General features: G+C 72.4%; 62 protein-coding genes (2 of these 62 only partly in view). 35 read left to right on the top strand and 27 right to left on the bottom strand.

From position 1 onward, the window contains the following. From ACIBG7_RS05555 to ACIBG7_RS05545, 3 genes are all read left to right on the top strand, one after another. Positions 1–594, top strand: the 3' portion of a protein-coding gene (locus ACIBG7_RS05555) for an ABC transporter ATP-binding protein (RefSeq protein WP_397335255.1). 102 nt of this gene lie to the left of the window's left edge; the window shows 594 of its 696 coding nt (coding positions 103–696); its start codon lies beyond the left edge, outside the window; the stop codon is at positions 592–594. A 63-nt stretch (positions 595–657) separates the two neighbouring features. Beyond that, positions 658–2,262 carry a PucR family transcriptional regulator gene (locus ACIBG7_RS05550; protein ID WP_397335254.1) on the top strand — a complete coding sequence of 535 codons (1,605 nt, stop codon included), beginning with the start codon at positions 658–660 and terminating at the stop codon, positions 2,260–2,262. Positions 2,263–2,334: 72 nt separating this feature from the next. Beyond that, on the top strand, positions 2,335–3,456 hold the full coding sequence (locus tag ACIBG7_RS05545; RefSeq protein WP_397335253.1) for a serine hydrolase domain-containing protein: 1,122 nt from the start codon (positions 2,335–2,337) through the stop codon (positions 3,454–3,456). 47 nt (positions 3,457–3,503) lie between these two features. Here ACIBG7_RS05545 and ACIBG7_RS05540 read toward each other — a convergent pair whose 3' ends face one another. Beyond that, positions 3,504–4,598, bottom strand: a complete 1,095-nt coding sequence (locus ACIBG7_RS05540; RefSeq protein WP_397335251.1) for a serine hydrolase domain-containing protein — start codon at positions 4,596–4,598, stop codon at positions 3,504–3,506. Positions 4,599–4,705: 107 nt separating this feature from the next. Here ACIBG7_RS05540 and ACIBG7_RS05535 point away from each other — a divergent pair, with 107 nt between their 5' ends. Both ACIBG7_RS05535 and ACIBG7_RS05530 read left to right on the top strand, forming a co-directional pair. Beyond that, positions 4,706–5,737, top strand: a complete 1,032-nt coding sequence (locus ACIBG7_RS05535) for a pyridoxal-phosphate dependent enzyme (protein WP_397335250.1) — start codon at positions 4,706–4,708, stop codon at positions 5,735–5,737. Between the two features lie 90 nt (positions 5,738–5,827). Then, complete coding sequence (locus ACIBG7_RS05530) at positions 5,828–7,072, top strand: amidohydrolase family protein (protein ID WP_397335249.1); 1,245 nt, start codon at positions 5,828–5,830, stop codon at positions 7,070–7,072. Here the strand turns inward: ACIBG7_RS05530 and ACIBG7_RS05525 are convergent. Next, positions 7,069–7,818, bottom strand: a complete 750-nt coding sequence (locus tag ACIBG7_RS05525) for a hypothetical protein (protein WP_397335248.1) — start codon at positions 7,816–7,818, stop codon at positions 7,069–7,071. The genes ACIBG7_RS05530 and ACIBG7_RS05525 overlap by 4 nt on opposite strands. Before the next feature lies 1 nt (position 7,819). Further along, on the bottom strand, positions 7,820–8,383 hold the full coding sequence (locus ACIBG7_RS05520) for a papain-like cysteine protease family protein (protein WP_357915331.1): 564 nt from the start codon (positions 8,381–8,383) through the stop codon (positions 7,820–7,822). Positions 8,384–8,532: 149 nt separating this feature from the next. On the opposite strand from ACIBG7_RS05520, the gene ACIBG7_RS05515 reads away from it, so the two are divergent. Beyond that, entirely contained in the window at positions 8,533–9,375 is an 843-nt protein-coding gene (locus ACIBG7_RS05515; RefSeq protein ID WP_357915334.1) for a hypothetical protein, read from the top strand. Here the strand turns inward: ACIBG7_RS05515 and ACIBG7_RS05510 are convergent. Further along, a complete protein-coding gene (locus ACIBG7_RS05510) occupies positions 9,296–9,919 on the bottom strand; it encodes a helix-turn-helix domain-containing protein (RefSeq protein ID WP_397335246.1) in 624 nt (207 codons plus the stop codon). The two genes, ACIBG7_RS05515 and ACIBG7_RS05510, sit on opposite strands and share 80 nt — an antisense overlap. A gap of 18 nt (positions 9,920–9,937) precedes the next feature. Between ACIBG7_RS05510 and ACIBG7_RS05505 the strand changes: the two genes are divergently transcribed. Next, positions 9,938–11,131, top strand: coding sequence for a benzoate/H(+) symporter BenE family transporter (locus ACIBG7_RS05505; RefSeq protein WP_397335245.1), 1,194 nt, complete (start codon positions 9,938–9,940; stop codon positions 11,129–11,131). On the opposite strand, the gene ACIBG7_RS05500 is transcribed toward ACIBG7_RS05505, so the two are convergent. Continuing rightward, a complete protein-coding gene (locus ACIBG7_RS05500; RefSeq protein ID WP_397335244.1) occupies positions 11,068–11,448 on the bottom strand; it encodes a tetratricopeptide repeat protein in 381 nt (126 codons plus the stop codon). The two genes, ACIBG7_RS05505 and ACIBG7_RS05500, sit on opposite strands and share 64 nt — an antisense overlap. A gap of 83 nt (positions 11,449–11,531) precedes the next feature. Between ACIBG7_RS05500 and ACIBG7_RS05495 the strand changes: the two genes are divergently transcribed. Next, entirely contained in the window at positions 11,532–12,842 is a 1,311-nt protein-coding gene (locus ACIBG7_RS05495) for a hypothetical protein (protein WP_397335243.1), read from the top strand. Here ACIBG7_RS05495 and ACIBG7_RS05490 read toward each other — a convergent pair. Next, positions 12,832–13,551 (bottom strand): hypothetical protein, encoded by a 720-nt coding sequence (locus tag ACIBG7_RS05490; protein ID WP_397335242.1) that lies wholly within the window; start codon positions 13,549–13,551, stop codon positions 12,832–12,834. The two genes, ACIBG7_RS05495 and ACIBG7_RS05490, sit on opposite strands and share 11 nt — an antisense overlap. 30 nt (positions 13,552–13,581) lie before the next feature. On the opposite strand from ACIBG7_RS05490, the gene ACIBG7_RS05485 reads away from it, so the two are divergent. Beyond that, positions 13,582–13,986, top strand: a complete 405-nt coding sequence (locus ACIBG7_RS05485) for a hypothetical protein (RefSeq protein ID WP_397335241.1) — start codon at positions 13,582–13,584, stop codon at positions 13,984–13,986. Here ACIBG7_RS05485 and ACIBG7_RS05480 read toward each other — a convergent pair. Further along, positions 13,959–14,630 carry a hypothetical protein gene (locus ACIBG7_RS05480; protein ID WP_357915353.1) on the bottom strand — a complete coding sequence of 224 codons (672 nt, stop codon included), beginning with the start codon at positions 14,628–14,630 and terminating at the stop codon, positions 13,959–13,961. The two genes, ACIBG7_RS05485 and ACIBG7_RS05480, sit on opposite strands and share 28 nt — an antisense overlap. 25 nt (positions 14,631–14,655) lie before the next feature. Beyond that, complete coding sequence (locus ACIBG7_RS05475; RefSeq protein ID WP_357915356.1) at positions 14,656–15,363, bottom strand: hypothetical protein; 708 nt, start codon at positions 15,361–15,363, stop codon at positions 14,656–14,658. Between the two features lie 127 nt (positions 15,364–15,490). On the opposite strand from ACIBG7_RS05475, the gene ACIBG7_RS05470 reads away from it, so the two are divergent. The 4 genes from ACIBG7_RS05470 (at position 15,491) to ACIBG7_RS05455 (ending at position 22,360) form a co-directional block, all read left to right on the top strand. Next, positions 15,491–17,404, top strand: coding sequence for a hypothetical protein (locus ACIBG7_RS05470; RefSeq protein WP_357915359.1), 1,914 nt, complete (start codon positions 15,491–15,493; stop codon positions 17,402–17,404). Between the two features lie 70 nt (positions 17,405–17,474). Next, positions 17,475–20,360, top strand: a complete 2,886-nt coding sequence (locus ACIBG7_RS05465; protein WP_357915362.1) for an ATP-binding protein — start codon at positions 17,475–17,477, stop codon at positions 20,358–20,360. A 64-nt stretch (positions 20,361–20,424) separates the two neighbouring features. Then, positions 20,425–21,654 carry a MurT ligase domain-containing protein gene (locus ACIBG7_RS05460; protein ID WP_397335240.1) on the top strand — a complete coding sequence of 410 codons (1,230 nt, stop codon included), beginning with the start codon at positions 20,425–20,427 and terminating at the stop codon, positions 21,652–21,654. After that, positions 21,644–22,360 (top strand): glutamine amidotransferase, encoded by a 717-nt coding sequence (locus ACIBG7_RS05455; protein ID WP_357915368.1) that lies wholly within the window; start codon positions 21,644–21,646, stop codon positions 22,358–22,360. The genes ACIBG7_RS05460 and ACIBG7_RS05455 overlap by 11 nt, the downstream gene beginning before the upstream one ends. Before the next feature lie 43 nt (positions 22,361–22,403). Here ACIBG7_RS05455 and ACIBG7_RS05450 read toward each other — a convergent pair whose 3' ends face one another. Next, positions 22,404–22,766 (bottom strand): DsrE family protein, encoded by a 363-nt coding sequence (locus tag ACIBG7_RS05450; RefSeq protein WP_357915371.1) that lies wholly within the window; start codon positions 22,764–22,766, stop codon positions 22,404–22,406. 40 nt (positions 22,767–22,806) lie between these two features. Here ACIBG7_RS05450 and ACIBG7_RS05445 point away from each other — a divergent pair, with 40 nt between their 5' ends. The 5 genes from ACIBG7_RS05445 to ACIBG7_RS05425 all read left to right on the top strand — a co-directional run bounded on the left by ACIBG7_RS05445 (position 22,807) and on the right by ACIBG7_RS05425 (position 25,693). Beyond that, positions 22,807–23,298, top strand: coding sequence for an FABP family protein (locus ACIBG7_RS05445; protein ID WP_357915374.1), 492 nt, complete (start codon positions 22,807–22,809; stop codon positions 23,296–23,298). Next, positions 23,295–23,588, top strand: a complete 294-nt coding sequence (locus ACIBG7_RS05440; protein WP_357915377.1) for a DUF2470 domain-containing protein — start codon at positions 23,295–23,297, stop codon at positions 23,586–23,588. Before ACIBG7_RS05445 ends, ACIBG7_RS05440 begins: the two co-directional genes overlap by 4 nt. 60 nt (positions 23,589–23,648) lie before the next feature. After that, the gene (locus ACIBG7_RS05435; protein WP_357915380.1) at positions 23,649–24,032 is read left to right on the top strand and encodes a RidA family protein; all 384 of its coding nucleotides are present in this window, start codon (positions 23,649–23,651) and stop codon (positions 24,030–24,032) included. Between the two features lie 299 nt (positions 24,033–24,331). Further along, on the top strand, positions 24,332–24,745 hold the full coding sequence (locus ACIBG7_RS05430; RefSeq protein WP_357915383.1) for a Fur family transcriptional regulator: 414 nt from the start codon (positions 24,332–24,334) through the stop codon (positions 24,743–24,745). Positions 24,746–24,754: 9 nt separating this feature from the next. Continuing rightward, the gene (locus tag ACIBG7_RS05425; protein ID WP_397335239.1) at positions 24,755–25,693 is read left to right on the top strand and encodes a YgfZ/GcvT domain-containing protein; all 939 of its coding nucleotides are present in this window, start codon (positions 24,755–24,757) and stop codon (positions 25,691–25,693) included. A 375-nt stretch (positions 25,694–26,068) separates the two neighbouring features. Here ACIBG7_RS05425 and ACIBG7_RS05420 read toward each other — a convergent pair whose 3' ends face one another. Beyond that, positions 26,069–26,737: a FadR/GntR family transcriptional regulator gene (locus ACIBG7_RS05420; protein ID WP_357915389.1), complete on the bottom strand. Its 669-nt coding sequence runs from the start codon at positions 26,735–26,737 to the stop codon at positions 26,069–26,071. A 45-nt stretch (positions 26,738–26,782) separates the two neighbouring features. Between ACIBG7_RS05420 and ACIBG7_RS05415 the strand changes: the two genes are divergently transcribed. Genes ACIBG7_RS05415 through ACIBG7_RS05390 form a run of 6 tightly spaced genes read left to right on the top strand, consistent with a single transcriptional unit; the run spans position 26,783 to position 33,005 of the window. Then, on the top strand, positions 26,783–27,937 hold the full coding sequence (locus ACIBG7_RS05415; protein WP_397335238.1) for an amidohydrolase: 1,155 nt from the start codon (positions 26,783–26,785) through the stop codon (positions 27,935–27,937). Continuing rightward, positions 27,934–29,571: an ABC transporter substrate-binding protein gene (locus ACIBG7_RS05410; protein WP_397335236.1), complete on the top strand. Its 1,638-nt coding sequence runs from the start codon at positions 27,934–27,936 to the stop codon at positions 29,569–29,571. The genes ACIBG7_RS05415 and ACIBG7_RS05410 overlap by 4 nt, the downstream gene beginning before the upstream one ends. Next, a complete protein-coding gene (locus ACIBG7_RS05405; protein ID WP_357915398.1) occupies positions 29,568–30,497 on the top strand; it encodes an ABC transporter permease in 930 nt (309 codons plus the stop codon). The genes ACIBG7_RS05410 and ACIBG7_RS05405 overlap by 4 nt, the downstream gene beginning before the upstream one ends. Further along, positions 30,461–31,288: an ABC transporter permease gene (locus ACIBG7_RS05400; RefSeq protein ID WP_397335235.1), complete on the top strand. Its 828-nt coding sequence runs from the start codon at positions 30,461–30,463 to the stop codon at positions 31,286–31,288. The genes ACIBG7_RS05405 and ACIBG7_RS05400 overlap by 37 nt, the downstream gene beginning before the upstream one ends. Continuing rightward, complete coding sequence (locus tag ACIBG7_RS05395; protein WP_357915404.1) at positions 31,285–32,223, top strand: ABC transporter ATP-binding protein; 939 nt, start codon at positions 31,285–31,287, stop codon at positions 32,221–32,223. Before ACIBG7_RS05400 ends, ACIBG7_RS05395 begins: the two co-directional genes overlap by 4 nt. Further along, entirely contained in the window at positions 32,220–33,005 is a 786-nt protein-coding gene (locus tag ACIBG7_RS05390) for an ATP-binding cassette domain-containing protein (protein WP_357915407.1), read from the top strand. The genes ACIBG7_RS05395 and ACIBG7_RS05390 overlap by 4 nt, the downstream gene beginning before the upstream one ends. A gap of 1 nt (position 33,006) precedes the next feature. On the opposite strand, the gene ACIBG7_RS05385 is transcribed toward ACIBG7_RS05390, so the two are convergent. From ACIBG7_RS05385 to dtd, 3 genes are all read right to left on the bottom strand, one after another. Then, on the bottom strand, positions 33,007–33,405 hold the full coding sequence (locus tag ACIBG7_RS05385; protein WP_357915410.1) for a hypothetical protein: 399 nt from the start codon (positions 33,403–33,405) through the stop codon (positions 33,007–33,009). 90 nt (positions 33,406–33,495) lie between these two features. Beyond that, positions 33,496–34,329 carry a hypothetical protein gene (locus ACIBG7_RS05380; RefSeq protein ID WP_357915413.1) on the bottom strand — a complete coding sequence of 278 codons (834 nt, stop codon included), beginning with the start codon at positions 34,327–34,329 and terminating at the stop codon, positions 33,496–33,498. Positions 34,330–34,339: 10 nt separating this feature from the next. After that, positions 34,340–34,765, bottom strand: a complete 426-nt coding sequence (gene dtd / locus ACIBG7_RS05375) for a D-aminoacyl-tRNA deacylase (RefSeq protein ID WP_357915415.1) — start codon at positions 34,763–34,765, stop codon at positions 34,340–34,342. Positions 34,766–34,815: 50 nt separating this feature from the next. Between dtd and ACIBG7_RS05370 the strand changes: the two genes are divergently transcribed. After that, complete coding sequence (locus tag ACIBG7_RS05370; RefSeq protein ID WP_357915418.1) at positions 34,816–35,727, top strand: asparaginase; 912 nt, start codon at positions 34,816–34,818, stop codon at positions 35,725–35,727. Positions 35,728–35,737: 10 nt separating this feature from the next. On the opposite strand, the gene ACIBG7_RS05365 is transcribed toward ACIBG7_RS05370, so the two are convergent. Together ACIBG7_RS05365 and ACIBG7_RS05360 are read right to left on the bottom strand one after the other, a co-directional pair. Continuing rightward, positions 35,738–36,484 carry an ankyrin repeat domain-containing protein gene (locus ACIBG7_RS05365; protein ID WP_357915421.1) on the bottom strand — a complete coding sequence of 249 codons (747 nt, stop codon included), beginning with the start codon at positions 36,482–36,484 and terminating at the stop codon, positions 35,738–35,740. A 15-nt stretch (positions 36,485–36,499) separates the two neighbouring features. Next, entirely contained in the window at positions 36,500–37,009 is a 510-nt protein-coding gene (locus ACIBG7_RS05360; RefSeq protein ID WP_357915424.1) for a heme-binding protein, read from the bottom strand. A gap of 174 nt (positions 37,010–37,183) precedes the next feature. Between ACIBG7_RS05360 and ACIBG7_RS05355 the strand changes: the two genes are divergently transcribed. Beyond that, positions 37,184–38,221, top strand: a complete 1,038-nt coding sequence (locus ACIBG7_RS05355) for a sensor histidine kinase (protein WP_397335234.1) — start codon at positions 37,184–37,186, stop codon at positions 38,219–38,221. Continuing rightward, positions 38,218–38,838 (top strand): response regulator transcription factor, encoded by a 621-nt coding sequence (locus ACIBG7_RS05350; protein ID WP_357915430.1) that lies wholly within the window; start codon positions 38,218–38,220, stop codon positions 38,836–38,838. The genes ACIBG7_RS05355 and ACIBG7_RS05350 overlap by 4 nt, the downstream gene beginning before the upstream one ends. A 3-nt stretch (positions 38,839–38,841) precedes the next feature. Here the strand turns inward: ACIBG7_RS05350 and ACIBG7_RS05345 are convergent, their stop codons facing one another. Continuing rightward, positions 38,842–40,434, bottom strand: coding sequence for a DUF2207 domain-containing protein (locus ACIBG7_RS05345; protein ID WP_357915433.1), 1,593 nt, complete (start codon positions 40,432–40,434; stop codon positions 38,842–38,844). Between the two features lie 30 nt (positions 40,435–40,464). Next, positions 40,465–41,199 (bottom strand): alanyl-tRNA editing protein, encoded by a 735-nt coding sequence (locus ACIBG7_RS05340; RefSeq protein WP_357915436.1) that lies wholly within the window; start codon positions 41,197–41,199, stop codon positions 40,465–40,467. 135 nt (positions 41,200–41,334) lie between these two features. Between ACIBG7_RS05340 and ACIBG7_RS05335 the strand changes: the two genes are divergently transcribed. The 6 genes from ACIBG7_RS05335 to ACIBG7_RS05310 are packed head-to-tail and all read left to right on the top strand — an operon-like array spanning position 41,335 to position 45,426. After that, positions 41,335–41,937 (top strand): SGNH/GDSL hydrolase family protein, encoded by a 603-nt coding sequence (locus ACIBG7_RS05335; protein ID WP_357915439.1) that lies wholly within the window; start codon positions 41,335–41,337, stop codon positions 41,935–41,937. Positions 41,938–41,990: 53 nt separating this feature from the next. Further along, the gene (locus ACIBG7_RS05330; RefSeq protein ID WP_397335233.1) at positions 41,991–42,512 is read left to right on the top strand and encodes a MauE/DoxX family redox-associated membrane protein; all 522 of its coding nucleotides are present in this window, start codon (positions 41,991–41,993) and stop codon (positions 42,510–42,512) included. Beyond that, complete coding sequence (locus ACIBG7_RS05325; RefSeq protein WP_357915445.1) at positions 42,512–43,015, top strand: TlpA disulfide reductase family protein; 504 nt, start codon at positions 42,512–42,514, stop codon at positions 43,013–43,015. Before ACIBG7_RS05330 ends, ACIBG7_RS05325 begins: the two co-directional genes overlap by 1 nt. After that, a complete protein-coding gene (locus ACIBG7_RS05320) occupies positions 43,012–44,793 on the top strand; it encodes an ABC transporter ATP-binding protein (protein WP_397335231.1) in 1,782 nt (593 codons plus the stop codon). Before ACIBG7_RS05325 ends, ACIBG7_RS05320 begins: the two co-directional genes overlap by 4 nt. Next, positions 44,790–45,206 carry a S26 family signal peptidase gene (locus ACIBG7_RS05315; RefSeq protein ID WP_357915451.1) on the top strand — a complete coding sequence of 139 codons (417 nt, stop codon included), beginning with the start codon at positions 44,790–44,792 and terminating at the stop codon, positions 45,204–45,206. Before ACIBG7_RS05320 ends, ACIBG7_RS05315 begins: the two co-directional genes overlap by 4 nt. Positions 45,207–45,231: 25 nt before the next feature. Then, positions 45,232–45,426, top strand: coding sequence for a hypothetical protein (locus ACIBG7_RS05310; RefSeq protein WP_357915454.1), 195 nt, complete (start codon positions 45,232–45,234; stop codon positions 45,424–45,426). A 12-nt stretch (positions 45,427–45,438) separates the two neighbouring features. Here ACIBG7_RS05310 and ACIBG7_RS05305 read toward each other — a convergent pair whose 3' ends face one another. The 9 genes from ACIBG7_RS05305 to ACIBG7_RS05265 all read right to left on the bottom strand — a co-directional run bounded on the left by ACIBG7_RS05305 (position 45,439) and on the right by ACIBG7_RS05265 (position 50,821). Then, positions 45,439–46,182 (bottom strand): BTAD domain-containing putative transcriptional regulator, encoded by a 744-nt coding sequence (locus ACIBG7_RS05305; protein ID WP_357915457.1) that lies wholly within the window; start codon positions 46,180–46,182, stop codon positions 45,439–45,441. Between the two features lie 89 nt (positions 46,183–46,271). Then, the gene (locus ACIBG7_RS05300; RefSeq protein ID WP_357915460.1) at positions 46,272–46,580 is read right to left on the bottom strand and encodes an acyl-CoA thioesterase domain-containing protein; all 309 of its coding nucleotides are present in this window, start codon (positions 46,578–46,580) and stop codon (positions 46,272–46,274) included. Then, positions 46,581–46,964 (bottom strand): DUF2516 family protein, encoded by a 384-nt coding sequence (locus ACIBG7_RS05295; protein ID WP_357915463.1) that lies wholly within the window; start codon positions 46,962–46,964, stop codon positions 46,581–46,583. Positions 46,965–47,058: 94 nt separating this feature from the next. Next, positions 47,059–47,481, bottom strand: coding sequence for a hypothetical protein (locus ACIBG7_RS05290; protein WP_357915466.1), 423 nt, complete (start codon positions 47,479–47,481; stop codon positions 47,059–47,061). A gap of 3 nt (positions 47,482–47,484) precedes the next feature. Beyond that, positions 47,485–47,946: a helix-turn-helix transcriptional regulator gene (locus tag ACIBG7_RS05285; RefSeq protein WP_357915469.1), complete on the bottom strand. Its 462-nt coding sequence runs from the start codon at positions 47,944–47,946 to the stop codon at positions 47,485–47,487. 61 nt (positions 47,947–48,007) lie between these two features. Then, positions 48,008–48,910 (bottom strand): M56 family metallopeptidase, encoded by a 903-nt coding sequence (locus ACIBG7_RS05280; RefSeq protein WP_397335230.1) that lies wholly within the window; start codon positions 48,908–48,910, stop codon positions 48,008–48,010. Continuing rightward, positions 48,907–49,263: a BlaI/MecI/CopY family transcriptional regulator gene (locus ACIBG7_RS05275; RefSeq protein ID WP_357918326.1), complete on the bottom strand. Its 357-nt coding sequence runs from the start codon at positions 49,261–49,263 to the stop codon at positions 48,907–48,909. Before ACIBG7_RS05275 ends, ACIBG7_RS05280 begins: the two co-directional genes overlap by 4 nt. A gap of 53 nt (positions 49,264–49,316) precedes the next feature. Continuing rightward, a complete protein-coding gene (locus tag ACIBG7_RS05270) occupies positions 49,317–50,087 on the bottom strand; it encodes a class I SAM-dependent methyltransferase (protein WP_397335229.1) in 771 nt (256 codons plus the stop codon). After that, positions 50,084–50,821, bottom strand: a complete 738-nt coding sequence (locus ACIBG7_RS05265; RefSeq protein WP_397335227.1) for an SDR family NAD(P)-dependent oxidoreductase — start codon at positions 50,819–50,821, stop codon at positions 50,084–50,086. Before ACIBG7_RS05265 ends, ACIBG7_RS05270 begins: the two co-directional genes overlap by 4 nt. Positions 50,822–50,952: 131 nt before the next feature. On the opposite strand from ACIBG7_RS05265, the gene mshA reads away from it, so the two are divergent. Then, positions 50,953–52,182 (top strand): D-inositol-3-phosphate glycosyltransferase, encoded by a 1,230-nt coding sequence (mshA, locus tag ACIBG7_RS05260; RefSeq protein ID WP_397335226.1) that lies wholly within the window; start codon positions 50,953–50,955, stop codon positions 52,180–52,182. Next, the gene (locus ACIBG7_RS05255) at positions 52,179–52,655 is read left to right on the top strand and encodes a YbjN domain-containing protein (protein WP_357915484.1); all 477 of its coding nucleotides are present in this window, start codon (positions 52,179–52,181) and stop codon (positions 52,653–52,655) included. The genes mshA and ACIBG7_RS05255 overlap by 4 nt, the downstream gene beginning before the upstream one ends. Here ACIBG7_RS05255 and ACIBG7_RS05250 read toward each other — a convergent pair. Beyond that, a protein-coding gene (locus ACIBG7_RS05250) for an MFS transporter (RefSeq protein ID WP_397335225.1) crosses the window boundary here: on the bottom strand, positions 52,622–53,022 show its 3' portion. It continues 931 nt past the right edge of the window; 401 of the gene's 1,332 nt are visible here — the last part of the coding sequence; its start codon lies beyond the right edge, outside the window; it ends in the stop codon at positions 52,622–52,624. The two genes, ACIBG7_RS05255 and ACIBG7_RS05250, sit on opposite strands and share 34 nt — an antisense overlap.

The following is a 53,022-nucleotide window of genomic DNA, read 5'->3' as shown; positions in this document are numbered from 1 at the left end:
GGCGAGTCGGGCTCGGGCAAGTCCACCGTCGCCCGGGCCGTGGTCGGTCTCGTCGAGCCGTCGGCGGGCACCATCACCGGCGCCGCGCGCAGGCAGCTCGTCTTCCAGGACCCGTACGCCTCGCTGAACCCCAGGATGACCGTCGGCGCCGCGCTGGCCGAGGCGGCCATGCTGGCCGGGGTGCCGCGCGCCGGGCGTCCGGCGGAGATCGCGCGCCTGCTCGACCTGGTCGCCCTCGAACCCGCCACCGCCGCCAGGCACCCGCGCGAGCTGTCCGGCGGCCAGCGCCAGCGCGTCGCCATCGCCAGAGCCCTCGCCCTCGATCCCGGCGTGCTCATCGCCGACGAGATCACCTCGGCGCTCGACGTGTCCGTGCAGGGCGCGGTGCTCAACCTCGTCCGTGACCTGCGCGCCGAGCTGGGATTGTCGATGCTCTTCATCTCGCACAACCTCGCCGTCGTGCGGTACGTGTGCGACGAGGTGGCGGTCATGCGGCGCGGGGCGATCGTCGAACGGGGACCGGTCGCCGAGGTGCTCGCCGCGCCCGCGCACGACTACACCAGAGAGCTCGTCGAGGCCGTTCCCACCCTCTAGGAGGAGCGATTGCGGCCACTAGGAGGACTGGGGATGAACATGGAGGAACCTAGCGTCGAACCTGTGAGCGCCCCGCGTCCCCGGCTGGGGAGGATTCTCGGAGATCTGGGTTCGACCCTGTTCGACAGCGTGATCGGCACCCCCGACCCCGCCCGCGAGGTGGGCGGGGTGGTCATCCACGACCCCCAGGACGACCCGTCGAGCTGGCGCGACTCGGTCGTGCTCGGCGTCGGCGTCCACGGCCCCGACCACGTCGCCGAACTCGTCCGCCTGGCGGGCAAGCTCGCGGCGGCGGCGGTCATCGTCCGCTCGCCCGCGCTGCGCCCCGGCCACGCCGACGAGGTGCGCGAGGCCGCCGACCAGGTGGGACTCCCCGTGCTCTCCCTGGTCAGGGGCGCGTCATGGACCCAGGTCGCGGCGCTGCTGCGGACCGTCCTGTGGGTCGACGAGGCGTGGCCGAAACCGGGCGAGTCGCCAGGGGGCATCCCGTCCGGCGACCTGTTCGCCCTCGCCAACGCCGTCGCGGCGCTCATGGACGCGCCCGTCACCATCGAGGACCGCGACAGCAGGGTGCTCGCCTTCTCCCACCGCCAGGACGAGGCCGACTCCTCCCGCATCGCCACCGTGCTCGGGCGGCAGGTGCCGTCCGAGATCAGACGGGTGCTGGAGGCGCAGGGCGTCTTCCGCACCCTCTACCAGAGCGGCGCGCCCCTCTACCTCGACGGGCTCAGCTCCATGCCGCGGGCCGCGATCGCGGTCAGAGCGGGCGACGAGATCCTCGGCTCCGTCTGGGCCGCCGTCTCGGGGCCGCTCTCGCCCGAGCGGGAGAACGCGCTGCGCGACGCGGCCAAGCTCGTCGCCCTCCACCTGCTCAGGTTCAGGGCCGACAGCGACGTCCAGCGCAGGCTGCGGGCCGACCTGCTGGCGACCGCGCTCGAAGGCGGGCCCACCGCCGCGGACGCCGCCGTACGGCTGGGGCTCGACGCGCGCACCTCCTGCTGCGTCCTCGCCCTCGCGCTCACCGGCGACCCGCTCGCCGCCGACCGGGTGGCCGACGAGCAGCGGATGGCCGACGCGCTCGCCGTCCACCTGTCGGCCATGCACCACGGGACCGCCACCGCCCTGCTCGACGGCGTCGTCTACGCCGTACTGCCCAGCCCGCCGGGACGCGTCGACGCCGAACGCCGCGCCCTGCGCATCGCCGAAGGCTTCGTCTCCAGGATCGGCGAGCGCGTGCCGGCCGTCATCGGCGTCGGACGCGCCGCCACCGGACCCGCGGAACTGCCGCTCTCCAAAGCCGGGGCCGACCGCGCCCTGCGCGCCTTACGCAGGGGCAGGCTCCCGCGCCGCGTGGCCTCCTTCGGCGAGGTCTACATGGAGTCGCTCCTCGCCGACCTGGCCGAGCGGGTGAGCGACGAGGAACTGCCCACGCTCGGACCCATCGTCCGGTTGCGCGCCTACGACGCCAGGCACCAGACGCGGCTCACCGAGACCCTCGCCGCCTGGCTCGACGCCTTCGGCGACGTCAACGCCGCCTCCCACGCCGTCAACGTGCACCCCAACACCTTCCGCTACCGGCTGCGCCGGCTCACCGAGGTCGGCGGCATCGACCTCGACGACCCCGACGCGCGCTTCAACGCGATGTTCCAACTGCGCCTGGGGCGCTGACACCAAGGTTCCGCCGTTCCTTCAGCGGCCGCGATGAAGCCCGCAACCGCAGGTCAGAGCGACGATCCAGGCATGAGATCACGCATCGTCGCCACCGCGGCGGCCCTCACACTCCTGACGGCGGCGACCCCCGCGCACGCCGGCCAGACCGACCCCGCAACCCTCCAGCGGGCCGCCGACGAGATCATCGCCCGAGGTGGCGGCTCGACCGTCCTGCAGGTGCTCAACGGCAACCGCCGCACGACCGTCACGTCGGGGATCGGCAACCTCCAGACCGGCGAGCCCATTCCGGCCGGGTCGCTCTTCCGGGTGGGGAGCATCTCCAAGCCGTTCATCGCCGTCACCGTCCTGCAGCTCGTCGGCGAGGGCAGGATCGACCTGGACGCCTCCATCGACCGCTACCTGACCGGGCTGGGCCTGCCGTACTCGTCGGAGGTGACGGTGCGGGGGCTGCTCGACATGAACGCCCGGGTGGCCGACTTCGTACCCGCCTACTGGGCTCTCCACCAGGACGACCTGGCCTGGCTCAAGACCCACCGGTTCCGCTCGTGGAGCACGCAGGAGCTCGTCGACCTCGCCAAGACCCTGCCCAGGCCCGCGGGATACGCCTACTCCAACACCAACTACGTCATCCTCGGGATGCTCATCGAGAAGGTCACCGGCCGGCCGTACCAGCGGGAGGTGGACGAGCGCATCGCCAAGCCGCTCGGCCTGCGCGACACGTACTTCCCCTACGAGGAGGTCGCCATCCGAGGGCCGCACGCCCGGCAGTACGCGATCAGCCCCCAGGACCCCGGCACCCACCACGACATCAGCGACCAGAACACCACCTACCTGGGCGCGGCCGGCGCCCTGGTCAGCACGCCCGCCGACCTGATCACCTTCAACCGGGCCCTGCTGAAGGGCAAGCTCCTCGGCAAGCGGCTCCTGCGGCAGATGATGACCTTCACCACCGTCGCCGACGATCCCACCAAGAGCATGGGACTCGGCTACATGAGCTGGACGCTGCCGCCCTGCGGCAAGACGATCTACGGCTTCGGCGGGCGGGTGCTCGGCACGTACTCGGCCCTCTTCGGCACCGGCGACGGCAAGGACGAGCAACTGGCCCTCAGCCTCGCCTCGCACGACAGCAATGCCACGGCCCCCCAGAACGCGAGGGTCCGCGAGCTCGTGTACGAGACCTTCTGCGACTGACCGCACGCCAAGAGGCCCTGCCCCGACCGGACAGGGCCTCTTCGGGGTCACGAGCAGAAGGCCGCGTCGACCATCTTCTGGGCGTTCGCCATGCTCGCCCCCTTGGAGCCGCCGGGGGTGAACGCCACGGCGAACTGACGGCTCCCGTCACGGGTGCCGAACATCATGGAGTAGACCCCGATCGCCGCGCCCGTGTGGCCGAACAGGTCCTTCCCGCAGGACGTCTTCCAGAACTCGATCCCGAGCCCCCACTCGGCGCCCGTGACCATCTGCCGGAGCAGGTGCGCGGGGAGCAGCCTGCCGGAGAGCAGCGCCTGGGTGAAGGCGGCCAGGTCGGCGGGGGTGGAGATCAGCTCGCCCGCCGCGTTGAACGCCGACGGGTTCCAGTCGGTCACGTTGGCGAGCGGCACGTCCGGGCCCACCGGGATGTAGGCCTCGGTGTGCGGGCCGACGATCATCGGGTCGGTGCCCGGGAAGTAGGTGTCGCCCAGCCCGAGCGGACGCAGGACGCGGCGCGTGACCTCCTCGGCGTAGGCGCGTCCCGTGACCCGCTCGATGACGAGGGCGAGCAGCGTGTAGTTGGTGTTGGCGTAGCCGAACGAGCCGAACGGAGGCACGTCGTCGGTGCTCTTCCTCGCCAGTTTGAGCACGTCCCGCAGGGTGTAGGTCGTGTAGCGCACGCGGTCGAGGAGGTCCTGGATGTCCTTGGCGTCCTGGTAGAGCTCGCCGTCGTAGTCGGGGATGCCGGAGGTGTGGTTGAGGAGGTGGCGGATCGTGATGGCGCGGTTCTTGAGCAGCGGGTGCGGGAAGTAGCCGCGCGCGGGCGCGTCGAGGTCGAGGCGGCCCTCGTTCACCAGTTGCAGGACGACGGTGGCGACGAAGCTCTTGGTCGTGCTCCCGACGCGGAAGCGCGCGCGGTCGGGCACGGGCGGCTTGGCGGGGTTCATCGGGTCGGCCACCCCGGCCTTGAAGTCACGGACCTGACCGCCGTCGACGATGCGGGCGGCGAGCCCGCCCACGCCGGCCATCTCGTCCAGCACCTGCTGGATGCGGGTGTCGTCGGTGGTGGTGGCGGCCTCGGCGGTGACGGGGAGCAGCGTCAGGACGGCCGCTGCGGTGGCGAGGATGAGGCGGAGTTTCATGGGTGCATGGTGCGAGCGCCCGCCCGGGCGATACTTCGGCCTGCGCGCCCAAGCCTGCGCGAAAGCGTCGTCCCCGCGCACCAGGGGTGTTGTGCTTGCATCGGCGCATGACACTTCCGAACTACACCTGCGCCTGCGGCCTGTCCCACGAGGTCGTCGCTTCGAGGTGGCGTTGCGACTGCGGCGGGCTGCTGGAACTGCCCGAGCACGAGCTGGTCTGGAAGCCGGGCGGCGAGGGCTCGATGTGGCGTTACGCGGCCGACATCGCCGGCGGCGCGCTCGACTGGGCCGCGCTCAGCCTCGGCGAGGGGCGCACGCCGCTGGTCGAGGAGCGGCCCGGGCTGTTCCTGAAGCTGGAGTACGTGGCGCCCACCGGGTCGTTCAAGGACCGGGGGGCCGTCGTCCTGGTGGCGCTCGCGCGGCTCGCCGGCGCGGACAGGCTGGTCGCCGACAGCAGCGGCAACGCGGGTACGGCTGTCGCCGCCTACGCCGCCCGCGCCGGCATCGAGGCGGAGATCTTCGTGCCCGCCGGCACGAGCGAGAAAAAGCTCACCCAGGTCAGAGGCCACGGCGCGCAGGTCACCGTGGTCCCCGGCACGCGTGAGGACACCGCCGCCGCGGCGATCGAGCGGGTCGAGGAGGGCGGCGCGTTCTACGCCAGCCACGTGTACAACCCGTTCTTCCACGAGGGCACCAAGACCTACGCCTATGAGCTCGTCGAGCAGCTCGGCCGGGCTCCCGGCACCGTCGTGCTGCCCGCGGGGAACGGCACGCTCGTGCTCGGCGCCCACCGCGGGTTCGCCGAGTTGCGGGCCGCCGGGGTGATCGACCGGATGCCGCGCGTCGTGGCCGTGCAGGCCGAGCGGTGCGCGCCGCTCGCCGGGCGGACCGACTTCCTTCCCACGGTGGCGGAGGGGATCGCGATCGCGGACCCGGCCAGGCGCGAGGGTATCCTGCGGGCGGTCGACGAGGTGGTGACGGTCACGGAGGCGGAGATCGGGGCGGCGCGGGCCGAGCTGGCGCGGCGCGGCCTCTGGGTGGAGCCGACCGGCGCGGTGGCCTATGCGGCGGCCGCGCGGGCACGGCACTACGAGGGGCCCGTGGCCGCGCCGCTCTGCGGCTCGGGGCTCAAGCACTGAGCGCGGGCTGCGCCGGGGCACGGCGGGTGTCCGAATCCTTGGTGCGCCGCGACATCGTCACCGTCGCGCCCGCTTCCTAGCGTGGCGGGCATGAGGACAGTACTGCGGGCGGACCGGGTGTTCGACGCCGAGCGCGGCACCATGCTCACCGGCACGGACGTCGCCGTCGAGTCCGGCCTGATCACGGCGGTCGGCCCCGACCTGGACGGCGGGCAGGTCGTCGAGCTGCCGGGACGGACGCTGCTGCCGGGCTTCTTCGACGTCCACGTGCACCTGACCGGCGTGTGGAGCCACGCCGACGAGGTCAGGGAGCCGGACGGCGACGTGCTGGCGGTGCGGGCCGCGGTGGACTGCGCCAGGCTCCTGGAAGCCGGGTTCACCACGGTCAGGGACTGCGGCTCCATGATCGCGCTCAGCCTGCGCGACCTGGTGGCCGGCGGGACGATCCGCGGCCCCAGGATCGTCGCGGCGGGTCCCGTGCTGTCGCAGACCGGAGGGCACGGCGACCACCACCACCTGCCGCTCGACCGGGCGCGCCTGGTGCGGGGCACGGCGATCGCCGACGGGCCGTGGGCGTGCCGGAGCGCGGTGCGCGAGGCGGTGCGGGCGGGCGCCGACTTCATCAAGATCTGCACGACCGGCGGGGTCAGCTCCGAGCGCGACCATCCCAAGGACGAGCACTACACGCCCGAGGAGATCGCCGCCATCGTGGCGGAGGCGCACCGGCTCGGGCGCAGGGTCGCCGCGCACGCCCAGGGCCGTGCCGGGGTGCTCAACGCGGTCAGGGCCGGGGTGGACTCGATCGAGCACGGCTACTTCCTCGACGAGGAGTGCGTGCGGGAGATGGCCACGCGGGGGACCGTGTACGTGCCGACCTTCGACCTGCGGCGTTTCTTCGAGCGCGACGATCCGGCGTTGCCGGAGTGGCGGCGGGCCAAGCAGCGGGAGGCACGGGTGGCCATGCGGCGCTCGCTGCTGCTGGCCTACGAGGCGGGCGTGCTCATCGCCGTGGGGTCCGACTATTACGGCGTGCCGTACCGCGCTCATGGGGACAACGCCGACGAGCCCATCGAGATGGTCAGGGCCGGGCTGCCCCCGGTGGCGGCGTTGCGGGCGTTGACGCTGAACGCGGCGCGTGCCCTCGGGATGGCCGGGGTCACCGGCAGCGTCACCGAGGGCAGGCAGGCCGACCTGGTCGCGGTCGAGGGTGATCCGCTGGCCGACGTCACGGCGCTTCGACGGGTCGCTTTCGTCATGAAGGCCGGAGTCGAGGAGACGGCCGGGCGGAGGCTGGGGTGTCGTCCGGCCGTCTCTGATCGTGGGGCCCGGTTCTAGCGGGTGCCTCTTCTGAGGGCGAAGCCGCCCGCCGTCATCAGGGCGAGGGCCGTTGCCCCGGCGGCCAGCCACAGGGGCCAGCTCGGGGCCGGACCATCCGGGGTGGGGGCGCCGTAGCCGCCGGCGTAGCCCTCGGCCGCGTAGGACGAGCCGGGCAGCTTGGCGGCGTAGCGCTCGTGGACGAGCCGCTGGTAGTCGGCCACGGGCAGGCCCGCCGCGCCGACCGATGAGGTCGCCTCGCCGTTCAGGGGGACGACCATGCCGTCACGCAGGGCGTACCAGGCGTTGAGCTGGGGCTCACGGAAGACGGTGCCGGGTTGCGAGCCGTACTTGTGCTCGTCGTCGCCGCTGGCGATGTTGCTGACCGTCCAGCCGCCGGAGGGGGTGCGGGTGGTCCAGACCGAGGCGAGCTGGCCGTCGGCGGCGCGGGCCCGGGTCGAGAGGAAGGCGAAGCGGGCGATCTGCGGGGCCTGCCCGGCGACGAAGGCCGGGTTGAGGTCGTAGACCGGCACAGGGCGGTCGGCCAGGCGCGAGGAGATGGTGGCGTCGCTCGCCGGTCCGCCCTTGGCGCCGAAGAACCGGCCGAGCGTGGTGCGCGACTTGGCGACGGCGGCCTGGGCGGCGCTGAGGTCGGCCGCGGAGGGCGGGGCGGGGTCGGCGGCGACCGAGGCCGGGTCGGGGTCGGCATGGGCGGTGCCGGAGAAGAGAGCGAGCGCGACGGCGGTGAGCAGGAGGAGTCGCTTCATGTCAGGCCCCGATGTAGTTGAGCGAGTGGGTCCAGAAGAAGGAGCCGTTGGAGACGTAGTAGTTGTACGTCGTCCAGTTGTAGCGGGTGCTCGACGGCCAGGGGTTGCTCCAGTAGACCAGCGACTGGCTCTGGTCGTAGCCGTAGATGATCTCCATGTGGCCGCCGCCCGAGGTCCACTGGATGCGCGTCATGATCGGCCGGTCGGCGTCTATCTCGCGGATGATCGCCGCGTAGGTCAGGTAGTTGTAGACGTAGGTGCCGGGGTTGATGCCGATCTGCCGGAAGGCGTTCTGGTCGTTGGCGAGGGTGGCCTGGTTGTTCGGGCAACTGGAGTTCATCGACCGGTTGAAGGCCAGGTTGCAGAACTGGTTCTGCGAGTAGGAGTAGCCGTACCACGCCGCGATCGAGTTGCCGGTGGCCGCCCAGCACCAGTTGGAGTACTGCTGGGCCTGCTGGGTGAAGTTGAGCCGGCGCCACGTCCACGCGTGCGCGGGTGCGGTGGTGGCGAGCAGGGTGAGCGCGGCCAGGGCGAGCGCCACGGCCAGGCGGAAGAGCCTCCGCATGAAGTGCTCCTTCGGTTGGGGGGTGTTGCCTGGCATGGTGCGCCGGGCCGCGAGAGCCGTACAAGACGGGTCAGAACGGGCGCACGGCTACTGTGAAATTCAGGAGGCCGCGAGCTTGTGGAGCTGTGAACGGGTGGGAAAATTCACCTGTGCCGGAGTTCCACACCACGTTGCGCGCGGCGGTCGAGGCGCGCGGGCTGACCCTGGAGCGGTTACGTCACCGGCTGGAGGAGCGGGGGCTCAAGGTCGGCGTGACCAGCCTGAGCTACTGGCAGTCGGGGCTGCGCCGCCCCGAGCGCGAGGAGTCGATCCGGGCGGTGACGGCGCTGGAGGAGATCCTCGCGCTGCCGCCGACCGCGCTGACCTCGCTGCTGAGACCCCGCCAGCGCGGGCCGGCGCCCTACTCGACGATCATGGAGCCGGCGGCGGCGCTGGCCGGGATGCTGGAGGAGCTCGGCGCCACCGCCGACGACCGGCGGCTGCACATCAGCGGCATGTTCGAGAACGTGCGGATCGGACCCGACCGCAGCATCGCGCGGCGCGAGACGCTGCAGGTGGTGCAGGCGCACGAGGAGCGCGCCGACCGCTACATCATGATCTACCGCGCCGACGCCGGCTGCCGGGTGGACCAGGTCGAGGTACGGGCGCTGGAGGACTGCCGGGTCGGCCGGGTGCGCCGCGACGGGCCGACCCACCTGGTGGTCGCCGAGCTGCTGTTCGACCGGGCGCTGGCGGTGGGGGAGACGCACGTGCTGCGCTACGAGCTGACCGACGCCAGCGGCGCCGAGGCGCGCGAGTACGAGCGCGGCTTCCGCTTCCCGGCCGGTCACTACACGCTGCGCGTCGCCTTCGACCCGGCCGCGCTCCCGGTCAGGATCCGCCGGTACGGCAGGCGCGAGGAGGAGCTGACGCTCAGCGCGCACCGCTCGGCGCATCTGGCGGAGAGCTCGCTGCCGCCCGGCCTGGTCGGTCTGAGCTGGGACTGGCCGTGAGCCCGGCCTGCGGCGCGACGTAGCGCATCAGCAGGCTCGCCTCGACGACCTCCTCGCCCAGCGCGGCGTAGGTGTGCGGCTCGTCGGCGGTCCAGGTGAGGTACTCGCCGGGCCCGGCGGTCATCGGCCGCCCGGGAGGACCGGCGCGCAGGGTGCCGCGGAAGACGGTGATGTGCTCGGTGACCCCGGCGTGGTGCGCGGGCGAGGACTGCGTGACGCCGGGCGGGACGCGGATGCGGTAGAGCTCGTAGCTCACCTCGCCGTCGTCGAAGACCTGCAGCAGCTTGGCCTCGACGGCGGTGCCGTACACCTCGCCCTGGCCTTCGAGCAGCGCGGTCAGCGGGACGCCGAACTGGGCGGTGATCGCCCAGAGCGTCTCCAGGGTGGGGTTGCGGGTGCCGTTCTCGATGCCGGACAGGGTGGCCTTGCCCAGGCCGGCCCGGCGGGCGAGCTCGGACAGGGACAGTCCGCGCGCCTCGCGCAGCCGCCGGACGTGCCGGCCGAGTTGTGCGGGATCGGAGGGTCTTCCCGGCTTGCCGGTCATGCGGCTAGTGTTCCGTAAATGGAACGCCTGCAGCCGCTCATCGCCGGCCTGGTCACCGCGGTGGTCGGCTTCGCCAGCTCGTTCGCCGTGGTGCTGGCCGGCCTGCGGGCGGCCGGGGCCGACGAGCGCCAGGCGGCCTCCGGCCTGATGGCCTTGTGCGTGTCGGTGGGCGTCGTCGCCATCCTGCTCGGGCTGTGGCTGCGCATGCCCATCAGCATCGCATGGTCCACACCCGGCGCGGCGCTGCTGCTGACCACCCCGAACACCGACTTCGCCGCCGCGGTCGGGGCCTTCGTCGTCTGTGGCGTGCTGATCGTGCTGGCCGGGTTCTTGCCGCCGCTCGGGCGGCTCATCGGGGCCATTCCCAAGCCGATCGCCAGCGCGATGCTCGGCGGGGTGCTGCTCAAGCTCTGCCTGGCGCCGGTCGCCGGACTGACGCAGGCGCCGCTGCTCACCGTCCCGGTCATCCTGGTCTGGGCGCTCCTCTACCGCTTCGCCCGCACGCTGGCCGTACCCGGCGCGCTCGTCGCGGCGATCGCCGCCATCGCGCTCACCACCGAGGGACTGGGCACGCTGGACCCCTGGCCGCCGGTCGAGTTCACCGCCCCGGTCTTCGACCTAGCGGCCGTGGCCGGGATCGGGGTGCCGCTCTTCCTGGTCACCATGGCCTCGCAGAACGTGCCGGGCATGGCCGTGCTGTCCGGCTTCGGCTACCACCCGCCGCTGCGGCCGGTGCTGCTGGCCACCGGCGCCGCCTCGGTCGCCGGGGCGGCCTTCGGCGGGCACGCGATCAACCTGGCCGCGATCACCGCGGCGCTGGCGGCCGGGCCGGACGCCTCGCCCGACCCGGGGCGCCGGTGGATCGCCTCCGTGACCGCCGGCGCCTCGATGATCGTGCTCGGGCTGCTGTCGGGGCTGGCCGCGGCGCTCATCGTGCTCTCGCCGCCGGTCCTCATCGAGGCGGTGGCCGGGCTGGCGCTGCTGGGCGCGATGAGCAACGCGGTGCTGGAAGGCTTCCGGCAGGCCGAGGGGCGGGAGGCGGCGGTGGTGACCTTCGTGGTCACCTTCTCCGGGCTGTCCTACCTCGGCATCGGCTCAGCCTTCTGGGGGTTGCTGGCGGGCGGGCTGATGCACCTGCTGCTCCGCCCTCAGCCTGCTTCGGAACCGGCCTCGCCGAGGGAGCGGGTCACGCGCGCGACGGAGTCGGAGTAGTCCGGCTGGGGCGCCATCGCCGCCGCCATCCGCAGATGCGGCAGCGCCTCGCGTGCCCGGCCGGCCCGCTCCAGCGTCCGCCCCAGCAGGAAGCGCGCGTAGTGGTCGCTCGGATCGCGCTCCACCAGCGCGGTCAGCGCCTCGCGGGCGCGGCCGAGCTGGGCGGAGTGGTAGTAGGCGCGGGCGGCCAGGAGCTGGACTCCGTGGTCGTCCCCGTGCTCGTGCAGCAGGGGCTCGAGAAGCCGGAGAGCGCCGAGGGCATCCCGCTGGGCCAGCAGGCGCTCGGCGAAACGGTAACGGTCGACGTGGGTGCTCATGGTTAGTTGAACAATAAACTATCGCCACGGCATTCCCCCTGTTGCGGCTGCGACATATGGGACAGACCGCTACCATTCACGGGATGTCCGGTTCGTCGGGAGTGATGGCACCTCCTCAGCCCGCCCAGCGGATGCCGTCACCGTACTCGCTGCCCCTGCACGCCCTGCGCCTGGCGGGCAAGTGCGCGCTGCCGCTGATCCTGTGGTTCTCCTGCGGGGAGTTCCTCCGCTGGGGCCTGCTCTACCTGGCCACCGAGATCTCCCACGGCGACTACCGCCAGGCCCGCCTGGTCGCCACCGTCACCCTGATGACCTGCATCGTGCTCCTGTCGATGGTCATCACCGCCGGGACCTTCCACGCCCTGCGCGGCGCCATGTGGGAGCACAAGGCGCGGATGGAAGCCGGCGAGGAGGACGAGCGCTTCTGGTCGGTCCTCAACCGCGTCGCGCCCACCTTCGCGGTGATCTACCTGGCCTGGAGCTTCCACGTCACCGACGTGGCCGCCTTCCGCGACATGGACCGCTTCCACAACCTGGACGACAACTTCTGGGTGCCGATCCTCACCAACGTCGCCAACAACAACGACGCCGAGGAGACCACCCTGGCGCGAGGCCTCATGGACCTCGACTGGCGGCTGTCCCTCATCGCCTCGGGCGTCGCCTTCGGCCTGCGCTTCCTGTTCAGCAAGCTGGTCGAGCGCGGCGGCAACAAGTACGCCGGCGTCGGCATGGCCTTCGCCGAGTTCGCCTTCATGTTCTGCGGCCTGAACGCGGTCCTGATCCTCAGCCGGCTCCGCGGCGGCTGGACCGAGCACCGCGCGGTCGTCGCCGGCGCCAAGGACCAGCTCGAACAGGCCAAGTCGACGATTCCCGGCTGGGAGACGGTCTCCGACTCCCTCGCCACCGTCTGGCCGTACGTCATCGAAGCCCTGATGACCCCCTTCGCCTGGCTGGCCCTGGCCATCCTGGCGTACGGCGGAGCCGTGGACGACGCCCGCCGAGCCTTCCGCGGCAGCCGCATCGAAGCCGGCCTCCAGCGCCTCGAAGGCAGCCACGCCCTCACCCAGCGCTCGGCCAACCGGGTGATCGGCGGCTTCCAGGACCGCTGGGTCCCCGTCCTCAACGCCTGGCGCGTCACCAACCGGGGCGGCCTGCCGCTGTTCGGCATGGTCTGCCTGCTCTACGTCGGCCTGCGGGTCGGCGCCGACTACGGCGACCGCGCGGTCCGCACCCTCATCGGCTCGGACGTCGAGTTCATGTGGCTGGTGGTCAGCTACCCGGTCACCTTCGTCAAGGGCCTGCTGCTGACCAGCCTCAGCTTCTGCGTCCTGGCCGCCGCCTACGACATCGCCGCCACCCGGGCCCGGATGCGCGGCGAGGACCTCAGCGCTTGAACAGCAGCAGGTGGTTCTGGAGCTCCATCTCCTCCTCGGTCGCCGGGCGCATGAGCTCCGACGTCGGCGTGTCCGCCCGGTAGGTGCTCGGCCGCAACCGCAGCCGCACCTCGTCGGCCACGTCGGCGGGGACGATCGCCAGCGCCTCGTAGGGGTAGGGCCGGCCGATCTCGTGGTTCTCCAGCGGGACCTTCTTGTCGTCGGAGATCTCCACCTGCCAGCGGCGGCCGCGCAGGTCCTCGAACTGCAGTTCCGGAGGGCCGATCAACTGGGCGCCGTCGGCGTCGACGGCCTTGCGGGTGATCACGGCCTTCAGCCACTGCTTGCCCGGGTCCACGACGGTGCCGGCGGGCGGGACGAAGCGCTCGACGCTGGCCTGCCAGGAGACGTGGTTGAACGTCACCTCGCCGCCCGGCTCGGCGACGTGCACGATGTCGGTGGGCTGGCCGGACTTGTAGAACAGGTACCGGTCGGCGGTGGGGGCGCCGAGGGCGACGACCAGGGCGGCTACGGCTGCGACGCCGTACAGGGCCTTGCGCCTGGGGCGCTCGGGGGTCGGCGCGGCGGGCTCTTCGGCCAAGGGCGGCTCCGGCGGGACCGCGCCCTGGCCGCTCTGGCCGGTCTGCATGGCTGGGGCGGGCTGCTGGGCCGGGGTGAACAGCGGGCCGGCGCTGGGCAGCGCGGGCATGGGCTGCGTGCTGCTGCCCACGGGCTCCCGGGCGGCCGGGGGCCACACCTGGTGGTCGGGCCGGATGGCGGGCCGCCGGTAGTTCGGCAACTGCTGCGGCGGCGCGGGCCGAGCCGGCCGCTGCGGCAACGGCCCCCCAGGCTGCTGGCCAGGCTGGCCGGGCTGCCCAGGATGGCCAGGTTGGCCGGGGTGCTGGCCCTGCTGTCCGGGATGGCCAGGCTGGCCGGGATGGCCAGGCTGGCCGGGGTGCCCAGGCTGACCAGGGTGCCCAGGCTGACCAGGGTGCTGGGGAGGGCCCCAGGCGGGCGGTTGCGGGCGGCGCACGCCCGGCGGGGGACCGGCGGGGTCGGGCTGCGGCTGAGCCGGGTCGGGCTGGGCGGGTCCGCCGGCCGACGGCGCGAACCAACCGCGCTCGGGGTCGTTACTGCTCATCTTCTCTTCTCCGCCAGCGGATAGACGTCCTTGGGCGCCGCGGTGAGCTGCTTGGCCTTCTCCTCGTCGAGCCCCAGGTCGAGCTCGGCCTCGGGGGTCAGCGGCTCACTGTAGATGGCGCTGTTCGGCGCGGAGACGATCACCTTCGAGCCGGGCAGCACCGCGGGCGGCACCTCGAAGACGACCCGGCCCTGCGCCCACCAGCCCGGCTGGATCCACCGGTTGGCCAGGGTGAGCGTCGAGTCGACCCGCTTGGTGGCCGCGAAACGCTTGCCCTCGGCGGTGAGCAGGATCGCGGGGGCCGGGTCCTTGGTCAGCTTGATCGGCTCGTCTGGGACGGTCGCCGAGAGGGTGACCACGAGGAAGATCTGGTCGGTCGCGACGACCCCGTCCGACTGCTGGATGCCCTTGGCGGTCTCGACGTTGTCCACCCGGGCGGAGAACCGGCCGGCGTCGACCTCCTCGCCGCGGTCACCGGTGTAGGTGAGCGGCAGGGCCATGTCGTCGGAGTCGAGCGCGAGCGACTGGATGCCGACGGCCCCGCCGGCGAGGGCGAGGCCGACGAGCACGCCCAGGAACCCGGAGCCGCGCCGCTCGCGCCGCCGGGACCGCGAACGGCGTCCGGCGGGCGCGGCGCTGCGCGGCGCCTCCTGCTGGGTAGCGGTCACTGCGGGACCTCCTGCCGGCTGGCGGTCACTGCTGGACCTCCTGCTTCACCTTGAGCGTCACGGTGGCCACGGAGGAGACCATGTTGTACATCTGCGGCCGGCCGTCCCCGGTCAGCGGAGCGGTGAGGCCCTCGACGGTGAGCGGGTCGGGCTTGGTGACCTGCTCGCCGGCCAGGTCCCAGTAGGCGTGCCCGTCGAACTCGTCCTCGGCCTCCTCGAAGGCGGCCACCTTGAGCGCCACCTGCGCGGGCGGCTGGGCGGCCACGTCGAGCTCGTAGCGGACCACGACGGTGGCGGGCACGTCGGGGAAGAGCTGGCTGGTGCGCTCGGGGTTGTCCACGTACGCCATGACGTCGGTGAGCCCCTGCGGCTCCATCAGCCGCACGGACTCGCCCCAGCCGCTGCCGCGGGTGCTCTCGCTGACCCACGGCTTGCCGACGTACTCGGTGGAGTCGGTCTTGTTGGTGACCTTGACCAGCACGTCCAGGTAGCGGTGGTCCTCGGCGAACTCGTTGGGCGCCTTCTGCAGGACGGACCGCGCGCCCAGGAACTCGGTCTCGAAGCGCACCTGGTCCACCTTCGCCCCCTCGGCCAGCTTCGCCGGAGGGTCGGTCGGCACCTCGGCGAGCCCGCCGAACAGCGCCGTGATGCCGAGTGCGGTGGCGGCCAGGAGGGCCACCACGGGCACCGCAACGGGCCGCTTCGGGGTGGTGCCGCCGTCGGGTTCCGTCATGGGTATGCATGCTAATGGCCACACCCGCCCCATTCATCCCAGACGCTTGGGGAAAAGCTGCGCGATCCATGGCTTAGCTCTTAGGCTGTTGGCCTACTAATGGCATAGGGCCGGCCGGAGGGTTCACGTGGCGGACGTGCATCCCGAGCATGCGCAGCTCCAGGCGGACCGCATCTACCTGGGCTGGCAGTACGTCCTGCTGCACCCCGACCCGGGACCTCCGCCCAAGCGGCCCTCCCCGGTGGAGGAGCAGCCGCCGAGCGACGAGCCCGATCCGGAGCTGCTGCGCCGCGAACGCCTCCAGGAGGACATGCTCAACCGGCCGGTGCGGATCTTCCGCTGGCTGATGGTGCTGCTGGCCGTGCTCATCCTGGGCCTGGGCCTGTCGGGGCTGCTGACCTGGTCGTTCGCCATCATCGGCATGGCCGCCACCGGCGGCGTGGCCGGGATCTGCACCTACGCGCTGCTCCAGGGCGACCGCGCGGTGCGCTACCGGGTGCTGGAGCAGCAGGCCAAGGACGACCGGGTCCGGCAGGAACGTGACAAGGAGCTCTTCCACGCCCAGGAGGAGCACGCGGCCCGCTACCGCGAGTGGCAGGAGAGCAAGGAGCGCCACGAGCAGCAGATGACCTGGTACGCGGTAGCCGTACCGGACGAGATCGACCGGGTGGACGTCGCGGGCGGCACGCTGCCGGGCTGGTCGGCGCTGATCACGCTGCTGGGCGCGACCCGGCTGTACTCGGGCGGCCACCTGACCGTGCTCGACCTGTCGGAGGGCGCGATCGCCACCGACCTGATCGAGCTGGCCCGGCGCGGCGGCGACGACCCGCTGGTGTGGGTGCTGCCGGTGGACCTGCCGCGGCTCGACCTGGGCGCCACGCTCAAGCCCGAGGCCTTCGCCGACGTGCTCGCGCACGTGGTGAGCGTGAGCGAGGAGGACCGCACCGACCTGAGCTTCGACCACGCCATCCTGGAGCGGGTGCTGGAGGTGCTCGGCGAGAACGTGACCATCGCCCAGGTCAACGCGGCCCTGCGCGCGTTGGCGCAGGTCGGCGACCCGCGCGAGGACATCAGGTTCGGCCTGATCAGCCCGGCCCAGCTCGAGAAGCTCAGCACGCTGTTCGGGCGCGGCGTCAGCGACCAGGTCGTCATCAAGCGCGCCTGGGCGCTGGAGTCGCAGCTCCGCAAGCTGGAGAACCTCGGCACCGAGGCGGTACGGCTGCCGCCGGCCCGGCTGCGCGTGGTGAGCATGGACCGCCAGGCCGGGGTGTTCGGCAACCGCGTGCTCGGCACCTACATCGCCACCGCGCTCACCCACATCCTGCGCCAGTCGCCCGCCTCCGACCGGCCGTGGTACCACACGATCATCGTGGCGGGCGCGGACAAGCTCCGCGGCGACGTGCTCGACCGGCTGATGGACGCCTGCGAGACCTCCCGCACCGGCCTGGTGCTCACCTACCGGTCGCTGACCCCGACCGTGCGCGAGCGGCTGGGCCGCGGCCATGCCGCCGTCGCCTTCATGCGCCTGGGCAACGCCGAGGACGCCCGCGTGGCCAGCGAGCACGTCGGCACCGAGCACCGCCTGGAGCTCGCCCAGCTCACCGAGACCATCGGCGCCACGCTGTCCGGCCTGAACGGCGCCTACACCTCGACCATCGCCGACGAGCACCCCGAGGCGACCGGGGAGAACCGCAGGGAGGACCTCAAGGAGGACATCGCCGAGTCGACCGTCTGGGGCCAGACCATCGGCGAGACCGAACGCGTGTTGCAGCGCTCGCGCGAGTTCCTGGTCGAGCCGCACCAGCTCCAGCAGCTCCCCACCACCGCCGTGATCGTCACCGACGCCACCGCGCAGGGCCGGCGGGTCCGGCTGGCCGACGCCAACCCGGCGATCCTGGCCTTCCCCAAGACCACCCTCGGCGAGCTGGAGGACTGCCGCGACGCCGTGCTGGCGCTGGCGCCCAAGGCCGACGCCGACGAGCCCCCGCCCAACCTCGGCCCGCCCCCGCCGCGTCTGGACTGGCGCAAGAACCGGCAATGAGCCCGCCAAGACCGGGGTGGTGACTTGATCATCGGCGGACTTTACTGGGGGACGAACATGGGGGGATGGCATGCATCTGAGCGGACCCTGGTATCGGATCCAGTCGATCGCGGCGGCCTCGCGCGGTCCTTCGGCGGAGGGTGACTTCGTCTCGGTCCTGCCCGCCGCCCTCTCGGCGGCCCAGCAGGGCAGGCCCTTCGTCATCGGCTGGTTCTCGCGCGGTTCCGGATCGCCGCTGGAGCTGATCACCAACGCCGGGCCGCTCACCCAGCCGCCCCGGCACGCGCCGAAGGCCGCCACCGCCGACCCGCTGCTCTTCCCGGCCGGCGCCCGCGGCACCCTGCTGGCCGAGGAGCGGCTCGCCGACCTGGCCGACCTGGTGTGGGCGCCGTGCCCCGGCCGCCAGGCGCCGGTCTTCGGCCCGCGCGAGCCCGGCGACCCGGGCCAGCCCTCGCTCTTCGAATCCACCCTCGTCACCCTCATGTCCAGGCCGTTCGCCTGGCTCGTCGTCGCCGAGCCGTCCGACCAGCTCGACGCCGAGGTGGCGCACCTGCGCACCCAGCTCACCGTCCTGCGGCAGTACGGCGAAGCCTCGGAGCGCTCACGCTTCGACGCCGAGCGGGCCGAGCGGCGGCTGCAGGAGCTCGACGCCTTCCGCGAGGCGGGCCTGTGGAACGTCCGGGTGCTGGCCGGCGCGGCCACCGCCGAGGAGCTGCGGCGCATCGCGCCCGTCCTGGTGGGCTCGGCCGAGCTCGCCCACCACCCGTACCGGCTGCGCAGCGCGGGCGGGCAGGTGCTGGCGCTGCCCGAGGCGCTGACCGCGGTGCTCCAGGACGCCGGGGACGGCGCCGCCGTACCGTTCGCCGCGACCGCCGGGGCGCTGGCGGCGCTGGCCGGGCTGCCGCGGCGCGAGGTGCCCGGCGTGCGGGTGCTGGAGACCGGGTTCTTCGACGTCACCTCCGAGACGCTCGGCGGCGAGCTCGACCTGGGCGCGATCCTCGACGGCCAGGACCGCGCGGTCGGCGCCTTCCAGGTGCCGCTGGCCACGCTCAACCGGCACGCCTTCGTCGCCGGGGCCACCGGCTCGGGCAAGTCGCAGACCGTACGGCACCTGCTGGAGCAGCTCACCGGCAGCGGCATCCCGTGGCTGGCCATCGAACCGGCCAAGTCGGAGTACGCCGCGATGGCCGGCCGGGTGGACGCGCCGGTGACCGTCGTGCGGCCCTCGGCGCCGGAAAGCGTGCCGTTCAGCGTCAACCCGCTGGAGCCCGAGCCCGGCTACCCGGTGCAGGCGCACATCGACATGGTCAGGGCGCTGTTCATGGCCGCCTTCGACGCCGAGGAGCCGTTCCCGCAGATCGTCTCGATGGCCCTGCAGCGGCTCTACGAGGCCAACGGCTGGGACGTGGTCACCGGCGGCGCGGCGCCGGGGGCGAGCGTGCCGCCCACCGTGCCGACGTTGGAGCAGCTCCAGCGGCACGCGATGGACGTGATCAAGGAGATCGGCTACGGCCGCGAGGTCCAGGCCGACGTGGAGGGCTTCATCGGCGTGCGGCTGCGCTCGCTGCGGGTCGGCTCGGCCGGGCGGTTCTTCGAGGGCGGCCACCCGGCCGACATCGGCGGGCTGCTGCGGCGCAACGTCGTGCTGGCCATCGAGGACGTGGCCAACGACGAGGACAAGGCCTTCCTCATGGGCACGCTGATCATCCGGATCGTGGAGCACCTGCGGATGCGCGCCCGGGTGGCGAAGACCACCGAGCTCCGGCACGTCATCGTCATCGAGGAGGCCCACCGCCTGCTGCGTGACCGGGGACACGGCCGGGCCGCCACCCACGCCGTCGAGCTGTTCGCCGGCATGCTCGCCGAGATCCGCGCCTACGGCGAAGGGCTGGTGGTGGCCGAGCAGATCCCCACCAAACTCATCCCCGACGTGGTCAAGAACACCGCGCTCAAGATCGTGCACCGGCTGCCCGCCGCCGACGACCGTGAGCTCGTGGGCGCCGCCATGAACCTGGGCGAGGAGCAGTCCCGCCAGGTCGTCTCCTTCCCGCCGGGCATCGCCGCGGTCTTCGCCGACGGCATGGACCGGCCCCTGCGCGTGCGCGTCCCGCTCGGCGAGGACCGCGAGCGCGTCCTGCCCAGCCCGCCGCCACCGGTCCGCGGCCGGCGCTCGGCCGCCTGCGGGAGCGACTGCCGGAGCGGCCAGGCGTGCACGCTGGTCGAGCTGCGCGAGGCGGACGTGCTGGCCGACGCGCCGGAGTCGGCCTGGCTGCGGGTCTGGATCGAGACCGTCGTGCTCGCCTACGTCGCCAACCGGCCGCTGCCCGGCGTGCCGCGCTCGCTCGCCACCACCTGGGCCGAGCTGCCCGCCCGGCGGCGTGACTGCCTGCTCGCCACGCTGGTCGACCGCGCCGTGCGCCGCCGCGCCTGGGCGCTGCGCTCGTGGTACGACCCGGCCCTGCTGGTCGAGCAGGCCGCCACCGCCGCCGCGCGGCTGCTGGCCGGCGAGACGGGCGGGGGCGCGCTGCCCGGCCACCCGTGGGTCATCCCCCAGGTGCGCTGGCTGCACGAGGTAGACCGGCTCTTCCCGTACGGCAGGCCCGCCCCCGACCTGCGCAGCCCCGCGCCGCCCCTGGAGTACGCGCTGCTGGCCGCCAACGGCAGCGAGCTGCTCGGCCACCGGGCCCGGTCGTTGCGCCACCACCCGCTGTCCATGGAGGTCGAGCGCAACCGGGAGCTGGCCTGGCGGGCCGTACTCGGGGAGGACGAGGGCGAAGCCCTGCTGGCCGACATCACCACCGTCGCGATCGGCGTGGAGGCGGCCGGCCGGGTGCGGCACGTCGGGCAGACCATGGGCGCCGGATGGCTGGAAAGCGTCCTGGCCTGGCCTCGGCGCTTCGTCCTGCCCTTCGACCACGACGGCGAGCCGGAGCTCGCGTTCGCCGAACCGGGGTGAGCGCGGCACGCGCCTGCGCCCGGTGACCGCTCCCAGGCCCCGCTGGCGACTATGCTCGGTCAACATGACGCAGCTTCCCCTGCGGGCTCAACTCGCCAGCGCGCTGGGCCGCAGCGCCGCCACCCTGTCCCGCCTCACGGGCCGCGGCGACGGATCGGTCATCGGCGGGCGGGTCGGCCTCATGCTCGAACCAGACCTCCTCCGCAAGCTGGCCCAGGACAAGAAGCTCGCCCTCGTCAGCGCGACCAACGGCAAGACCACCACCACCCGGCTGATCACCTCGGCCCTGCTGGAGATGGGCGAGGTCGCCACCAACGCCTTCGGCGCCAACATGCCCGCCGGGCACGTCTCGGCGCTCTCCCAGGGCAAGCACGCCCCGTACGGCGTGCTGGAGGTGGACGAGAAGTACCTCCCCGAGGTGCTCGAGACCACCGGCGCCAGCGTGCTCTGCCTGATGAACCTCAGCCGCGACCAGATGGACCGCGCGGCCGAGATCTGGCTGCTGGCGCAGAAGTGGCGGCGCGCGCTGTCCGGCAAGCCCACCCACGTCATCGCCAACTGCGACGACCCCCTGGTCACCTGGGGCGCCTCCACCGCGGCCAAGGTCACCTGGGTGGCCGGCGGGCAGCGCTGGAAGGAGGACTCCTGGTGCTGCCCCGAGTGCGGCGGACCGCTCGACCGCAAGGGCGACACCTGGGCCTGCCGCGAGTGCACCTTCCACCGGCCCGAGCCGCACTGGGTGCTCGACGACACCATCGCGATCGACCCGGCCGGGCAGCGCTGGCCGCTCGACATCCAGCTCCCCGGCCTGGCCAACCGCTCCAACGCGGTGATGGCGCTGGCCGTCGCCGCCGCCTTCGGCCTGCCGCCCGAGCGGGCGCTGCCCAGGCTGCGCGAGGTCAAGTCGGTCGCCGGCCGCTACACCACGGTCATCCGCGACGGGCGCGAGGCGCGGCTGCTGCTGGCCAAGAACCCGGCGGGCTGGCTGGAGGCGTTCGACGTCTCCGACCCGTCGCAGCCGATCATCCTGTCGGTCAACGCGCAGGGCCCCGACGGGCGCGACACCTCGTGGTTGTGGGACGTCGACTACCGCATCCTGCGCGGGCGGCCGGTCTGCGTCACCGGCGAGCGCCGGCTCGACCTGGCGTTGCGGCTCGACGTCGCCGACGTGCCGTTCACGCTGGCCGACACCTTCAACGACGCGCTGGCCGGCCAGCCGCTCGGCCGGGTGGACGTGATCGCCAACTACACCGCCTTCCAGCAGATCCGACGGGAGTTCGACCGTGCCGTCTGACAGCACCCTGCGCATCGTCTGGATCTACCCCGACCTGCTCAGCACCTACGGCGACCAGGGCAACCTGCTCGTCCTGGAGCAGCGCTCGGCGCGGCGCGGCATCCCGTTCGAGTCGATCCGGGTCCGCTCGGCCGACCCGGTGCCCGAGTCGGGCGACATCTACCTGATCGGCGGCGGCGAGGACCGGCCGCAGATCCTGGCCGCCCAGCGGCTGCGCCGCGACGGCGGCCTGCACCGCGCGCTCGACCGGGGGGCCGCGATGCTCGCCGTCTGCGCCGGCTACCAGATCATGGGCTCGACCTTCGGCGGCGAGGAGGGGCAGCCGGTCGACGGGCTCGGCCTGCTCGACATCGCCAGCGGGCGCGGCAACGTGCGTGGCGTGGGCGAGCTGGTCGCCGAGGTCGACAGCGCGCTCAACCTGCCGACCCTCACCGGGTTCGAGAACCACATGGGCGTCACCCGGCTCGGTCCCGGCGTCAAGCCGCTGGCCAAGACGGTCGTCGGCGTGGGCAACGGAGACGGGTACGAAGGCTGCTACGCCGGGCACGTCGTCGGCACCTACCTGCACGGCCCGGCGCTGGCCCGCAACCCCGCGCTGGCCGACCTGCTGCTGCGCTGGGCCACCGGCGCCGACCAGCTCGCCCCGCTGGACGACTCGCGTTACGAGGCGCTCCGCCGGGAACGCCTCGCCGCCGTCGCTCCCTAGCCTTCCGCCGGGCGCCCACGAATTGCTGTGGGCGCTCGAGCGGTCAGTAGACGAGGGCCTGGGCGCCCTCGGCGACCGCTTCCTCCACGAACGTGGGCGCACCCGCGATGCGGACCCCGTCGATCACGTCGTCGACGGTGATGTCCCGCCGGGCGGCGCACTGCGTGCAGACCGTCAGGCGCCCGCCCACCAGCACCGCCTGCAGCAGGTCGTCCAGCGGCGCGGCGTGCGGGAGGCTGAACTCCTTGGCCTTGCCCGGCAGCGCGAACCACGAGGCCTCGCCGGTCAGCCACATCGAGACCGGCACCCCGCTGGCCAGCGCGGCCGCGGCCACGGTGAAGGCCTGGTTGCACCGCTCCGGCGCGTCGGCGCCCGCCGTTACTTTGATCACCAGTGATCGAGCCATGCGGTAACCCTACGCCAGCCCCGCGTTAGGGTTGGTGACCATGGAGGCAGCACCTGAGGTACATCCCGACCTGCAGCACCTCTCCTTCCTGCTCGGCCGGTGGGAAGGCGCGGGCGTGGGCGGCTATCCCACGATCGACAGCTTCAACTTCGGCCAGGAGATCGAGTTCGGCCACAACGGCAAACCGTTCCTGACCTACACCAGCCGCACCTGGCTGCTCGACGAGGCCGGCGAGAAGGTCCGCCCGCTGGCCACCGAGACCGGCTACTGGCGCGCCCAGCCCGACCGCCAGGTCGAGGTACTGCTCGCGCACCCCACCGGGATCGTCGAGATCTACGTCGGCGAGGTCGTCTTCCACAAGATCGAGCTCACCACCGACGTGGTCGCCCGCACCACCTCCGCCAAGGAGTACACCGCGGGGCACCGGCTGTACGGTCTGGTCAACGGGAACCTGATGTGGGCCTACGACATGGCCGCCGAAGGCCAGCCGTTGACCTCCCACATGTCGGCCGAGCTGAAGAAGGTGGCATGAGCACTCCGTTCACCCCCGACGTCGTCGCCCAGATCAAGCGGCACATGAACGACGACCACACCGACGACGCCCGGCTCATCGTCCGCGCCCTCGGCGGCCGGCCCGAGGCCGCGGAGGTCACCACCGTCGACGTGGACGGCGAGGCGATCCACTTCCTGGCCGACGGCGAGCCCGTCCGGGTGCCGTGGGGCGAGACCCTCACCGAGCGCCCCCAGGTCCGGGTGGCCGTCGTCCGCCTCTACCAGGAGGCGTGCGCCAAGCTCGGGGTCACGCCGCGCGGCGAGCACTGAGGTTCCGGGGACTGAGACCGTGTTGCCCGTCAGGCCGCCGGACCACTAGCGTCCGCGGCCATGACGGAACGACGTGCAATCCTGAGTGGTTCGACCTTCGAGGAGCAGATCGGGTACGCCCGGGCCGTGGTCATGGGCGACCGGGTCTACGTGTCGGGCACCACGGGCTACGACTACACCACGATGACCATCTCCGACGACGTGGTGGAGCAGGCCGAGCAGTGCCTGCGCAACATCGGGGCCGCGCTCGCCGAGGCGGGGTGCGGCTTCGGAGACGTGGTCAGGGTGCGATACCTGCTGACCGATCCGGCCGACTTCGAGCCGTGCTGGCCGGCGCTCCGCCGTACTTTCCAGGATGTACGGCCGGCGGCGACGATGCTGGTGTGCGGGCTCGCCGACCCCAAGATGAAGATCGAGATCGAGGTCGACGCCCGGAAGGCGTGAACCGGGGCCGAGGCACGGGCCGTGAACCGGGTCGAGGCATGAAAAGAGCCCCGGGTCTGCTCCGTCGAAGACGGGCTGGATGGACCATGAACGGCACTGGTGTGCCGCCCTCCAGCGACCCGGGGCCCCGGTGGCTGTCTCGTATTCGCCTGTCGGAGGCGCGAGACGACTCGCGCCCTTAGCGGACGGCCACCTCGCTAGCCCAACTATGAATCACCATTGTCAGGACCACCTCCTTTCCGCGTACTCCAGAAGCTATGCGAAGCCTCCGAGGTGCGGCAAGCGATTATTCTCGGGGCATGGTCGAGACGTCATGGCACGAGGAACTTCGGGCCAGGGGGTACCGCGTCACCCCCCAGCGGCAGCTAGTTCTCGAAGCGGTCAAGGCGCTTGAGCACGCCACCCCGGAGGAGATCTGCACCCGGGTGCGCGAGACCGCGCGGGGGGTGAACATCTCGACCGTCTACCGCACGCTGGAGCTCCTGGAGGAGCTCGGCATGGTGACGCACACCCACCTCAGCCACGGCGCCCCCACCTACCACCTCACCGCCGACGCCGACCACGTGCACGTGGTCTGCCGCGCCTGCGAGAAGGTCTTCGAGGTCAGCCCGGAGCTGGCCGAAGGACTGGTCAAGAGCCTGGACGAGCAGTTCGGCTTCACCGCCGACGTGCATCACCTGACCGTCTTCGGCCGCTGTTCCGACTGCCGGTAGCCTGGGGGCATGCGCAGCCCTCTGCTCGATCTCCCCGGAGCCGTGGCGGCCGAGGCCCCCGACTCCGACGTCGCGGCACACTACGGCGACCTGTTCGCCGAGCAGCGTGCCCTGCTCAAGGGTGAGGCGATCGTCGACCGCAGCAACCGTGAAGTGGTCCGGATCGCCGGGGCCGACCGGCTGAAATGGCTCAACGACCTGACCTCGCAGAAGCTCGACACGCTCAAGCCCGGCGAGTGGACCCAGACCCTCATCCTCGACCTGCAGGGCCGGGTCGAGCACCACCTGACGCTGGTCGACGACGGCGAGGCCGTGCTGGCGCACGTCGAGCCGGGCACCTCCGAGGCGCTGGTCGGGTACCTCGACCGGATGCGGTTCATGTTGCGGGTGGAGGTGTCGCACGAGCCGGAGCTGGCCGTGCTGTCCAACCGCGACGAGGACTTCGTCGTGCCGCGTGCCGAGCTCGCCGAGCACCTGGGCCGGCCGCTGGCCGGGCTCTGGGCTTTCGAGGCGCTCCGTATCGAGGACCATCGGCCGCGGCTCGGGTTCGAGACCGACCACAAGACGATCCCGCACGAGGTCGGCTGGATCGGCGATGCCGTCCACCTGACCAAGGGCTGTTACCGCGGGCAGGAGACCGTCGCCCGGGTGCACAACCTGGGGCATCCGCCGCGGCGGCTGGTGTTCCTGCACCTCGACGGCAGCGTCGACACCCTGCCCAAGCACGGCGCTCCCGTTGAGCTGGACGGGCAGCAGGTCGGTGAGGTGGGTTCTGCGGCGCGGCACCACGAGCTCGGGCCCATCGCGCTGGCGGTCGTCAAGCGCACTGTCCCGGTGGACGCCACCCTGCTGGCCGGGGGTGTCGCCGCCGCCCAGGAGGTCGTCGTGCCGCCGGACGCCGGACGCAACGTCCAGATCGACCCGGCCTTGCGCCGCCGCATCCGCTGACCTCTTTCGGAGGGACAAGAGACCGCCGCGGCTGAGGCTCCTTCCGGCGGCCACCAGACCACCGCCGCCGCACCCGGTGGCCCCCACCGACCACCCCCGCGGCGCCGTCCTCCTGCAGGTGGAGGAAGGTGGATGTGGGGGCGGCCCTCCTGCAGGTGGAGGAGGGTTGCGGGGGAGTGCGGCCCTCCTGCGGGTGGAGGGCGAGGTGGCGGAGGGGTGCTCGCCCCCTGGCCGGGCCTCCCGCGGGCCAGGGGGTCTCCTGCGGGCCGGGAGGGTCCGGTGGCCAGGGGGTCTGCTGTAGGCCGGGAGTCTCAGGCCGGGTGGGGGTCTCCTGCGGGTCGGGAGTGTTCGGCTGGTCGTGAGATCGGCCAGCGGTCAGAGGTCGCTTTCCTGTTGGTCCAAGATGCCCAAGGCGGCGGCCACTGCGGCGGCCTGGTCGCCGCGTTCGATGGCGGCCAGCAGGTCCTCGTGGCTGCTCTCGCCAGGCCGCACCGCCCGTTCCAGGCAGTGGTCGTCGCGCACGCTCTGCCGGATCGACTGGTGGAGGCTGCGGTAGAGGTCGCCCAGCACCGGGTTGTGCGCGGCATGCGCCACCCGCAGGTGAAAATCCACGTCCGCGTCGGCGAACTCGTCGAGGTCCCCGGCCCGTGAGGCCGCCGCCCGCCGGGCCCCGGCCTCTCGCAGCCCGGCCAGGTCGGCCTCGGTCCGCTTGGCCGCCGCCAGCCGCGCCGCCACCAGGTCCAGGCCCCGCCGTACGTCGATGATGTCGAGTTGCGCGGCGCGTTCGAGCCGCCGGGTGAGCGCCACCTCCGACTCGTCGGTGGCCACCACGTAGGTGCCGTCGCCCTGCCGGGTGGACAGCAGCCCGGAGTGGACCAGCACCCGCACCGCCTCCCGCACGGAGAGCCTGCTCACACCGAGCGCGGCGGCGAGCTGGTGCTCGGTGGGGATCTTCTCGCCCACCGGCCAGTCACCGCTGTGGATCTTGCCGCGCAGCTCTGCGAGCACGCTGTCCACAATCGACGGCTTCGCAACGCTTCGCATCGATCCCCTTCTCCAAACATCAGATGTCTGATAAATCTAAGCGCCGTGACCCAGGTGCTCTACACAAACGTCCGGCCCCACGACCTGCTCGTCGAGAATGGTCGCATCGCAGACCCCGTTCTGGCACGTCCGGGGGCCGAGACGGTCGACTGCGGCGGCGGGCTGGCCCTGCCGGCGCCGGTCGACGCGCACATCCACCCGGACAAGACCACCTGGGGCCGGCCCTGGCTGAGCCGGGAGCCCGCGACCACCCTGCGCGAGCTCATCGACGGCGACGTGGCCGCCCGGGCGCTCATGACCGCACCGGTCGCCGAGCGCGCCGGCGCGCTCATGGACCACGCCGTCACGCGCGGCGCCCGCGGCTGGCGCGCCCACGTGGACGTCGCCCCGGTCTACGGGCTGGCCAACGTCCACGGCGTACGGCAGGCCGCCGACGCCCGGCGAGACCTGCTGGACGTGCAGATCGTGGCCTTCCCCCAGCTCGGCCTGCTCAGCCGCCCCGGCACCGCGGCCCTGCTGGAGCAGGCGCTCGACGAGGGCGCCGACGTGCTCGGCGGCCTCGACCCAGCCGGCGTCGACGGCGACCTGCACGGCCACCTAGACCTGCTCTTCGGCCTGGCCGAGGCCAAGGGCGTGCCGCTGGACATCCACCTGCACGACCGCGGCGAGCCGGGCCTGGCGCAGGTCGCCGAGATCGCTCGCCGTACCAAAGAGAGCGGTCTGCCGGTCACCGTCAGCCACGCCTTCTGCCTGGAGCACCGCGGCGACCTGGGCGAGCTGCTGGCCGAGTCGGGCGTCTCGCTCACCACCTGCGCGCTGGGCGCCGACCCGGTGCTGCCGGTGGCCGAGCTGGTCGCCCGGGGTGTGCTGGTCGGGCTCGGCTCGGACGGCGTCCGCGACCCGTGGACCCCGTTCGGCGACGGCGACATGATCGCCCGCACCCACCTGCTGGCCTACCGCACCGATTCCCGGACCGACGAGGAACTGGCGGCCTGCTGGGCCACCGCGGCGCACGGGGGCGCCGACCTCCTCGGCCTGGAACGTTCCGGCCTGCGGCCCGGCGACCCGGCGGACTTCGTCGTGGTGCCCGGCGAGTCGCTCGCGCAGGTCGTCGTGGACCGTCCGGTCCCCAGCCACGTCGTACGCGGCGGCCGTGTGGTCGCCCGTGACGGACACCTCCTCGAAAGGACCCCCCGATGATCCGCCGAACCCTCCCGCTCGCGGGCCTGGCCCTGGCGCTGACCGCCTGCGCCGGCGTGCCCCAGCAGCAGCAAGCCCAGCAGCAGCAAGCCCAGCAGCAGGCGCAGCAACCGGCCGCCCTGGACCTGAAGTACACGACGCCGGCCGCGAGCAAGGGCCTGGACGAGATCAAGTGGAACCTGCCCTATGAGCCGGCCACCCTCGACGCGGTCCGCGCCTCCAACTACGCCGAGAACACCGCGCTGGCCAACCAGTGCGAGAGCCTGCTCCGGATGACGCCGGAGATGAAATCGGAGCCCGGCCTGGCCGAGAAGGCCGACAACCCCGACCCGACCACCTGGGTCTACACGCTGCGCGCCGGCGTGAAGTTCTGGAACGGCAAGGAGGTCACCGCCGAGGACGTGGCGGCCAGCCTCAACCGCAACCTGGTGCCGGAGAACGGCACCCTGTGGGGCGCGTACTACACGCACGTCGACTCGATCAAAGCGACCGGCCCGCTGCAGGTCACCGTCAAGCTCAAGCAGCCCGACGTGCTCTTCAACCAGGCGATGGCCACCCCGGCCGGCGTGGTCATGGAGAAGGCCTTCCTCGACGCGGCCGGCAAGGACGTCGGCACCGCGGCCAAGGGCGTCATGTGCACCGGGCCGTTCAAGCTGGAGAGCTGGAAGAGCGGCGAGTCGATGACGCTCGTCCGCAACGAGGACTACTGGGGCGCCAAGGCCAAGTCGGCCAAGCTGCGCTTCAGCTTCATCGCCGACGAGACCACCGCGGTCAACGCGCTGCGCGCCGGGGAGGTGGACGGCCAGTACTTCTACCTGCCGCCGGCCGCCGTCGGCCAGCTCATCGACTCGCCCACCGGCTCGGTGACACTGGGCCAGTCGCTGGTCTTCTGGGCGCTGCTCGGCGCGGCCAAGGAGGGCCCCTACGCCGACCCGCGGGTGCGTGAGGCGCTCTCGCTGGCCCTCGACCGGGCGGCCATCGCCAAGGTCGTGCTCCAGAACACCTCCCAGCCGCAGCGCGCCATGGTCGGCCCCGCGTACTGGACCTACGCTGAAGACGCCTTCAAGCAGGCCTACGAGGCGCTCCCCGCCGAGAAGCAGGACCTCGCCCGGGCCAAGCAGCTCCTGACCGAGGCCGGCTCGCCCACCGAGCCGATCACCATCGCCGTCCAGGGCAGCTCCTCGGTGCACGAGCAGACCGCCAACCTGATCAAGGCCTCCGGCGAGGCGCTCGGCCTCAAGATCGAGCTCAAGGTGGTCCCGGTCGACCAGTACGGCAACCTGTACGGCGCCGACCCCAAGGCCCGCGAGGGCATCGACGCCTTCTTCTCCACCTGGTACGGCAACCTGCCCGACCCGCTGGACGTGTACTCGGTCTTCACCGACGGAGCCCGCACCAACTTCAACGGCTTCCAGGGCGTCTCCGCCGACCTGGCCAAGGCCCGCGCCGAGTACGACGACCAGGCCCGGGCCGGGCTCATCACCGGTATCCAGGAGAAGGTCACCCAGGGCGTGGCCTGGACGCCGATGACCAACCTGTCGGTCGTGCTCTACATGAACGACCGCATCACCGGCGCCGTCCCGTCCTTCGCCTTCCTCTACGCCCCGTGGGCCGTCGAGCTGGGCGCCAAGTGAGGTTCCTCGCCAAGCGGCTGGCAGGACTGGTGACGGTCCTGCTGGTCGCCTCCTTCTCCGTCTACGGGCTGCTCTACCTGGTGCCCGGCGGCCCGCTCGGCGTGCTGCTCGGGCCGCGCACGCCCAGCCCCGAAGTGGTGGCCGCGGTGAAACGGGAATGGCGGCTGGACGAGCCCTTCCTGGTGCGCTACTGGCTGTGGCTGACCGACGCGGTCGGCGGCGACCTCGGCCGCTCGATCGTCTACAAGAGCGAGGTGGCCTCGCTCATCGGCTCGCGGGCCACCACCACCGGCCTGCTCGTGCTGTACGCCATCACGTTGATCGTGCTCGGCGGCGTGCTGGCCGGGACGGTCGCGGCGTTGCGCGGCGGCTGGGTGGACACCGCGCTGTCGGCGCTCTCCTCGGCGGTGCTGGCCGTACCGGCCTTCGTCGTCGGCGTCGTGCTGGTGATCGTCTTCGCGCTCACCCTCGGCTGGTTCCCCGTCTTCGGGCCCGGCGACGGGTTCGGCGACCGGATCTACCACCTGACCCTGCCCGCGATCACCCTCGCCCTCGGCATCGGCGGCTACCTGGCCCGCATCACCCGGACCTCGGTCGGCGGCGAGCTGCGAAGCGAGCACGTGGAGACCGCGCGCAGCCGGGGCCTGCGGGAGAGCACGATCGTCCGCCGGCACGTGCTGCGCAACGCCGCCATCCCCGTCGTCACCGTGACCGGCGTCAACGTGGCAGGGCTCATCGCCTCCTCGGTGGTGGTGGAGAACATCTTCGCGCTGGACGGCCTGGGCTCCCTGTTCGTCCGCGCCATCCTCCAGCGCGACTTCGCGATCGTCCAGGGCGTGGTCCTGGTCCTCGTGACCGCCTTCGTCCTCGTCAATCTCCTGGTGGACCTGTGCTGCAAAGCTCTCGATCCGCGCCTTTCGCTCTGACCGGGGGGCGCGCCGGGACCGTCGCGGCCGCCTTCCTGCTGGCGCTGGTGACCGCGACGATCCTGGCCCCGGTCGTGGCCCCGCACGACCCTGATCTGCCCGACCTGTTCAACGCCCTGGGCGGCAGCACGGCCGCGCACCCGCTCGGCGGGGACGCGCTCGGCCGCGACGTCCTGTCCAGGCTCCTGTACGGCGGGCGGACCACCCTGCTCGGCCCCGTCCTGATCATCGCCGTCTCGACGGTGCTCGGCACCGCCCTGGCGATCACCGCCGCCTGGTGGGGCGGCAAGGTGGACGCCGTCGTCTCCCGCGTGCTCGAAGTGCTCTTCGCCGTGCCGGGCATCGTGTTCGCCCTGGTCACCGTGGCGGTGCTCGGGCCGGGCATCCCCGGCGTGGTGACCGGCCTGGCCGTCGCCTACACCCCCTACGTGGCCCGCGTGGTCAGGGGCGCCGCCCTGCGCGAACGCAACCTGCCCTACATCGCCGCCGCCTGGGTCCAGGGCCGCTCCGGCTGGGCGATCTGCACCCGGCACCTGCTGCCCAACCTGCGCCCGCTGATCGTCGCCCAGTCCGTCTCCGGGCTCGGCTTCGCCATGGTGGACCTGGCCGCCATCTCCTTCCTGGGGCTCGGCGTGCAGCCGCCCGAGGCGGACTGGGGGCTCATGGTCAAGAGCGGGCTGGACAGCGCCATGCGCGGCAACCCGATGGAGGCGCTGGGCGCGGGGCTGCTGATCGCCCTCGTCGTGGCCTCGGTCAACGTGCTGGGCGACCGGCTGGGGAGGCAGTCATGACGTTGCTGACCATCTCGGAGCTGAACCTGGCCGTCCCGGCCGGGCGCGGCCAGTGGCGCACCCTCGTCGAGCAGGTCGGCCTGAGCATCGGGCCCGGCGAGGCCGTCGGGCTGGTGGGGGAGTCGGGCTCCGGCAAATCGATGACCGCCCGCGCGGTCATCGGCCTCACCCCGCCCGGCGCCCGGCTGCAAGGCTCGATCCGCTTCGGCGGCGCGGAGATCCTCGGCCTGCGCGGCCGGGCGTTGCGCGAGCTGCGGGCCAGGCGGGTCGCGATGATCTTCCAGGACCCGCGGGCGCACATCAACCCGGTGCGCAGCGTCGGCGACTTCCTCACCGAGGCCATGACCGCCCACCTCGGGCTCACCGCCAAGGCCGCGGCTGCGCGTGCCGTACGGCTGCTGAAAGAGGTAGGCATCGGCGACGGGGAGCGGCGGCTGCGGCAGTACCCGCACGAGCTCTCCGGCGGGCTGCTGCAACGCGTCATGATCGCCTCGGTGCTGGCGGTGGAGCCCGAGCTGATCCTGGCCGACGAGCCGACGACCGCGCTCGACGTGACCACCCAGTCGGAGGTCATGGCCATCCTGGACGAGTCCAGGCGCGAGCGCGGCACGGCCATGCTGCTGATCACCCACGACCTGGAACTGGCCGCGGCCACCTGCGACCGGCTGGCCGTGATGTACGCCGGACGGATCGTCGAGCACTACACCGAGACGCCGCGCCACCCCTACACCGTCGGGCTGCTGCGCTCGCGGCCCGACCTGTTCGTGCGGCCGGACCGGCTGCACGTCATCCCCGGCCGCCCCGTGGCGGCCTTCGAGGCCGGAGCGGGCTGCGCCTTCGCGCCGCGGTGCCCGCACACCCAGCCGGTCTGCCTGGAAGCACGGCCGCCACTGGCTGGCGACGTGGCCTGCGTGCGCGTGGAGGAGCTGGCATGAGCCCGGTCGTGGAGGTCAACGAGCTGCGCAAGGTCTTCGGCCAGGCGGTCGCCGTGGACGGGGTCTCCTTCTCCGTCGCCGAGGGCGAGTCCTTCGCGGTGGTGGGGGAGTCGGGGTCGGGCAAGACCACGGTGGCCCGCATGCTGCTGGGGCTGGAGACGCCGACCGGCGGCACGATCGCGGTCTGCGGCCGGGTCCGGCCGGCCGGTCGGCCCTCCTCGGCCGAGCGCCGGCGGCGGGCCAGGGAGATCCAGATCGTCTTCCAGGACCCCTACTCCTCGCTCGACCGGCTGCAGAAGGTCGGCGAGGTGATCGCCACCAGCCTGGCGCTGCACTTCCCGCTGACCGGCGCCGCGTTGCGCGCCCGCACGCTGGAGCTGCTGGAGTCGGTGGGCCTGGCCGAACGGCACGTCTCGATGCTGCCCGCGCAGTTGTCCGGCGGCCAGCGGCAGCGGGTGGCCATCGCCCGGGCCATCGCGGTCGAGCCGCGGGTGCTGGTGCTGGACGAGGCGGTCGCCGCGCTGGACGTCTCGATCCAGGCGCAGATCCTCAACCTGCTGGCCGACCTGCGCGAACGCACCGGGATGAGCTACGTGTTCATCTCGCACGACCTGGCGGTGGTCAACCAGATCAGCGACACCGCCGTCGTCATGCACCAGGGCCGGGTCGTGGAGCGGGGCCGCACCGCCGACCTGCTGCGCGAGCCCAGGGAGGACTACACCAAGGCCCTGCTGAGCGCGGTGCCGCGACCGGGCTGGAAGCCCGCCCGCCGGCCCGGCTAGCTCAGGCCTCGCCGCAGTCGAGGTCCTTGCAGGTGACCGTGCCCGAGTAGCGGACCTTCGTGCCCGCGGGCACGGTCACGGTGTAGGCCGCGTCGCAGTTCTCGGCGCAGGTGAAGCCGGCGGTCAGCCGGTCGTCCTGCCAGGACTCGTCCTGCTGGCGCGTGCCGGTCCAGCGCAGGGCGCGCTCCACGAAGACCTTGCCGCCGGGGCCGGGCACGACGGAGATTCGCACCGCGCCCTTGGCCTCCAGCGTCAGCTCTTCGCCGGTGAAGTCGTAGACGGCGCTGGTCCGCTCGCTCTCGGCCGTGGGCTCGGGGCCGGGGTCGCGGCCGTTGGAGTAGATGAGGCCCGCGGCCCCGGCGAGCACGAGCGCGGGCACTGCCCAGAAGATCTTCCGCATACCCCGACGGTACGGCGGAGCCCCCGCCCGGAGCGATGGCGCAGCGTGCCGACTCCGGGGTGGTGCAAGCTCCACCCCGCCCCCTCCGGCCTACTCGGCCAGCCGCAGGTAGTGCGCCCAGTACCCCTGCCAGGGCCCGTAACGGGCCGCCTCCTTGCGCAGGTCCCGCTCGCTGAACGGCCGCCCGTAGACCCGCTCGGCGGCGGCCATGAGCTGCCGCTCGACCGGCGTCTCGTCCATCCGCCCGAGCCCGCGCACCAGGATGAACGAGGCCGACCACGCCCCCACCCCGGGCAGGTCAAGCAGGAAGCGCTTGACCTCCTCGTAGGGCGCCTCGCGCAGCCAGCTCTCGTCCGCCTCGGCCCAGGCCCGCAGCACCTCGTGCAGCCGGGGCCCCTTGACGCTGTGCCGGACCAGCTCGGCGAGGGTGCCGGCGGAGAGCGACAGGAGCTGGTCGAGGTCGGGGAAGGCGGCGTAGGCGTTGCCGACGTGCGCGCTGATCGCCGCCTTGGCCTTGGCCGCGCCGGCCGACCGGGTGCGCTGGACCAGGATCGCCCAGACCAGGGCCTCCAGCGGGGAGGGGAACTTGACCTGGTGGTAGCCGCGCAGGTGCTCGACCACGTCCGCGAAGACGCCGTCGGCCAGCTCGTAGAAGCCGGTCAGGTCGTCGTCGAGGCTGAGGTGGAAGCGCACCCGGTCGGCCGCGGCGGCGACCACCTCCGGCGTCAGCCGGTCCCCCTCCAGCTCGCACCGCAGCCCGCCGGGCGCCGCCGACACCCGGGCCAGCACGTCCTGCCCGGCGACGCGGAAGCCCTTGACCAGGCTGGAGTCCGTGACCTCCTGCTCGCCAGTCGTGGGCGGGAAGCGGGCGATGAAGCGCAACGCCGGGGCGAAGTCGAACGGCTGGACCGCCTTGAGCAGCATGGACGCCAGCCTAGAGGTCGATGACCAGAGTGATCGGCCCGTCGTTGACCAGCGACACCTTCATGTCCATCCCGAAGCGCCCGGTCTCCACGTGCGCGCCCAGCGCCCGCAGTTCGGCGACCACCGCCTCGACGAGCGGCTCGGCGACCGGGCCGGGGGCGGCGGCCTGCCAGGTGGGCCGGCGGCCCTTGCGGGTGTCGCCGTAGAGGGTGAACTGGCTGATCACCAGGAGCGGCGCCCCGACGTCGGAGCACGACTTCTCCCCGTGCAGGATGCGGAGCCCCCACAACTTGGCCGCCAGCTTCGCGGCCTGCTCGCGGCCGTCGTCGTGCGTCACGCCGACCAGCACCATCAGCCCCGGCTCGGTGATCGCGCCGACGATCGCGCCGTCCACTTCCACCGAGGCCGAACTCACCCGTTGCACCACAGCTCGCATGGGAGCCCATTTTGGCCCACCCATAGACTCACGGTGAAAGGGGACAGGAAATGTCGTTGGTTGTAGAGGTTGTCCGTTCCGGGTTCGTGGAGTCCACGCATCAGGCGAGGATGCTCGCCGTGGGGGCCGACGGCCGCCCGGTGCGCGTGCACGGAGCCGTGGACAGCCTGGTCTCGCCGCGGTCGTCGATGAAGCCGATCCAGGCGCTCGCCATGCTCCGCCACGGGCTCGCCCTGGAGGACGAGCTGCTGGCGCTGGCGTGCGCCTCGCACTCCGGCGAGAGCTTCCACGTGGACGGCGCCCGCAAGATCCTGGCCGGGGCCGGCCTGGACGAGGGCGCGTTGCGCTGCCCCGAGGACTATCCCGAGGACCGCGCGATCAGCGAGAAGGCGCGGATCTTCATGAACTGCTCCGGCAAGCACTCGGCGATGCTCGCCACCTGCGTGGTCAACGGCTGGCCCGTGGAGACCTACCTGGAGCCGACGCACCCGCTGCAGCGGGCCATCCGGGCGACCGTCGAGGAGCTGACCGGCGAGCGGGTCGCCGCGACCGGGGTGGACGGGTGCGGCGCGCCGCTCTTCTTCGTCTCGATGCTCGGCGTCACCCGCGCCTTCCGGACCATCGCGCTGGCCGAGGCGGACTCGCCGGAGGGGCGCATCTTCGGGGCGATGACCGGCTTCCCCGAGTGGACCTCCGGGACCACCCGGCCCGAGGCCAAGCTCATGCGGGCCGTACCGGGTCTGCTGGTCAAGGTGGGGGCCGAGGCGTTCGACGCCTTCGCCCACCGCGACGGGCGGGCCGGGGCGGTCAAGATCGAGGACGGCGGCCAGCGGGCCCGGACCCCGGTCACCGTGGCCGCCCTGCGCGCGCTCGGGCTGGACGCGCCCGAGCTGGACGAGCTGGCCACCGGCACGCTGTTCGGCGGCGGCCGTCCCGTCGGCGAGGTCCGGCTGCGGGCCTGACCCGGGAGGTTCAGCCGCGCAGGATCGCGGCGACTTCCTTCTGCCCGCGCTGGACGGCGTGCTCCAGCGCGGTCACCCCGTCCTTGTCGGCCAGGCCGCGATCGGCCCCGGCGGCCAGCAGCAGGCGGACGATCTCCTGGTAGGGCGCGGAGCCGTCGCCCAGGATGACCGCCTCCAGCAGGCCGGTCCAGCCCAGGTCGTTGACGTGGTCGACGTTGATGCCGGTCTTCAGCACCTCGCGCACGTAGTCCACGTGCCCGCGCTCGCAGGCCGGGATGAGCGAGATGCCGCCGTAGCGGTTGCGGATGGTGAGGTCGGGCTTGGCCGGCAGCAGGGCGCGCATCATCGCGACGCTGCCGGTCACGCCGGTCACCAGCCACGGGGTGTCGTGCTGGAAGTCCAGCGCGTCCGGGTCGGCCCCGGCGGCGACCAGGATCTGCGCCACCTCCACGTGGTCGGCGGAGGCCGCCAGCAGCAGCGCGGTGCGCCGCTGGCCGTTGCGCGCCTCCAGGTCGGCGCCTTCGTTGACCGCCTCGCGGACGGCAGCCGCGTCACCGGCCGCGGCGGCCTGGAGCAGTTGTTCGTTGAGCACGGTTGATCCTTTCACGGGCCCCGGCGTCGCGCTCGGCGACCCCTGGGCCGTGCCCGGGGCGCCCGGACCCCGCGTGCCGTCCTGGGCGCACCCCGAGGCGCCCGCCAGGATCGCGGCGAGGAGTCCGGACACCAGCACGGTCCGGCGTGTCATCGGGCTGCTCATGGGCGCACCTTACGGTCAGCGGAGCTGCCCGGCGACGGCCTGGAGCCCGGCGTTGGCGATGGCCTCGTCGATGTCGCCGCTGGGCGCGCCGCCGACGCCGATGCCCGCGATGGGGGCGCCGCCCGAGGCGACCGGCACGCCGCCGGCCAGCAGGAGGGTGCCGGGGATGGCGGCCAGCGCCTGGTTCGAGCTGAGCTTGCTGGTGGGCTGGCCGAAGGAGACGGCGGTGAAGGCCTTGCGCTTGGCCGACTCCTCGGTCTGCGGGCCGGCGCCGTCACCCTTCAGGATCAGCCGGGTCGCACCCGAGCGGTCCACGATGGCGACGGTCACACGCTGCTTCTGCTTGACGGCCTCCTTCTGCACCGCCTCGGCGATCTTCAGCGCGGCGTCGGCGGACAGGGTGTTCGTCTGCACGACCGCGGGGCCGTCGGTCTTGGCGGCCATGGCGGGCACCGCCTGGGTGGCGGTCAGGCCGCCGGCGAGGGCGAGACCGGCGACGGCGACGGCGAGCTTGCGAACGTTCATGGTGTTCCTCCAGGTCAGTGCGGTTCTTACGGTCTCCACTCTGCCGTCGGGAAACGCTCGTGCCATCGGGAGAGAGATCGAGCTGTGGGAGAGAATCGGGGGAGGTCAAGCTCAACCGATCGGTTGATGCCCGCCTGCCGTACCTGACCTAGCGTCGCGGGGAGAGGGGGATCTGTGGAGCGAGTCTGGTTGAACCGCGCCATGCACGCCGGCTTCTACCTGCTGCTCGCCGCCTCGGCCTCGCGGCTGGTGGTCCGGCATGAGCTGGACGCCAAGACCGTGCTGAGCCTGGGCGTCGCGGCGGCGCTGGCCGTGGTGTACGGCGTGGGCGTGGTCTGGTGGGAGCGGCTGAGCCACCGCTGGCTGGTGGCCTGGCTGGTCGTGGTGCTGGCCTGCTGGCTGGTGCTGGTCGAGCTGGCCCCGTCCTTCTCGTGGTGCGCGATCCCGCTGCTCTACCTGTGCCTGCGGCTGCTCAGCCTGCGGATGACGGTGGTGGCGACGGCGGTGCTGACGCTCGCGGTGATCGTGGCGCAGATCGCGCTGAGCGACCGGTTCGACCCGAGCCAGGTCCTCGCGCCGATCGCGGTCGCGGCGATGACCGTGGTGATCTTCTGGGAGCTGAGGAGGGCGGGCATGATCCAGGAACGGGAGCGGCTGTCGCGGGAGATCCACGACACCCTCGCCCAGGGGCTGAGCAGCCAGCGGATGTTGTTGCAGGCCGCGCAGCGGGTCTGGGCGAGCAACCCCGCCCGCGCCCTGGCCTACGTACGGCAGGCCGAGCAGGCCGCGGGCGAGAACCTGGAGGAGGCCCGCCGCTTCGTCCGCGACCTCGGCCCGGCGGTCCTGCACGACCGGTCGCTGCCCGAGGCGCTGCGCCGGCTCACCGACGAGGTCCACGTCGAGGGCGAGGAGTACGCGCTGGGGGAGCAGGTGCAGGCCGTGCTGATCCGGGTCGCGCAGGGCGCGCTGGCCAACGCCCGCGAGCACGCCCGCGCCTCGCGCGTGGTCGTCACCCTGTCCTACCTGCCCGGCGAGGTCACCCTCGACATCGTCGACGACGGCGTCGGCTTCGACAGCGCCGCGCCCGTCCCCGAAGGCCGCGGCTACGGCCTGCGCGCCATGCGGGACCGGCTGGCCGAGGTCGGCGGCACGCTGGTGGTGGAGAGCCTGCCCGGCGAGGGCACGGCCGTGGCTGCGAGGATTCCGGTATGAAGCTCTTCCTGGTCGACGACCACCCGGTGGTCCGCGCCGGCATCAAGGCCCTGCTGGAGGGCGAGGCCGACATGGAGATCGTCGGCGAGGCGGCCAGTGCTGAGGAGGCGGTCCGCGGCGTCGCGCTGCGCGAGCCCGACGTGGTGCTGATGGACCTGCAGCTCGGCGACGGCCCCGACGGCGTGGAGGCGACCAGGCGTGTCCGCGAGTTGCCCGGCGGGCCGAAGGTGCTGGTGCTGACGACGTACGAGACCGACGCCGACATCGTCCGCGCCATCGACGCCGGCGCGACCGGCTACCTGCTCAAGGCCTGCCCGCCGGACGAGCTGTTCCAGGCGATCCGGGCCGCGGCCCGCGGCGAGAGCGTCCTGTCGCCCAAGGTCGCCGCCAAGATGATGCGCCGCATGCGCGACCCCGGCCCGGCGCTGACCGCCCGCGAGATCGAGATCCTCGAACTGCTGGCGCGCGGCGCGGGCAACAAGGAGATCGCCAAGGCGCTGTTCATCACCGAGGCCACCGTCAAGACCCACCTCAACCACGTGTACGGCAAGCTCGGCGTGGACACCAGGACCGCCGCGGTGACGGCGGCGGTCGAGCGCGGCCTCATCCGGCTCTAGCGGCTACAACGAGCGCAGCTGCCGGGTGGCCGAGATGGCGCCGGAGGTCGTGGTGGTGAAGGTCCGCATCGACCCGGCGAACTTCGACAGGTCCCACTCGGCCGGCCCGTGGTACCAGTACAGGTTGTCGCCGCGCTGGGTGATCGAGGCCACCACCCGCGACCAGTGCTCCACGCCGTCGAAGATGACCGCGTAGGGCAGGTAGCGCGAGAACAGCTCCACCCGATGCTGCTCAGGCACGTTGCCGAGCTCGCCGGAGAACAGGTAGTCGCGGAAGGCCAGCGTGTGCGCGAGCGCGGCCGAGCCCTTGGCGGTCTTGGCCGGCATGTACTGCCCGCCCACCGCGAGCGCGGCCCCGGCGACGATGACGGCCAGGCCGAGCAGCCCGTAGCTGGTGAACCAGGCCAGGGCCACCGTCGCGGCCAGGCCCACGGCGATCAGGATCACGCCGACCGTGGTCCAGCGGGTGCGTTCGGTGTCGGGCCGGCGGGCGAACCAGCCCTGGGTGACCACGTCGGCGTACAGCGCGTCCCGCACCGCGCCGAGGTTCTTGGCGAAGGAGCCGGACAGGTCGGACAGCAGCACCGCGTCGCGGCCGTCGAAGATCGCGTCGTACAGGGCGCGCTCGTAGGGCAGGAGCGCGTTCACCGGCGCGTTGGGCCGCTTGACCAGCATCCAGTCGGGCGCGTCGTAGGCGCCGCGCTCCTGCTCGTCGATGCGCAGGTAGCCGCGCACGGCCAGGTCCACGATGGTGGCCGTCACGTCCACCACGTCGGCCTGCTCGTCGACCAGGGTGCCGATCTGGCCGGGCCGTACGCCGTCGGGCGGGGAGAAGTGCCCGTCCTGGACCGGCTGGACGCTCGCGCCCGCGCCCCGGACCCGGGCGTCGCGCCCGCGCGTCCAGTAGAGCAGCCCGACGCCGCCGAGCAGCACGATGAGCAGCCCGGTGAGCGCGCTCGCGGTCACCCCGTTCAGCGCGAACGCGCCGGCCAGCGAGAAGCGCCGCTCCAGCAGCGGCGTCGCGCCGGTGGCGCCCTTCGGGTAGCCGACCACGACGGTCAGCGCCTCGCCGGCGGCCAGCCCCTGCTGCTCGAAGTCGGCCTGGACGCCGGTATGGTCCATGGAGGCCGCGGTGCAGCCGATGGCCGAGGTGAGCGCGCCGGCGAAGCACGACAGGTTCTGGAGCTGCCCGGGCCCGGTCACCTTGACGGTCGCCTTCTCCACCGGGACGTTCCACCCGCTGACCGCGAACCAGCGCAGCTCCTCGATGTCACCCGCCGGGGCGACCGCGCCCTTCACGTCGTACTCCAGCGTCGCCGGGGCGGTCACGGTCAGCACGTCGCCGTCGAGCTTGCCGCCCTTCACCGCACTGACCTGGTAGAGCCGGTCGTGGTCGTCGTCGAGGCGGGTCCTGGTGAGCAGCGTGCGCTTCAGCTCGCCGCTCCCGGTGAGCTTCTCCGTCACGTGCAGCGTGCCGTCCTTGCGCAGCTCCAGCGTGACCTCGTCGGTGATGGCGCCGTCCGCCGAGGCGGGCGAGGAGATCAGCGCCAGGACCGTGGCCCCCAGGACGGCCAGCGTGAGCCTGATTCCCGTCATGGGGGCAGATCGTATCGGTTCCTCCCGAGATCAGGCGGTGATGGCGATGCGCAACCGGCGGAAGCCCCGGCCCTTGCTCTCGATCTTGGCGACCTTGATCCGGCCGATCTGCCGGGTGGAGCCGACGTGCGTGCCGCCGTCGGCCTGGGTGTCGAGGCCGACGATGTCCACGATCCGCACCAGCTCCACGTCCTCGGGCACGAGGTTGGTGGCGGTGCGGATGATGTCCGGGATGCCGAAGGCCTCCTCGCGCGGCAGAACCTTGATGTCGATGCGCCGGTCGGCGACGATCTCGGCGTTGCACGCCTCCTCGACCGCCTCCTTGAAGCCGGGCGGGATCTCCGGGAGGTTGAAGTCCATGCGCGCGGTCAGCACGTCCATGTTGCCGCCGGTGACCAGCGCGCCGTAGTCGCGGAAGACCACCCCGCACAGCACGTGCAGCCCGGAGTGGGTGCGCATCAGCGCGCTGCGCCGCTCGTCGGCGACCGCCCCGGTGACGGTGGTGCCGACCGGCGGCAGCGGGTCGCCCTCGGCGGGCAGCAGGTGGAGGTCGTCGCCCTTGCGCACTCCGACGATGCGGGTCTCCACGCCGAGCCAGAGCAGAACTCCGTGATCCGGTGGCTGGCCGCCGCCTCCCGGATAGAATGCCGACCTGCTCAAGACGATCCCCTCGGGTGACGACTCAAGGACGACCGCCTCGAAGGAACGCACCTTCTGGTCGGCGAGTTCGAGCCGCTGCGTACGCCCGTGGAGATCGAAGCTCATGTCCGGCAGCCTAGAGCCCTCGAGGTGGTCATGCGCGGCCTGTTGCGTCGTCCGTTGAGGACACCGGCCGCGGCAGTCCTGATGATTTGTTGCGCTATTTCGGGATGCGCGGGGGTTGCGGAGGAATCGGCGCCCATGCGAGCTCCGGCCGGGGAGTCGCGCGCCCCGGTCATGATGGCGGTGGGCGACAGCTTCACCGTGGGCTCCGGCCCGGTGCCGGCCTGGCAGAGCTATGCCGCGGCGGCCGCGCGCACGCTGCGGTGGCAGCCGGTCATCGCCGGAGCGGGCGGCACGGGCTTCGTCAGCCGTGGCCGCGTGGGGCGCAACTTCCGCGAATCGTTCGAGGCCGAGCTGGCCTGGCGTCCGGCGCCCGACGTGCTGATCATCTCCGGCGGCCACAACGACCGCCGGTGGAGCACCCAGCACGTCCGGCGGGCGGCCTCCAGCCTGCTCTGGCTGGCCCGGGCCCAGTGGCCGCGGACCAGGATCGTCGTGATCGGGCCGATCTGGCTCGACACCCCTCCGCCCGGGGCCAGCCGGGTGCGTGACGCGCTGGCCGAGGTCGCCGGGCGGGAAGGCGTGACCTTCCTCGACGCGATGGCGCAGCGCTGGATCACCGGCGATCCGGCGGCGGTGATGCTTCCCGACGGCGTCCATCCCACGCGCGGCGGCCACGCCCGCATCGCCGCCTGGCTCGTGGACTCCCTCGCCAAGGCGGGCTTCACCGCCCCGGCCTGACCGCGCTACACCCGCGCTACGTCGGCGCTACCGCCCGATCGCACTGTTGGCGCATGGCTTACGTGCTCGTGGCCTGCCAGGTCCTGCTCGGCGTGGTGTTCGCGGTCTCCGCGATGACCAAGCCGGTGGGCTGGAAGGCGTTCGTCTCATCGCTGCGTTCCCTGCGCCTGCTGCCCGGCGGGCGCGGCGCCGCTGCCGCCGCGGCAGCGGTGGTGGTGGCGGAGGCGGTGTGCGTGGGGGCGGTGGCGGTCTGGCCGCGGCCGGGGTTCGCGCTCGTGGTCCTCATGCTGGTCGCCTTCACCGGCGCGGTGGCGCTTTCGCTGCGTCGCGGCATCCGGAGCCCGTGCCGGTGCTTCGGCGCGTCGACCACCCCGCTCGGCCGGGTCCACCTGGTCAGGAACACGTTGCTGGGCGCCGTGGCCCTGACCGGATGGGGGGTGGCATCGCCGCAGGCAGGGACGACGACCGTAGCGGGCGCAGCCGTGGCCGTCCTGGCCGGAGTGGCCGGAGCGGTCGTGCTGATCGCTCTCGATGACCTCGTCGTCCTGTTCGCCGAGCCCGTAAGGAGCGCCTGATGGTGTACCTGACCGCCGCCGTCGTCGTGCTGAGCCTGCTGACCTTACTCAACCTGCTGCTGACCGTCGGGGTGATCCGGCGGCTGCGCGCGGAGGCCGCCTCGCGCCGCGACGAGCTGGGCGGCGTGCGGGTGGGAGCCGTCGTGGGCGAGTTCGCCACGACCGATGTGGACGGCAGGCCGATCTCGCGTGGCCGGCTCAACGAGCGGACGCTCGTCGGCTTCTTCACCCCGGGCTGCGAGCCCTGTGCCGAGCTGTTGCCCCGCTTCGTCGAGCGCGCCGGGCAGGTGCCGTACGACGTGATCGCCGTGGTGTCAGGACCCGCGGAAGACTACGTGCGGGAGCTGGCGCCGGTCGCCGCCGTCGTCGCCGAAGGCTCGACCGGAGCACTCCAGGAGGCCTTCCGCGTCATGGCCTTCCCCTCGGTCTACCTGATCGACGGCAGCGGCACGGTCGTGGCCGAGGGGCTCGACGCCAGCCTCGCCGAGCCCGTCCCGGCATGAGGACCGCGGCCACGGTGGCGTGGCGGTGTGCTCGCCGGCAGGTCGCCGCCTACGCGCTGATGGCACTCGCGCAGGCCGCGGGACCGGTGGCGATGACCTGGCTGACCAAGGCCGTCCTCGACGGCCTCAGCCTGGGCACGGGCTCGCTGGTCGGTCCTGCCGTGGCGCTGGCGGTCGTGGGCGTGGCGACGGCGGCCATGCCGCAGGTCACGGAGTACCTGGGCCGCCAGATCAGCAGGGCCATGACCGCGCACATGACCGATCGGCTCTTCGCCGCCACCACCGCCTTCGTGGGTCTGCGCAGGTTCGAGGAGCCGCGCTTCCTCGACGGGCTGCGCCTCGCGCAGGAGGGGGTGACGCAGGCGGGCACGGTGGTGACCGGGGTCTTCGCGCTGGCACGGTCGGCGCTCACGCTCACGGGCTTCACCGTCTCCCTGCTGATCATCAGTCCGGCGATGACGGCGATCGTGCTCGTCTCGGCCGTGCCCGCGTTGCTGGCCTACCTGCGCCTGTCCCGGCGGCGGCTGGCGATGCTCTGGGCCGTCAGTCCCGTCGAGCGACGGCAGTTCTTCTACGCCGAGTTGCTCAGCACGATCGAGGCGGCCAAGGAGATCAGGCTCTTCGGCAGTGGGGGGCTGCTGCGCGAGCGCATGATGACCGACCTGCGCGGCGCGGACCTGGCCCGGCGCGCGGTGGACCGCCGCGAGCTGTCCACCGAGGTGGGGTTGGGGCTGCTGGCCTCGGTCGTCGCCGGCGGCGGGCTGGTCTGGGCCATCGGCGCGGCGACGGCCGGACGGCTCACGCCCGGCGACGTCTCGCTGTTCATCGCGGCGGTCGCGGCCGTGCAGGGCGCGCTGCTCGCGCTGCTGGGCGGCATCGCCGACGCGCATCACGGGTTACGGCTGGTCGGCCACTACGCGCGCGTCCTGCGCGAAGAGCAGGACCTGCCCATCGCCGGAGCCGCCGTGCCGCTGCCGCCGCTCCGGGATGGCATCGAACTTCGCGACGTGTGGTTCCGGTACAGCGACGAGCACCCGTGGATCCTGCGCGGCGTCTCCCTCTACCTGCCGCGCGGACAGGCCGTGGCGCTGGTCGGGAGCAACGGCGCCGGCAAGAGCACCCTGGTCAAGCTGCTGTGCCGCTTCTACGACCCGACCAGGGGGTCGATCCTGTGGGACGGCGTCGATCTGCGTGAGGCCGATCCGGCCGGCCTGCGGGAGCGGATCACCGCGGTCTTCCAGGACTACATGTGCTACGACTTCTCCGCCCGCGACAACATCGCCATCGGCGAGGTCACCGCGATGGCCGACCTGGACCGGATCCGTGCCGCCGCGGGCGAGGCGGGCCTCGATCGAGTGCTGTCGGACCTGCCTCGCGGCTACGACACCCAGCTCACCCGGATGTTCGTGAGCGAGGAGGAGCGCACCGACGCCTCGACGGGTGTGGTCCTGTCGGGCGGCCAGTGGCAGCGCAGCGCGCTGGCTCGGGCGTTCTTCCGTCACGGCCGCGACCTGATGATCCTCGACGAGCCGAGCTCCGGGCTGGACCCGGGGGCGGAGGCCGAGGTTCACGCCCGGGTGCGCCGCCATCGCGAGGGCCGGACCAGCCTGCTCATCTCCCATCGGCTGAACACCGTGCGGGACGCCGACCAGATCGTCGTGCTCGAGGACGGGGTGGTGGCCGAGCAGGGCTCCCACGATGCTCTCCTGGCGCTCGACGGCGTCTACGCCCGGCTCTTCCGCCTGCAGGCCAGGGGGTTCGAGGTGGTGGGGTCGTGATCGCCGCGCTGGCCGCCGTCGCCGCTGTCCTGCTTGCCTGGGTACGGCTGCGCCGTACCTTCACCGTGGTCGTCGTCCAGGGCATCAGCATGGCGCCGACCCTGCGCCGGGGTGATCGGCTGCTGGTGCGCCGGGCCCGTGAGGGCGCCCTGCGCACCGGCCAGATCGCCGTCCTGCGCGACCCCACCGGAAACGGGCACCTGATCAAGCGGATCGCCGCCGTCCACGGCGAGCCGGCTCCAGCGTCGGTGCCCCACGAGGGGCCGGTGCCCAGCGGGGCTCTGGCGGTGCTGGGTGACAACCCCGAGGTGAGCTACGACTCCCGCCACTGCGGCCTCGTCAGGGAGTCGGACGTGCTTGGCGTAGTGATCAGGCCGCTACGCCACGGCCAGAACCGGCCGGAAGGTGCCTGAGGCGTTTCGAAGAAAGGAAAGGTCCATGTCCCGTTTGAGCGCGATCGCCGACCGTCTCGTCGGCCTGCTCGTCCCGACCGTGGAGGCCAAGGCGGCGTGCACCCCGCACTGCGGCGCCTGGAGCACCCCCTCGTGCTCGGGCGGCATCTGCTGCGTCCGCCGCAGGTGCGTGCGGAGTGACTGCAGCACCTGGTACGACAAGCAGTGCTTCGCCGCCTGAGCACTCCTGAGGTCACACCGGCTCGCCCCTGAGGATGCTGCGCTGCAGCAGCACCAGCTCGGGGGCGGGTCCGGTGCCGAGTTCGACGGCCAGCAGCGAGCGGACGCGCGTCCAGGCGGACAGGGCGTCCGCTCGCCGGCCGGATCGGGCCAGCGCGGTGATGAGGAGGCTCCACAGCGCCTCGCGGAAAGGGTGCTCGCTCACCAGCCGTTCGAGGTCGGCGACCACCTGCCGATGCCGGCCGCACCCGAGCTCGGCCTCCAGCCACAGCTCCCGCGCGCACAACATGGTCTCGTGCAGCCGGTCGCGCTCACCGCGGACCAGGTCGATGTCCATGTCGGGCAGCATCGCGCCCCGCCACAGCGCCAGTGCCGCGCCGAGCCGCTCGGAGGCCCGGCAGTGCTCGCCGCGCTCCAGCGCGAGGCTGCCCTGGCCGAGCAGCCGCTCGAACTCCGCCGCGTCGAGCAACCCGGACGGCAGGCAGAGCCGGTAGCCGAATCCGCAGGTGGACAGTCTCAGCCCGGTTCCGGCCAGCGGGCGCAGGTGCCGGCGCAGCCGGTAGACATAGGTGCGCAGGCTCGCCCCCGCCGTGGGCGGCACGGCCTGCGGCCACAGTTCGGTGATCAACTGGTCGGTGCTGACCGGCCGACCGGCGCGCAGCAGCAACATCGCCAGCAGGGCCCGTTGCTTGTGTGCGCCGATATGGACGGAGGAACCGGGAAAGTCGAGCTCAAGATGACCGAGAACGCGAAACACAGCCTCACCTCCACTCGGCGGGAGGCTACGCGGCCGCGCTTTTGATCTACTATGGCGCGGCTACCAGGGCCGTGGACCAAGGTCGCCGCCTAGACCGGCACGCCGAGGTGGGCGGGCAGGGGGACGGTCCGTCCGCCTCGCACGCAGACGTAGGTGACGGTGGCGGCGGCGACCACGTCGGCCGCGCACCGCACCGTGAAGGCGAGCGTGATCGACGTGGTGCCGACGCGCTCCGTGTGCACGGCGATCGTCGCCGGCTCGGGCCGGATCGGCGCGAAGAACTCCCAGCTCGCGGCCCGGACCACTAGGTCGACCGCCGCACGCCGCAGCGCAGAACGCCCGCCCCGGGCGTCGAGCCAGCCGAGGAAGGCTTCCTCGACCAGCTCGCGAAGGGGCATCTACCAGGGCCCGTAGGGGCCCATGTGGCCGCCGCCGCGCCCGCCCATGCCCTTGACCGCGGGCTTCACGTCCACGATGTAGACGGTCGCCGCGATGACCGAGGCGATGGAGAAGATGCTGATCGCGCCGAGCCCGATGAACCCGGACAGCCCGAGCGCCCACATCTGGCGCAGGTCCTGGAAGAAGGCGAAGCCGCCGCCCGCCGACAGCAGGGTGGCCAGGCCAAGGATGAGCAGCCAGATGTTCTTCTTGAGCTTGCCCGCGGCGACGAACGCGTTGGCCGGCACCCGCAGCGCGTGGACGAACGCGTAGGCCGACATGCCGAAGATGGCGATGGCGAGCACCAGGAAGAGGATGTTCAGGCCGCCGCTGATCAGACTCATGTTCGCTCCGCCCTCTAGCTTGACGACCCCCAGACTATACGGGCGGACATGGATGCGGCCCGTCTCGATCGAGACGGGCCGCATCGCGGGAAGGTCAGGCCTTGGTGGTCGGGGAGGCCTTGGTGGTACGGGTCTTCTTGACCGGCTGGACCGGCTCGGCGACGGGCGGCTCGGCGGCGGTGGAGACCTCTTCGAGCTCCAGGGCGGCCTCGCCGCTCACCCGGCTGACGACCTTGCGGCCGCGGTTGACGGAGGCCTCGTAGACCTCGGTCGCCCGGACGCCGATCAGGTCGGCGTAGCCGCGGGCCTTGACCGGCAGGTCGCGGACGATCTCCTCGGCCTTGCCGGCCGCGGTGCGGGTGCGCTCGGGCAGCTCGCGGGCCAGGTCGGCCGAGGACAGCTTCTGGAGCTGGGCCGGGAGCTCGCGGAGCTTCTCGACGACGAAGTCGCCCGCGCCCGCGACGGCGTAGAAGGGCTTGGTCTCGGTGAGCTTCTTGACCTCGGTGGCGAGCGTCATGGGTTAACCTTTCTCGGTTTCCTGGTTGACGTAGCCGTTGCCCGAGAGCCATTCCCCCGGCAGCGGCGGTTCGTCGTCCGATTCGGAGTCCGTCTCCGGCCGCGTCGAGGGCTGCTCTCCCTCGGCGCGGTTCTCCTTGCGGAACGATTCGTAGATGTCGATCAGCACCTGGCGCTGGCGGCCGCTGAGTCCCGCGTCCGCCCTGATCGCGGCGATGACGTCGCTGGGCTGCTCGCGGTCCTCCATCAGGCCGGCCTGCACGTACAGCGCCTGGGCGGAGATGGACAGACCTTTGGCGATCTGGTTGAGGATCTCCGCGCTCGGCTTGCGCAGGCCGCGCTCGATCTGGCTCAGGTAGGGGTTGGAGACCCCGGCCTGTTCGGCGAGCTGGCGCAGCGAGATCTTCGCCTGCTGCCTCTGCTCGCGGATGTATTCGCCGATCGAGCCGACCTTCGGTAGTGCCATGCCTCTAGCATGCCTCGCGGTGCTTGCAATTGCAAACGCGATGGCTAACCCCAGCAAGCGGTCAAGCTGGGATGACCCACAGGAAGGGGGCGGCAGTGGTCAACGTCACAATGAGCGCGAACACCGCATACCGCAACGAACGCGACAAATCGGGAATCGGCTTGATCAGGCGATCGACCCTGGCCATCACGTGGGACTGCATGCCGAGCATGCCGTGCGGGGCGGGCATGGCGCCTGCCGTACCGAAGCGGAGCAGGGCGGTGGCCAGCCGGCGGGCGGAGACGTAGCGGCGGGCCCGGTCGTCGGCGGCCATCTCGACCAGCAGCTCGACCTGCGCCTGCGCCTCGGAGACCGTCTTCGACCAGGGGAGCGCGGCGCGCAGCGCGCCGAAGGGCAGGATCACCAGGTCGTGCCGCTCGCGCACGTGGGCCGCCTCGTGGGCCAGCACCGCGGCCAGCTCGTCCTGCGACAGCAGCGCCATCGTGCCCGCGCTGATGACCACCTCGGAGTTCCAGCCGGGCACGCAGTAGGCCGCCGCGCCCGGATGGTCGAGCACGCGCACGCCGGGGATGCCGGGCTCCTCGCGGGCGATGAGCGACAGCAGGAGCCGGTGCCGCCGCCGGGCCCGGAGGGTCTGCACCCCGGCGGTGGCGGTGACCAGGATCAGGACGGCCAGCAACGACAGCCCGGCGATCATCGCCAGCACGTGCGGCACGTCCCAGGGCTCGTTCGGCCGGACCCCGCGGGCGAAGGCGATCAGCCCGTGGAGCACCCCCCGGTCGTACGGCATGACGGCGAAGGCGAGCAGGGTGCCGATGCTGGCCAGCCCCCAGGTGAGACCGAGCGCCTGCCACAGCAGGATGGCCATGCGGGGGGAGCGATAGGTCCAGCGCGCGGAGGTGAACCGCCAGGCGCCGAGCGCGCAGCCCAACGCCAGCGTCGCCAGCGCGGCCGCGGTGATCACTCTTCCTCCAGCTCCTGAAGCGCTCTGCGCAGGATCTCCGCTTCGTCGCCGGAGACGGCCTTGGCGAAGCGGGCGAGGGCGGCAGAACGGTCGCCCGTCAGATCGAGCGCCTCCAGCATAAGCTCGGCGACGTACGAATCGCGGCTTTCCGCGGGTTCGTAGCGCCAGGCCCGTCCGTCTCGGGTGCGCCGCAGGAAGCCCTTGCGGGTGAGCCGGTCGAGCACGGTCATGACGGTGGTCGGCGCCAGGTCGCGGTCGGCGATCAGCCGGCCGACCTCGCGGGCCGTCAGGGCCGAGGATTCGGCCCAGAGGATGTCCATGATGCTGCGCTCGAGTTCGCCAAGACCCTTCACACTCACCAGCGTAGTACTACGTACTGTCGAGTAAGCAGGTGGGGAGACGAATCTCACTCCCCGTCCACAGCCGACCAGGGCAGCGTCAGCTCGCCCAGCCGCCACCGGGCCCGCCCGCCGAGCGGCGGGTGCGTGAAGATCGGCCAGTGGCCGGACAGCGTCCGCACCGCCTCCAGCCACCGCTGCCGCCGCCCGTGGCTCTCGTACGGCGCGGCCACCGCCCAGGCCCGGTCCCAGTCGCGCAGGAAGGCGTGCACCCGCTCGCCCGGCACGTTGCGGTGGATGAGCGTCTTGGGCAACCGGTCGGCCAGGTCGGAGGGCTTGTCGAAGGCGTCGAAGCGCGCGGCGAAGGTCAGCGTCCGCGGCCCCTCAGCGGTCAGGCCGGCCCAGACCGCCCGGTGGCCGACCTCCGAGCACGTCCCCTCGACCAGGAGCCCGCCGGGCGCCAGCTTGCCGCGCAGCACCTCCCAGTAGTGCCACGCCTCCGCCTCGCCGTACTGCCTGAGCACGTTGAAGGCCCGGATCAGCATCGGCGGCCGTGGCACCGGCAGCTCGAAGCCGCCGAGCGCGAAGCGCAGCCCGGGCCGCTCGTACGGCTTGGCAGCCGCCACCCGCGCCGGGTCGATCTCCAGCCCGAGCACCTCCACCCCGGGACCCAGCCGGTCGGCCAGCTCCAGCGTGGTGACCGGCGAGGCGCCGTAGCCGAGGTCCACGGCCAGCTCGCCGGGCATCCGGCGGCCGTGCACGGCGACGGTCCACCGGTCGGCCCGCCTGAGCCGGTTGACCCCGGTGGTGCCGCGGGTGATGGCGCCGACCGGCTTCACACGCGGTGCACCTTGTGCTGGGCGGCCTGGGCGCGCGGCCGGATGACCAGCCGGTCCACGTTGACGTGCGAGGGGCGGGTGACCGTCCAGGCGATCGCGTCGGCGATGTCGTCGGCCACCAGCGGGCCGGGCACGCCCTCGTAGACCTTGGCGGCGGCGTCGCCGTCGCCGCGGAAGCGGGTGAGCGCGAACTCCTCGGTCCGCACCATGCCGGGCACGATCTCGATAATGCGCAGCGGCTGGCCCACCAGTTCGAGGCGGAGCGTCTCGGTCATGGAGGTCTGGGCGTGCTTGGCGGCGCAGTAGCCGCCGCCACCCTCGTAGGAGACGATCCCGGCCACCGAGGTGACCATGACCAGCACGCCGTCACCCGAGTCGATCAGCGCGGGCAGCAGCGCCTGGGTGACCCGCAGCGCGCCGAGCACGTTGATGTCGTACATGCGCTGCCAGTCGTCGAGCCGGCCCTGCGCCACCGGCTCCAGGCCGAGCGCGCCGCCGGCGTTGTTCACCAGCACGTCGCAGCGCTCCAGCGAGGCGGCGAGGGCGTCCACCGACGGCTGGTCGGTCACGTCGAGCGTCACCGGGGTGATCCCCGGCACCTCGGCGGCCAGCTTGTCCAGCCGCTCGCGCCGCCGGGCCGCCGCCACCACCTGGTACCCCTCGGCGGCGAGCCGCCGCGCGGTCGCCTCGCCGATGCCGCTGCTCGCCCCGGTCACCACTGCCGTCTTCGTCATGCGCCTATCCTGCCAGCAGCGCGAAATGTGATCTTTAACCGGGAATGTCATCGCGAAAAGGGTGGTTATAGCCCTTTCGGAGGTGATGCCCGGTGAGGCGACGCCGAGTCGGCCGGGTCGCGACTGTCAGCATGCACACGTCTCCGCTCGATCAGCCGGGAACCGGCGACGCGGGCGGCATGAACGTGTACATCGTCGAATCCGCCAAGCGCCTGGCCCAGGCGGGCGTGGAAGTCGAGATCTTCACCCGGCAGACCGCACGGGACCTGCCGCCGGTGGTCGAGCTGACCCCCGGCGTGCTCGTGCGGCACATCACCGCCGGGCCGTACGAGGAGCTCGACCGCGGCGACATGCCCTCGCAACTGTGCGCGTTCCTGTCGGGCGTGCTGCGGACCGAGGCGATGTACGAGCCGGGCCGCTACGACGTCATCCACTCGCACTACTGGCTGTCCGGCCAGGTGGGCTGGCTGGCCAAGGAACGCTGGGGCGTACCGCTGGTGCACACCATGCACACCATGGCCAAGGTCAAGAACCTGCTGCTGGCCACCGGCGACAAGCCCGAGCCGCAGGCCCGCGTGCTGGGCGAGGAGCAGGTCGTGGAGGTCGCCGACCGACTGGTCGCCAACACCTCCGACGAGGCCCTGGAGCTCATGGACCTGTACGGCGCGCCGAGCGACCGCGTCGAGGTGGTCAACCCCGGCGTGAACCTCACCGTCTTCCAGCCCGGCTCGCAGGGCGCCGCCCGCCACCGGCTGGGCCTGCCGCAGAACGCGCACGTGCTGCTCTTCGTCGGCCGCATCCAGCCGCTCAAGGCCCCCGACGTGCTGCTGCGCGCGGCCGCCCGGATGCTGATCGAGGACCCCTCGCTGCGCTCCCGGCTGGTCGTCGCCTGCGTCGGCGGCCCCTCCGGCAACGGCCTGTGCCAGCCCAACATCCTCGCCGAGCTCGCCACCGAACTCGGCATCACCGACGTGGTCAGGCTCCTGCCGCCCGCGCCGCAGCACGAGCTGGCCGACTGGTACCGCGCCGCCGACGTCACCGTCGTGCCCTCCTACAACGAGTCCTTCGGCCTGGTCGCCCTCGAGTCGCAGGCCTGCGGCACCCCGGTCGCCGCCGCCTCGGTGGGCGGGCTGCGCACCGCCGTCGCCGACGGCGTCTCCGGCGTCCTGGTCGACAGCCACGACCCGCACGAGTGGGCCCGGGTGCTCCAGCGCTTCGTCGCCAGCCCGCGCTGGCGCGACGAGCTCTCCTCCGGTGCGCGGGCGCACGCCGCGGGCTTCGGCTGGTCGGCGACGGCCGCCAAGCTCATGGACGTGTACGGCGAAGCCGTCGCCAACCGTGCCCTTAAGCTGGCCGTATGAGGCAGATCCTCGAAAGCGCGCTCAAATCGCTCGACGTCGGCTTCGAGGAGCCCCGCCCGGGCGCCTTCCTGGTCAAGCTGCCCGGCACCCACAAGCTCGCCACGATGACCTGGCTGATCGTCAACGATCAGGCGTTGCACGTCGAGGCGTTCTTCTGCCGCCAGCCCGACGAGAACCACGCCGAGTTCTACCGCTGGCTGCTGACCAAGAACGGCGGCATGTACGGCGTGCACTTCGCCCTCGACCCCGTGGGCGACGTCTACCTGGTCGGCCGGATGCCGCTCCAGGCGCTGTCGGAGGAGGAGGTCGACCGCCTGCTCGGCTGCGTGCTCACCTACGCGGACGAGGGCTTCGACAAGGCCCTGGAGCTGGGCTTCGCCTCCTCGATCCGGCGGGAGTGGGCCTGGCGGCTGTCACGCGGCGAGTCGACCGCCAACCTTCAGGCCTTCGCCAGGTTCGCCGACCCCTCCTGACCCTCGTGCTCGGGGTGCGGCACGACCTTGTTGCGCACCACGAGCCCGAAGGCCACCACGACCAGCCCCAGCGAGCCGGCCACCACGAAGGGCGCGGCCGGGATCCACACGTCGTAGAGCCAGCCGCCCAGCATCGACACGACCATGATCCCCAGGGCCCCGCAGAGCGAGTGCAGCCCGAAGGCCGAGCCGCGCACCGCGGCCGGCACCTGCTGGCCCAGGAGCGGCCCCGCGGTGTTGATCCCGGCGATCTCCCCGACGCCCACCAGGCAGGCCACGATGATCATCGCCGGGCCGAGCGGGTCGGACACCAGCAGCGTCGACAGGTAGGACAGCGCGGCCACCAGTTGCGCCACGATCACCAGGT

Origin of the sequence: Nonomuraea sp. NPDC050328, from assembly GCF_044459405.1 — a bacterium.
Classification (GTDB): Bacteria; Actinomycetota; Actinomycetes; order Streptosporangiales; family Streptosporangiaceae; genus Nonomuraea.
This window is presented reverse-complemented; position numbering and strand designations above follow the sequence as displayed.

Bases quoted from the DNA above. Each gene is read 5' to 3' on its own strand.
- ACIBG7_RS05545 (WP_397335253.1), top strand. From the start codon at position 2,335: ATGAGATCACGCATCGTCGCCACCGCGGCGGCCCTCACACTCCTGACG.
- ACIBG7_RS05540 (WP_397335251.1), bottom strand. From the start codon at position 4,598: ATGAAACTCCGCCTCATCCTCGCCACCGCAGCGGCCGTCCTGACGCTG.
- ACIBG7_RS05535 (WP_397335250.1), top strand. From the start codon at position 4,706: ATGACACTTCCGAACTACACCTGCGCCTGCGGCCTGTCCCACGAGGTC.
- ACIBG7_RS05530 (WP_397335249.1), top strand. From the start codon at position 5,828: ATGAGGACAGTACTGCGGGCGGACCGGGTGTTCGACGCCGAGCGCGGC.
- ACIBG7_RS05525 (WP_397335248.1), bottom strand. From the start codon at position 7,818: ATGAAGCGACTCCTCCTGCTCACCGCCGTCGCGCTCGCTCTCTTCTCC.
- ACIBG7_RS05520 (WP_357915331.1), bottom strand. From the start codon at position 8,383: ATGCGGAGGCTCTTCCGCCTGGCCGTGGCGCTCGCCCTGGCCGCGCTC.
- ACIBG7_RS05510 (WP_397335246.1), bottom strand. From the start codon at position 9,919: ATGACCGGCAAGCCGGGAAGACCCTCCGATCCCGCACAACTCGGCCGG.
- ACIBG7_RS05505 (WP_397335245.1), top strand. From the start codon at position 9,938: ATGGAACGCCTGCAGCCGCTCATCGCCGGCCTGGTCACCGCGGTGGTC.
- ACIBG7_RS05500 (WP_397335244.1), bottom strand. From the start codon at position 11,448: ATGAGCACCCACGTCGACCGTTACCGTTTCGCCGAGCGCCTGCTGGCC.
- ACIBG7_RS05495 (WP_397335243.1), top strand. From the start codon at position 11,532: ATGTCCGGTTCGTCGGGAGTGATGGCACCTCCTCAGCCCGCCCAGCGG.
- ACIBG7_RS05475 (WP_357915356.1), bottom strand. From the start codon at position 15,363: ATGACGGAACCCGACGGCGGCACCACCCCGAAGCGGCCCGTTGCGGTG.
- ACIBG7_RS05465 (WP_357915362.1), top strand. From the start codon at position 17,475: ATGCATCTGAGCGGACCCTGGTATCGGATCCAGTCGATCGCGGCGGCC.
- ACIBG7_RS05460 (WP_397335240.1), top strand. From the start codon at position 20,425: ATGACGCAGCTTCCCCTGCGGGCTCAACTCGCCAGCGCGCTGGGCCGC.
- ACIBG7_RS05450 (WP_357915371.1), bottom strand. From the start codon at position 22,766: ATGGCTCGATCACTGGTGATCAAAGTAACGGCGGGCGCCGACGCGCCG.
- ACIBG7_RS05445 (WP_357915374.1), top strand. From the start codon at position 22,807: ATGGAGGCAGCACCTGAGGTACATCCCGACCTGCAGCACCTCTCCTTC.
- ACIBG7_RS05440 (WP_357915377.1), top strand. From the start codon at position 23,295: ATGAGCACTCCGTTCACCCCCGACGTCGTCGCCCAGATCAAGCGGCAC.
- ACIBG7_RS05435 (WP_357915380.1), top strand. From the start codon at position 23,649: ATGACGGAACGACGTGCAATCCTGAGTGGTTCGACCTTCGAGGAGCAG.
- ACIBG7_RS05430 (WP_357915383.1), top strand. From the start codon at position 24,332: ATGGTCGAGACGTCATGGCACGAGGAACTTCGGGCCAGGGGGTACCGC.
- ACIBG7_RS05425 (WP_397335239.1), top strand. From the start codon at position 24,755: ATGCGCAGCCCTCTGCTCGATCTCCCCGGAGCCGTGGCGGCCGAGGCC.
- ACIBG7_RS05420 (WP_357915389.1), bottom strand. From the start codon at position 26,737: ATGCGAAGCGTTGCGAAGCCGTCGATTGTGGACAGCGTGCTCGCAGAG.
- ACIBG7_RS05410 (WP_397335236.1), top strand. From the start codon at position 27,934: ATGATCCGCCGAACCCTCCCGCTCGCGGGCCTGGCCCTGGCGCTGACC.
- ACIBG7_RS05395 (WP_357915404.1), top strand. From the start codon at position 31,285: ATGACGTTGCTGACCATCTCGGAGCTGAACCTGGCCGTCCCGGCCGGG.
- ACIBG7_RS05390 (WP_357915407.1), top strand. From the start codon at position 32,220: ATGAGCCCGGTCGTGGAGGTCAACGAGCTGCGCAAGGTCTTCGGCCAG.
- ACIBG7_RS05385 (WP_357915410.1), bottom strand. From the start codon at position 33,405: ATGCGGAAGATCTTCTGGGCAGTGCCCGCGCTCGTGCTCGCCGGGGCC.
- ACIBG7_RS05380 (WP_357915413.1), bottom strand. From the start codon at position 34,329: ATGCTGCTCAAGGCGGTCCAGCCGTTCGACTTCGCCCCGGCGTTGCGC.
- dtd (WP_357915415.1), bottom strand. From the start codon at position 34,765: ATGCGAGCTGTGGTGCAACGGGTGAGTTCGGCCTCGGTGGAAGTGGAC.
- ACIBG7_RS05370 (WP_357915418.1), top strand. From the start codon at position 34,816: ATGTCGTTGGTTGTAGAGGTTGTCCGTTCCGGGTTCGTGGAGTCCACG.
- ACIBG7_RS05365 (WP_357915421.1), bottom strand. From the start codon at position 36,484: ATGAGCAGCCCGATGACACGCCGGACCGTGCTGGTGTCCGGACTCCTC.
- ACIBG7_RS05360 (WP_357915424.1), bottom strand. From the start codon at position 37,009: ATGAACGTTCGCAAGCTCGCCGTCGCCGTCGCCGGTCTCGCCCTCGCC.
- ACIBG7_RS05350 (WP_357915430.1), top strand. From the start codon at position 38,218: ATGAAGCTCTTCCTGGTCGACGACCACCCGGTGGTCCGCGCCGGCATC.
- ACIBG7_RS05345 (WP_357915433.1), bottom strand. From the start codon at position 40,434: ATGACGGGAATCAGGCTCACGCTGGCCGTCCTGGGGGCCACGGTCCTG.
- ACIBG7_RS05340 (WP_357915436.1), bottom strand. From the start codon at position 41,199: ATGAGCTTCGATCTCCACGGGCGTACGCAGCGGCTCGAACTCGCCGAC.
- ACIBG7_RS05335 (WP_357915439.1), top strand. From the start codon at position 41,335: ATGCGAGCTCCGGCCGGGGAGTCGCGCGCCCCGGTCATGATGGCGGTG.
- ACIBG7_RS05330 (WP_397335233.1), top strand. From the start codon at position 41,991: ATGGCTTACGTGCTCGTGGCCTGCCAGGTCCTGCTCGGCGTGGTGTTC.
- ACIBG7_RS05325 (WP_357915445.1), top strand. From the start codon at position 42,512: ATGGTGTACCTGACCGCCGCCGTCGTCGTGCTGAGCCTGCTGACCTTA.
- ACIBG7_RS05320 (WP_397335231.1), top strand. From the start codon at position 43,012: ATGAGGACCGCGGCCACGGTGGCGTGGCGGTGTGCTCGCCGGCAGGTC.
- ACIBG7_RS05310 (WP_357915454.1), top strand. From the start codon at position 45,232: ATGTCCCGTTTGAGCGCGATCGCCGACCGTCTCGTCGGCCTGCTCGTC.
- ACIBG7_RS05300 (WP_357915460.1), bottom strand. From the start codon at position 46,580: ATGCCCCTTCGCGAGCTGGTCGAGGAAGCCTTCCTCGGCTGGCTCGAC.
- ACIBG7_RS05295 (WP_357915463.1), bottom strand. From the start codon at position 46,964: ATGAGTCTGATCAGCGGCGGCCTGAACATCCTCTTCCTGGTGCTCGCC.
- ACIBG7_RS05290 (WP_357915466.1), bottom strand. From the start codon at position 47,481: ATGACGCTCGCCACCGAGGTCAAGAAGCTCACCGAGACCAAGCCCTTC.
- ACIBG7_RS05285 (WP_357915469.1), bottom strand. From the start codon at position 47,946: ATGGCACTACCGAAGGTCGGCTCGATCGGCGAATACATCCGCGAGCAG.
- ACIBG7_RS05265 (WP_397335227.1), bottom strand. From the start codon at position 50,821: ATGACGAAGACGGCAGTGGTGACCGGGGCGAGCAGCGGCATCGGCGAG.
- mshA (WP_397335226.1), top strand. From the start codon at position 50,953: ATGCACACGTCTCCGCTCGATCAGCCGGGAACCGGCGACGCGGGCGGC.
- ACIBG7_RS05255 (WP_357915484.1), top strand. From the start codon at position 52,179: ATGAGGCAGATCCTCGAAAGCGCGCTCAAATCGCTCGACGTCGGCTTC.